Origin of the sequence: Pseudorhizobium marinum, assembly GCF_000705355.1 — a bacterium.
In the GTDB taxonomy this organism is placed as follows: Bacteria; Pseudomonadota; Alphaproteobacteria; order Rhizobiales; family Rhizobiaceae; genus Neorhizobium; species Neorhizobium pelagicum.
In genome coordinates, this window is record NZ_JMQK01000030.1 from 1 (window position 1) to 48,057 (window position 48,057).

Annotated in this window: 45 protein-coding genes and 1 riboswitch; of the genes, 18 read left to right on the forward strand and 27 right to left on the reverse strand. The window is 65.1% G+C overall.

Going from position 1 to position 48,057, the window contains the following annotated elements:
• Positions 1-231: 231 nt before the first annotated feature.
• The 9 genes from EO99_RS28535 to hutI all read right to left on the reverse strand — a co-directional run bounded on the left by EO99_RS28535 (position 232) and on the right by hutI (position 8,992).
• Positions 232-357 (reverse strand): hypothetical protein, encoded by a 126-nt coding sequence (locus tag EO99_RS28535; RefSeq protein ID WP_268871322.1) that lies wholly within the window; start codon positions 355-357, stop codon positions 232-234.
• 160 nt (positions 358-517) lie between these two features.
• The gene (locus EO99_RS0123305) at positions 518-1,303 is read right to left on the reverse strand and encodes an ABC transporter ATP-binding protein (RefSeq protein ID WP_029620967.1); all 786 of its coding nucleotides are present in this window, start codon (positions 1,301-1,303) and stop codon (positions 518-520) included.
• Positions 1,300-2,073 carry an ABC transporter permease gene (locus tag EO99_RS0123310; protein WP_029620968.1) on the reverse strand — a complete coding sequence of 258 codons (774 nt, stop codon included), beginning with the start codon at positions 2,071-2,073 and terminating at the stop codon, positions 1,300-1,302. Before EO99_RS0123310 ends, EO99_RS0123305 begins: the two co-directional genes overlap by 4 nt.
• Positions 2,074-2,124: 51 nt before the next feature.
• The gene (locus EO99_RS0123315; protein WP_029620969.1) at positions 2,125-3,069 is read right to left on the reverse strand and encodes an ABC transporter substrate-binding protein; all 945 of its coding nucleotides are present in this window, start codon (positions 3,067-3,069) and stop codon (positions 2,125-2,127) included.
• Between the two features lie 74 nt (positions 3,070-3,143).
• Entirely contained in the window at positions 3,144-3,734 is a 591-nt protein-coding gene (locus EO99_RS0123320) for a HutD/Ves family protein (protein WP_051680044.1), read from the reverse strand.
• A gap of 2 nt (positions 3,735-3,736) precedes the next feature.
• Entirely contained in the window at positions 3,737-5,422 is a 1,686-nt protein-coding gene (gene hutU / locus EO99_RS0123325) for a urocanate hydratase (protein WP_029620971.1), read from the reverse strand.
• Between the two features lie 2 nt (positions 5,423-5,424).
• A complete protein-coding gene (hutG, locus tag EO99_RS0123330; RefSeq protein ID WP_029620972.1) occupies positions 5,425-6,234 on the reverse strand; it encodes an N-formylglutamate deformylase in 810 nt (269 codons plus the stop codon).
• A complete protein-coding gene (gene hutH / locus EO99_RS0123335) occupies positions 6,231-7,772 on the reverse strand; it encodes a histidine ammonia-lyase (protein WP_029620973.1) in 1,542 nt (513 codons plus the stop codon). Before hutH ends, hutG begins: the two co-directional genes overlap by 4 nt.
• A complete protein-coding gene (gene hutI / locus EO99_RS0123340) occupies positions 7,769-8,992 on the reverse strand; it encodes an imidazolonepropionase (RefSeq protein ID WP_029620974.1) in 1,224 nt (407 codons plus the stop codon). The genes hutH and hutI overlap by 4 nt, the downstream gene beginning before the upstream one ends.
• Before the next feature lie 112 nt (positions 8,993-9,104).
• Here hutI and EO99_RS0123345 point away from each other — a divergent pair, with 112 nt between their 5' ends.
• Together EO99_RS0123345 and hutC are read left to right on the forward strand one after the other, a co-directional pair.
• Positions 9,105-10,451 carry a formimidoylglutamate deiminase gene (locus EO99_RS0123345; protein WP_029620975.1) on the forward strand — a complete coding sequence of 449 codons (1,347 nt, stop codon included), beginning with the start codon at positions 9,105-9,107 and terminating at the stop codon, positions 10,449-10,451.
• A gap of 90 nt (positions 10,452-10,541) precedes the next feature.
• Positions 10,542-11,267 carry a histidine utilization repressor gene (gene hutC, locus EO99_RS0123350; RefSeq protein WP_235776915.1) on the forward strand — a complete coding sequence of 242 codons (726 nt, stop codon included), beginning with the start codon at positions 10,542-10,544 and terminating at the stop codon, positions 11,265-11,267.
• A 12-nt stretch (positions 11,268-11,279) separates the two neighbouring features.
• Here hutC and uxuA read toward each other — a convergent pair whose 3' ends face one another.
• The gene (gene uxuA / locus EO99_RS0123355; RefSeq protein WP_029620977.1) at positions 11,280-12,494 is read right to left on the reverse strand and encodes a mannonate dehydratase; all 1,215 of its coding nucleotides are present in this window, start codon (positions 12,492-12,494) and stop codon (positions 11,280-11,282) included.
• A 110-nt stretch (positions 12,495-12,604) separates the two neighbouring features.
• Between uxuA and EO99_RS0123360 the strand changes: the two genes are divergently transcribed.
• The 5 genes from EO99_RS0123360 to EO99_RS0123380 all read left to right on the forward strand — a co-directional run bounded on the left by EO99_RS0123360 (position 12,605) and on the right by EO99_RS0123380 (position 17,375).
• Complete coding sequence (locus EO99_RS0123360) at positions 12,605-13,327, forward strand: GntR family transcriptional regulator (protein WP_235776916.1); 723 nt, start codon at positions 12,605-12,607, stop codon at positions 13,325-13,327.
• Positions 13,327-14,505: an AGE family epimerase/isomerase gene (locus tag EO99_RS0123365; protein ID WP_162179338.1), complete on the forward strand. Its 1,179-nt coding sequence runs from the start codon at positions 13,327-13,329 to the stop codon at positions 14,503-14,505. Before EO99_RS0123360 ends, EO99_RS0123365 begins: the two co-directional genes overlap by 1 nt.
• Before the next feature lie 32 nt (positions 14,506-14,537).
• On the forward strand, positions 14,538-15,518 hold the full coding sequence (locus tag EO99_RS0123370; protein WP_037112815.1) for a C4-dicarboxylate TRAP transporter substrate-binding protein: 981 nt from the start codon (positions 14,538-14,540) through the stop codon (positions 15,516-15,518).
• 82 nt (positions 15,519-15,600) lie between these two features.
• Complete coding sequence (locus EO99_RS0123375; protein WP_051680045.1) at positions 15,601-16,092, forward strand: TRAP transporter small permease; 492 nt, start codon at positions 15,601-15,603, stop codon at positions 16,090-16,092.
• Complete coding sequence (locus EO99_RS0123380; RefSeq protein WP_029620982.1) at positions 16,089-17,375, forward strand: TRAP transporter large permease; 1,287 nt, start codon at positions 16,089-16,091, stop codon at positions 17,373-17,375. The genes EO99_RS0123375 and EO99_RS0123380 overlap by 4 nt, the downstream gene beginning before the upstream one ends.
• Before the next feature lie 130 nt (positions 17,376-17,505).
• Here EO99_RS0123380 and EO99_RS0123385 read toward each other — a convergent pair whose 3' ends face one another.
• The 5 genes from EO99_RS0123385 to EO99_RS0123405 form a co-directional block, all read right to left on the reverse strand.
• On the reverse strand, positions 17,506-18,576 hold the full coding sequence (locus tag EO99_RS0123385; protein ID WP_029620983.1) for a DUF2218 domain-containing protein: 1,071 nt from the start codon (positions 18,574-18,576) through the stop codon (positions 17,506-17,508).
• Between the two features lie 64 nt (positions 18,577-18,640).
• Positions 18,641-19,462 carry an ABC transporter ATP-binding protein gene (locus EO99_RS0123390; protein ID WP_029620984.1) on the reverse strand — a complete coding sequence of 274 codons (822 nt, stop codon included), beginning with the start codon at positions 19,460-19,462 and terminating at the stop codon, positions 18,641-18,643.
• The gene (locus EO99_RS0123395; RefSeq protein WP_029620985.1) at positions 19,459-20,496 is read right to left on the reverse strand and encodes a FecCD family ABC transporter permease; all 1,038 of its coding nucleotides are present in this window, start codon (positions 20,494-20,496) and stop codon (positions 19,459-19,461) included. The genes EO99_RS0123390 and EO99_RS0123395 overlap by 4 nt, the downstream gene beginning before the upstream one ends.
• Complete coding sequence (locus tag EO99_RS0123400; RefSeq protein WP_029620986.1) at positions 20,496-21,539, reverse strand: FecCD family ABC transporter permease; 1,044 nt, start codon at positions 21,537-21,539, stop codon at positions 20,496-20,498. Before EO99_RS0123400 ends, EO99_RS0123395 begins: the two co-directional genes overlap by 1 nt.
• Complete coding sequence (locus EO99_RS0123405) at positions 21,536-22,534, reverse strand: iron-siderophore ABC transporter substrate-binding protein (RefSeq protein WP_029620987.1); 999 nt, start codon at positions 22,532-22,534, stop codon at positions 21,536-21,538. The genes EO99_RS0123400 and EO99_RS0123405 overlap by 4 nt, the downstream gene beginning before the upstream one ends.
• Positions 22,535-22,864: 330 nt before the next feature.
• Here EO99_RS0123405 and EO99_RS0123410 point away from each other — a divergent pair, with 330 nt between their 5' ends.
• On the forward strand, positions 22,865-24,988 hold the full coding sequence (locus tag EO99_RS0123410; protein ID WP_029620988.1) for a TonB-dependent siderophore receptor: 2,124 nt from the start codon (positions 22,865-22,867) through the stop codon (positions 24,986-24,988).
• Positions 24,989-25,038: 50 nt separating this feature from the next.
• Here the strand turns inward: EO99_RS0123410 and EO99_RS0123415 are convergent, their stop codons facing one another.
• Positions 25,039-25,932, reverse strand: coding sequence for a helix-turn-helix domain-containing protein (locus tag EO99_RS0123415; RefSeq protein WP_210165101.1), 894 nt, complete (start codon positions 25,930-25,932; stop codon positions 25,039-25,041).
• Positions 25,933-26,368: 436 nt separating this feature from the next.
• Here EO99_RS0123415 and EO99_RS27720 point away from each other — a divergent pair, with 436 nt between their 5' ends.
• Positions 26,369-26,545: a hypothetical protein gene (locus tag EO99_RS27720; protein WP_156034990.1), complete on the forward strand. Its 177-nt coding sequence runs from the start codon at positions 26,369-26,371 to the stop codon at positions 26,543-26,545.
• 121 nt (positions 26,546-26,666) lie between these two features.
• On the opposite strand, the gene EO99_RS0123425 is transcribed toward EO99_RS27720, so the two are convergent.
• The 8 genes from EO99_RS0123425 to EO99_RS0123460 form a co-directional block, all read right to left on the reverse strand.
• Positions 26,667-28,391 (reverse strand): ABC transporter substrate-binding protein, encoded by a 1,725-nt coding sequence (locus EO99_RS0123425; RefSeq protein ID WP_029620990.1) that lies wholly within the window; start codon positions 28,389-28,391, stop codon positions 26,667-26,669.
• Positions 28,392-28,456: 65 nt separating this feature from the next.
• A complete protein-coding gene (locus tag EO99_RS0123430) occupies positions 28,457-28,876 on the reverse strand; it encodes a DUF2160 domain-containing protein (protein ID WP_029620991.1) in 420 nt (139 codons plus the stop codon).
• A complete protein-coding gene (locus tag EO99_RS0123435; RefSeq protein WP_029620992.1) occupies positions 28,876-29,694 on the reverse strand; it encodes a carbohydrate ABC transporter permease in 819 nt (272 codons plus the stop codon). The genes EO99_RS0123430 and EO99_RS0123435 overlap by 1 nt, the downstream gene beginning before the upstream one ends.
• A 9-nt stretch (positions 29,695-29,703) precedes the next feature.
• On the reverse strand, positions 29,704-30,570 hold the full coding sequence (locus EO99_RS0123440; RefSeq protein ID WP_029620993.1) for a carbohydrate ABC transporter permease: 867 nt from the start codon (positions 30,568-30,570) through the stop codon (positions 29,704-29,706).
• On the reverse strand, positions 30,567-31,643 hold the full coding sequence (locus tag EO99_RS0123445; RefSeq protein WP_029620994.1) for an ABC transporter ATP-binding protein: 1,077 nt from the start codon (positions 31,641-31,643) through the stop codon (positions 30,567-30,569). Before EO99_RS0123445 ends, EO99_RS0123440 begins: the two co-directional genes overlap by 4 nt.
• Positions 31,643-32,722 carry an ABC transporter ATP-binding protein gene (locus tag EO99_RS0123450; protein ID WP_029620995.1) on the reverse strand — a complete coding sequence of 360 codons (1,080 nt, stop codon included), beginning with the start codon at positions 32,720-32,722 and terminating at the stop codon, positions 31,643-31,645. The genes EO99_RS0123445 and EO99_RS0123450 overlap by 1 nt, the downstream gene beginning before the upstream one ends.
• Positions 32,723-32,762: 40 nt before the next feature.
• Positions 32,763-34,277 carry a glycerol-3-phosphate dehydrogenase gene (gene glpD / locus EO99_RS0123455; RefSeq protein ID WP_029620996.1) on the reverse strand — a complete coding sequence of 505 codons (1,515 nt, stop codon included), beginning with the start codon at positions 34,275-34,277 and terminating at the stop codon, positions 32,763-32,765.
• Between the two features lie 81 nt (positions 34,278-34,358).
• Positions 34,359-35,150 carry a DeoR/GlpR family DNA-binding transcription regulator gene (locus EO99_RS0123460; RefSeq protein WP_029620997.1) on the reverse strand — a complete coding sequence of 264 codons (792 nt, stop codon included), beginning with the start codon at positions 35,148-35,150 and terminating at the stop codon, positions 34,359-34,361.
• 41 nt (positions 35,151-35,191) lie between these two features.
• Here EO99_RS0123460 and EO99_RS0123465 point away from each other — a divergent pair, with 41 nt between their 5' ends.
• From EO99_RS0123465 to EO99_RS0123475, 3 genes are all read left to right on the forward strand, one after another.
• Positions 35,192-35,770, forward strand: a complete 579-nt coding sequence (locus tag EO99_RS0123465; protein ID WP_051680046.1) for a DUF4174 domain-containing protein — start codon at positions 35,192-35,194, stop codon at positions 35,768-35,770.
• 113 nt (positions 35,771-35,883) lie between these two features.
• Positions 35,884-36,099 (forward strand): hypothetical protein, encoded by a 216-nt coding sequence (locus tag EO99_RS0123470; RefSeq protein ID WP_156034992.1) that lies wholly within the window; start codon positions 35,884-35,886, stop codon positions 36,097-36,099.
• Positions 36,100-36,226: 127 nt separating this feature from the next.
• Complete coding sequence (locus EO99_RS0123475) at positions 36,227-36,730, forward strand: DUF4142 domain-containing protein (protein ID WP_081852179.1); 504 nt, start codon at positions 36,227-36,229, stop codon at positions 36,728-36,730.
• Positions 36,731-36,819: 89 nt separating this feature from the next.
• Positions 36,820-36,923: riboswitch (TPP riboswitch) on the forward strand.
• Here EO99_RS0123475 and EO99_RS27725 read toward each other — a convergent pair.
• Positions 36,890-37,078, reverse strand: coding sequence for a hypothetical protein (locus EO99_RS27725; RefSeq protein WP_156034993.1), 189 nt, complete (start codon positions 37,076-37,078; stop codon positions 36,890-36,892). (Overlaps the previous riboswitch by 34 nt.)
• Between EO99_RS27725 and EO99_RS0123485 the strand changes: the two genes are divergently transcribed.
• From EO99_RS0123485 to EO99_RS0123500, 4 genes are all read left to right on the forward strand, one after another.
• The gene (locus EO99_RS0123485; protein WP_051680047.1) at positions 37,062-37,844 is read left to right on the forward strand and encodes an ABC transporter permease; all 783 of its coding nucleotides are present in this window, start codon (positions 37,062-37,064) and stop codon (positions 37,842-37,844) included. The two genes, EO99_RS27725 and EO99_RS0123485, sit on opposite strands and share 17 nt — an antisense overlap.
• Positions 37,841-38,785, forward strand: a complete 945-nt coding sequence (locus EO99_RS0123490; RefSeq protein WP_029621002.1) for an ABC transporter substrate-binding protein — start codon at positions 37,841-37,843, stop codon at positions 38,783-38,785. Before EO99_RS0123485 ends, EO99_RS0123490 begins: the two co-directional genes overlap by 4 nt.
• 62 nt (positions 38,786-38,847) lie before the next feature.
• Positions 38,848-40,671: a TRAP transporter large permease gene (locus tag EO99_RS0123495; RefSeq protein WP_029621003.1), complete on the forward strand. Its 1,824-nt coding sequence runs from the start codon at positions 38,848-38,850 to the stop codon at positions 40,669-40,671.
• A 9-nt stretch (positions 40,672-40,680) separates the two neighbouring features.
• Entirely contained in the window at positions 40,681-41,679 is a 999-nt protein-coding gene (locus EO99_RS0123500; protein ID WP_029621004.1) for a TRAP transporter substrate-binding protein, read from the forward strand.
• Positions 41,680-41,726: 47 nt separating this feature from the next.
• On the opposite strand, the gene EO99_RS0123505 is transcribed toward EO99_RS0123500, so the two are convergent.
• The gene (locus tag EO99_RS0123505; protein ID WP_029621005.1) at positions 41,727-43,871 is read right to left on the reverse strand and encodes a DUF294 nucleotidyltransferase-like domain-containing protein; all 2,145 of its coding nucleotides are present in this window, start codon (positions 43,869-43,871) and stop codon (positions 41,727-41,729) included.
• Positions 43,872-44,085: 214 nt separating this feature from the next.
• Between EO99_RS0123505 and EO99_RS0123510 the strand changes: the two genes are divergently transcribed.
• Positions 44,086-45,192, forward strand: a complete 1,107-nt coding sequence (locus EO99_RS0123510; RefSeq protein ID WP_029621006.1) for an NAD(P)/FAD-dependent oxidoreductase — start codon at positions 44,086-44,088, stop codon at positions 45,190-45,192.
• Between the two features lie 64 nt (positions 45,193-45,256).
• Positions 45,257-45,619 (forward strand): hypothetical protein, encoded by a 363-nt coding sequence (locus EO99_RS26060; protein ID WP_156034994.1) that lies wholly within the window; start codon positions 45,257-45,259, stop codon positions 45,617-45,619.
• Positions 45,620-45,652: 33 nt separating this feature from the next.
• On the opposite strand, the gene scpA is transcribed toward EO99_RS26060, so the two are convergent.
• Positions 45,653-47,788, reverse strand: coding sequence for a methylmalonyl-CoA mutase (gene scpA / locus EO99_RS0123520; RefSeq protein WP_029621007.1), 2,136 nt, complete (start codon positions 47,786-47,788; stop codon positions 45,653-45,655).
• Between the last annotated feature and the right edge of the window lie 269 nt (positions 47,789-48,057).

Sequence of the window (48,057 nt, forward strand, 5' to 3'; positions counted from 1 at the left end):
GCGAGAAGGAGCATTCCGGCGACGGCTGTGAAAACTGGGATCTTGAGCATTTTTAGTTCCTTAGCTTCGTGTTTCGAGCCTCTCTTTGAGGCATCTGCAACCTAGAAGATGTTTGTCGCAGAGTTTTGCCAGGTGCAGCCGAAAGTGTAACAGGGTGTGTCAGGCCGTCGGGAGAGGTCGCTGGCTCTACGCCACAGGGGCGGGGGCACTGCTCGATCGCCCCGGAACCCTCTAGAAACTGACGTGGGCGAGGCTGCCGATGCCGCTTCCCATCAACAACAGGCCGGAGGTGCGCAGCATGTCTCCACGGCTGGGATCGGCATTAGGCTGCGGCAGGGTGACGTCCTCCAAAGCCATTGCAACGGTTCCATGCGGATAGCAGTCCACGGAGGGAGGCTGTCATACATGCAGCAAGCGACGCGACCTTGGACCTGGGTCGGGTCAGGGATGACGTGTATCCGGACGCGGCAAGACAAGTTCCGGGTGGGCCGCAGCTTTGTGAGCCTTCAGGAGGGTGTCAGCTATGGGTGGCGGCCTGGATCGCCTCCGCGCGGATCTCCTCCGTCAGCTTGAGCCGCAGTTCGGAAAACTCCGGGCTTGCCTTGACGGTATAGTGGCGGGGATGCGGGATATCGACCGGCGTGATCGACTTGATGCGTCCGGGGCGCGCCGTCATCGTCACCACGCGCGACGCCATGAAGACGGCCTCCTCGATGTCATGGGTGACGAAGACCACCGTCTTCTGCTCCCGCTCCCAGATGCCGAGCAGCAGCTCCTGCATCAGGCCGCGCGTCTGATTGTCGAGCGCGCCGAACGGCTCGTCGAGAAGCAGGATCTTGGGGTCGTTGGCCAGGGCGCGGGCGATGGCCGTGCGCTGCTGCATTCCGCCGGAGAGCTGTTTTGGCCAGTGATTTTCAAAGCCGCGCAGCCCCACCTTGTCCAGATAGCTGTCAACGATCTCGGCGGTTTCCTTGGCTGCGATGCCGCGCTCCCGCAATCCGAATCCGACATTCTCCCGAACCGTCAGCCAGGGAAAGAGCGTGTAGGACTGGAAGACCATGCCGCGGTCGGCGCCGGGACCCGTGATGGCCTGTCCTTCGAGGAGGACGCTGCCGGTGGTCGGCCGGTCGAGACCCGCAATGATGCGCAGCAGGGTGGATTTGCCACAGCCGGACGGCCCGAGAATCGTGACGAAGTCATTCTTGGCGATGTCGAGGTCGGTCGGATGCAGTGCCTGCACGGGCGCACCACCGCGAACGCCGGGAAAGGTCCGGCTGACGCCCTTGACGATGAGTTCGCTCATGCCAGTCTCCAGGCAAACAGGGAACGGTTCACCGTCTTGAAGGCGAAGTCGGAGATCAGGCCGATGATGCCGATGACGATGATGCCGAAGATGATCTGGCCGGTGGCCATCAGGGCCTGGCTGTTGATGATCATGTAGCCGATGCCCGACGATGCGCCGATGAGCTCGGCGACGATCACATAGGTCCATGCCCAGCCGAGCACGAGGCGAAGGGTCTCGGCAATATCCGGCGCATTCGCCGGAATGAGAACCCGCCGGACGACGCCCGCATCGCTGGCGCCGAGCGTATAGGAGGCCTCCACGAGATCGCGGCGCGTGGCAGAGACCGAAACCGAAACCATCAGGATGATCTGGAACACCGATCCGATGAAGATGACGAGAAGCTTCTGGAGTTCGCCGATGCCCGCCCACAGGATGAGAAGGGGGATGAAGGCCGAGGCGGGCAGGTAGCGGGAAAAGGAGACGAAGGGTTCAAGCAGGGCCTCGATCGGCTTGTAGGCCCCCATGGCAATGCCAAGCGGCACGGCGACGAGCGCCGACAGGACGAAGCCGCCGACCACCCGCCAGACGGTCATGCCGATGTCTTCGAGAAAGCCCTGCTCGGTCAGAAGGTAGATGCCGTCCTTCAGCATGGTGATGGGGTCGGCGAGGAAGGTCGGCGAGACGAACCCGCCGAATGTCGCAATGCTCCACCCCGAGAAAAACAGCACAAAGAAGAGGATGCCGAGCAGGATGCGCGCCTGCGGGCCGATCGGTTCAAGAGGACGCATGCTGCCCCGGGTGTTGGGCCGGCAGAGCAAGCTCCGCCGGCGTTTGTGAGACTACTGGATGAAGGAAGTATCGACGATCGTCGACAGGTCCGGCTTCGACTTGATGATGCCAATTTCCATCAGCAGGTCAGCCGCCTTCTCCGAGAAGGTCATGAACTCGCCCTCGAAGAAGGTCTTGTTGGCGGCCTTGTCCTGCCACTCCAGGAACTTCGCCGACTGGCCGAAGGCCTCCGCCGACTGCTTCACATCGGCGCCCATGATGCCATAGGCCTTTTCCGGCTCCGCCTTGATCATGTCGAGCGCTTCGAAATAGCTCGTCGCGAGCGCCTTGGCCGCTTCCGGATTGTCCTTCAGGAACTCGGGTGTGCATCCGAAGGTATCCATCACCGCCGGGTAATCCAGCGTGGTGGCGATGATCTTGCCCTGATCGGGGGCGGCGCGCACCGTCGAGAGATAGGGCTCGTAGCTCATGGCCGCATCGTTCTGTCCGGCCACGAAGGCCTGGGCTGCCGGGCCGGGCTCGAGGTTGACCACATTCACGTCCTTCACCGAAAGCCCGTTCTCCTTCAGGATATAGGCCAGGAAGAAGTAGGGCGAGGTGCCGGGCGTGGAGGCGGCAATGGTCTTGCCCTTCAGATCGGCAATGCTGGCGATGTCCTCGCGCACCGCCATGCCGTCGGCACCATGCGACTTGTCCAGCTGGAAGATCTGTGTGGCCGGCACGCCGTTGGCATTCCAGACGATCCAGGTCTCGACCGTGGTGGCCGCGCACTGGATGTCGCCGGATGCGAGCGCCAGATGGCGGCTGGCCTGCGGGATCTTGGTGATCGTCACGTCAAGCCCGTTCTTCTCGAAGATGCCGGCTTCCTTGGCCAGCGTCAGAGGGGCAAACCCGGTCCATCCGGACATGCCGATGGCGACGGATGTCTCGGCCCTGGCGGCCGTGGAGCCGAGCAGGGCCGTCAGGACGGCGGCGGTGATGGTGAATGTCTTCATGATGGCTGGTCCCCTGTTTGATTTATATTAGGGCAGTTCGGAAGCCTGCCTCTTGAGAGGCATACTTCCATCCTTCAATTATTTTGTCTAGACAAGATATGCTCCGGCCCATGCAGCGTGACGACGATAAGCGCGCCTTCCCCCGTCACCGAGATCGCCTCTCCCCTGTCGCAGAGCAGAGCATCCTGCGGACCGAAGGTGTCATGCTGATCGCCCGAAGACACCCGCAGGTCGCCGCGCTTGCAGAAGATCAGACGGCAATGGTCCGAATGGCTGTCGAGCATCGGGGCGGTCCGGTCTTCGACGACATGCGAAAAGGCGCCGCGCCGGCTCATGACGTTCAGGTCGCGAATAGGGCCGTCGACGAGTCGGGCCGTCGTGGGTGCATCGGCTGGAAAGGCAAGGGGTGCCGACTGCTGCGTCAGGCGCGTCGCTTCGCGCCCGTCGATGGTCAGGTCGATGCCATTGCCCTCGAGGACGGAGAGGGTGCGGTCCACGCCGGGAAAGACGGAGAATGGTCCATCCTCCGCCACCCAGGCCATGCTGATACGCCAGTCGAAGCCGTCGACACTGGCGTCTGGCGGAAAGACGGCGATCTCCACCGTTTCGCCACCGCCGTTCTTCCACGGCATCCGCTTGTAGTCGCCCGCCCGCAGGATCTGCATGGCTAGTTACCCAGAATGCCGGGCAGCCGCAGACCCTTCTCGGTGGCACAATCGACGGCAATTTCGTAGCCGGCATCGGCGTGCCGCATGACGCCGGTGGCCGGGTCGTTCCAGAGCACGCGCTCCAGCCGGCGGTCGGCATCTTCCGAGCCGTCGCAGCAGATGACCATGCCGGAATGCTGGGAAAAGCCCATGCCGACGCCGCCGCCGTGATGCAGCGAAACCCATGTGGCGCCGGACGCCGTGTTGAGCAGGGCGTTCAGCAGCGGCCAGTCGGAGACGGCATCCGAGCCATCCTTCATCGCCTCCGTCTCGCGGTTCGGCGAGGCGACCGAGCCTGAATCGAGATGGTCGCGGCCGATGACGATGGGGGCCGCAAGTTCGCCGGTGCGGACCATCTCGTTGAAGGCGAGACCAAGCTTGTGGCGATCGCCGAGACCCACCCAGCAGATGCGCGCCGGCAGGCCCTGGAAGGCGATCCGCTCGCGCGCCATGTCGAGCCAGTTGTGCAGATGCGTGTTGTCCGGCAGCAGCTCCTTCACCTTGGCATCGGTCTTGTAGATATCCTCCGGGTCGCCGGAGAGGGCAGCCCAGCGGAAGGGGCCGATGCCGCGGCAAAAGAGCGGGCGGATGTAGGCCGGCACGAAGCCGGGGAAGGCGAATGCATTCTCCAGGCCCTCGTCCTTGGCCACCTGACGGATATTGTTGCCGTAGTCGAGGGTGGGAACGCCCGCATCCCAGAAGGCGACCATGGCTTCCACATGTGCCTTCATGGAAGCGCGTGCCGCGGTTTCGACGCTCTTGGGATCGCTCTCGCGCTTGGCCTTGGCTTCTTCGACGGTCCAGCCGATCGGCAGGTATCCGTTGCGGGGATCATGCGCCGAGGTCTGGTCGGTGACGATGTCCGGGCGCGCGCCACCGGCCTTCATCCGGCGCACCAGCTCGGGGAAGATCTCGGCGGCATTGCCGACCAGACCGACGGACTTCGCCTCGCCGGCCTTCGTCCAGCGGTCGATCAGGGCCAGTGCCTCATCGAGCGTCTGCGCCTTCTCGTCGACATAGCGGGTGCGCAGGCGAAAATCTATGCGGGTCTCGTCGCACTCCACGGCCAGGCAGCAGGCGCCCGCCATGACGGCGGCGAGCGGTTGCGCGCCGCCCATGCCGCCCAGCCCGCCGGTCAGGATCCATTTGCCCTTCAGGCTGCCGCCGTAGTGCTGGCGTCCGGCTTCCACGAAGGTCTCGTAGGTGCCCTGCACGATGCCCTGGGTGCCGATGTAGATCCACGAACCGGCCGTCATCTGGCCGTACATGGCCAGCCCCTTCTTATCCAGCTCGTTGAAATGATCCCAGGTCGCCCAGTGGGGAACGAGGTTGGAGTTGGCGATCAACACGCGCGGCGCATCCTTGTGCGTGCGGAACACGCCGACCGGCTTGCCGGACTGGACGAGCAGCGTCTCGTCTTCGTTGAGCGTCTTCAGCGTCGCGACGATGCGGTCGAAATCGTCCCAGGTGCGTGCCGCCCGCCCAATGCCGCCGTAGACCACCAGCTCATGCGGGTTCTCGGCCACGTCCGGATCGAGATTGTTCATCAGCATGCGCAGCGGCGCTTCCGTCATCCAGCTCTTGGCGTTGAGTTCGGAGCCGCGCGGGGCCCGGACATCACGGATGTTGTGACGCGGATTGGTCATGGTCAGTTCCCCATTGCTTTCAGTTCGTAGGCGACCGCTTCCAGCCGCAAGAGAATGGCCTTCAGGTGCTCCCGCAGCTTTCCGGCCTTTTCCTCGTCGTAGGCAAACGGCACGGTCTCCGTTGCCAGGTGGGTCGACTGGGCAAGTTCCATCTGGATCGCATGCACGCCGGTTACGGGCGCCCCGTAATGCCGCGTCGTCCACCCACCCTTGAAGCGGCCGTTGACGATACTGGTGAAGCCTGCGGCGTAACCGGCGATCTCTGCCGTGACACGCTCGAACTCCAGAGCGCAGGAGATGCCGGAATTGGTGCCGATGTTGAAGTCGGGAAGGGTACCCTCGAACAGGAAGGGGATCTGCGACCGGATCGAATGGCAGTCGTAGAGGACAGCCAGTCCATGGATCGCCTTGACCCGCTCGATCTCCGCGGCGAGTGCCGCATGATAGGGCGCATGGAACCGCTCGAGCCGCGCGGAGACATCCGCCACCGTCGGCTCGGCGCCCGCGGTCCAGATGGCGTTGCCGTCGAAATCGGTTTCCGGGATCAGGCCCGTGGTGTTCTGGCCGGGATAGAGGCTGGTGCCGCTCGGGTCGCGGTTGGCGTCGATGACATAGCGGTGGAAGGTCGCCCGCACCGTCGTGGCGTCGTCCAGAAGGCCGGCATAGAGCGTGTGGATATGCCAGTCGGTATCGGCGAGCAGTCGGCCGTTGTCGTTCAGCCTTGCCCGGATATCGGACGGAACGTCCGTGCCGGTATGGGGGAAGGCGAGGATGACCGGCGAACTGCCTCTTGCGACCTCGACGACACTCATGAACGAACCTCCAGAACCGGCAGGATACCAGGCCTTACAGCATCGACCAGCCGTCCGGACGCAACCAACTGGCTGGCTGCGTAAAGATCATCCGCCATGTAGCGATCTTCCTCGAGCGCCGGGACCGACGCGCGCAGGAGGGTCACGATTTTCTGCAATTCCGGGCTCGATTTCAGCGGACCGCGCAGTTCCACGCCCTGCACGGCGGCCAGAGCCTCGATACCCAGGATGCCGAATAGGTTCTCCGTCATCGGCAGCAGCCGACGAGCGCCATGGCAGGCCATCGAAACATGGTCCTCCTGGTTGGCGGAGGTGGGCGTCGAGTCCACCGATGCCGGATGCGACATCTGCTTGTTCTCGCTCATCAGAGCCGCAGAGGTGACCTCTGCTATCATCAGGCCGGAGTTGAGACCGGGTTTCTTCGAGAGAAAGGCCGGTAGTCCATAGGACAGCGCCGGATCGACCAGCAGCGCGATACGGCGCTGGGCGATGGCGCCGATTTCGCAGATGGCCAGCGCGATCTGGTCGGCGGCGAAGGCCACCGGCTCCGCGTGGAAATTGCCGCCGGACACGACTTCGTCGTCTGACAGGACCAGCGGGTTGTCGGTCACGGCATTGGCCTCGATCTGCAGCGTGCAGGCGACCTGGCGCAGCAGGTCGAGGCAGGCGCCATCGACCTGCGGCTGGCAGCGGATGCAGTAGGGATCCTGGACGCGCTCGTCGCCGTCCACATGGCTGGCGCGGATCTCCGATCCTTCGAGCAGGTGTCGAAGCGCCGCTCCCGCATCTATCTGCCCCTTGTGGCCGCGCAGGGCGTGGATTTCGGGATGGAAGGGAGCCGAAGACCCCATGGCGGCGTCCGTCGACATGGCGCCTGTGACCAATGCCGTCTGGGCAGCGCGGTGCGCCCGGAACAGGCCGGCCAGCGCCAGAGCCGTGGACACCTGCGTGCCGTTGATCAGCGCCAGCCCTTCCTTGGCGGCGAGCACGACCGGCTTGAGGCCGGCCCTCTCCAGCGCGTCTGCCGCCGGCATCTGTGCGCCGCCGAAGGACGCCGTGCTTTCCCCCATCATCACCGCCGCCATATGCGCCAGCGGCGCCAGATCACCGGACGCGCCGACCGATCCCTTTTCCGGGATGACGGGAATGACGCCTTTTTTCAGCATGCCTTCCAGCAGTCGCACCAAATCCAGGCGAACGCCCGAGGCACCGCGGCCGAGCGAAATCAGCTTGAGTGCCATGATGAGGCGCACCACATTTTCCGATAACGCGCTGCCCAGCCCGCAGCAGTGCGACAGGATGAGGTTTCGCTGCAGCTGCGCCACGTCGGCGCTGTCGATCTTGATCGAGGCGAGTTTACCGAAGCCGGTATTGACCCCATAGACGGGCGCATTGCCCGCGGCGATCTCGGCAATACGGCGCGCGCTCTTCTCGATGCCGGCATCGAAGGAGCGATCGAGCGACGCGGTGGCATTGTTCCAGTAGATCTCTGAGAGTTCGGCCAGCGAGACCTTTCCGGGATGAAGTATGATCGTCATGCGCAGACCTCTTGTCCCTTGAAAACGCGCTGGTGAAGCGGGTTGAAGCCCATCCGGTAGACCAGCTCCGCCGGGCGCTCGATGTCCCATATGGCAAAGTCCGCCGACTTGCCCGCTTCCAGCGTGCCTGTCTCGCCAAGCAGGCCGAGAGCCCGCGCGGCCTCGCGGGTCGTGCCGGCGAGGCACTCCTCCACCGTCAGCCGGAAGAGGGTCGCCGACATGTTCATGGCGAGAAGCAGGGAGGTGAGCGGGGACGTGCCGGGATTGCAGTCGGTCGCGACGGCGATCGGCACACCGGCGTCGCGCAGCGCCTGGACCGGCGGCTTGCGGGTCTCGTTGATGGCGTAGAAGGCGCCCGGCAGAAGGACCGCCACGGTGCCCGATTTGGCCATGGCAGCGGCACCTTCGGCATCGAGATATTCGAGGTGGTCGGCCGAAAGCGCACCATAGGAGGCCGCCATCCTGGCGCCGCCGAGATCGGAGAGCTGTTCCGCATGCAGCTTGACCGGAAGACCGAGGGTTTTCGCCTTGTCGAAGACGCCACGCATTTCGTCGACGGAAAAGGCGATGCCCTCACAGAATCCGTCGACGGCATCGATCAGTCCTTCCGCATGGCCCTGCTCCATCCCCGGCAGCACGACCTCGGCAATATAGGCGGTGTTTCGGCCCTTGTAGGCAGGAGGCGTGGCGTGCGCCGCCAAGTACGAAGTCACTACCCGGATGGGACGGATCCTCTCCAGCGCACGGGCCGCCCGCAGCATGTTGAGTTCCCCGGTGATCGAGAGCCCATAGCCCGACTTGATCTCGATCGTGGAAACACCCTCCGCGAGGAGCGTGTCCAGGCGGGGCAGGGCGGCGGCGGCCAAGCCTTCGACCGAGAGCGCGTTGGTGGCCTTGACCGAGGAGACGATACCGCCGCCGGCGCGGGCGACCTCTTCGTAGGTCGCGCCCTCGAGCCGCATCTCGAACTCCATCGCCCGGTCGCCGCCGAAGACGATGTGGGTATGGCAGTCGATCAGCCCCGGCGTGACCCACCGTCCCTGGAGGTCGTGGACGATAGCGCCCTCCGCTGTCTCCGAGATCTCGCTGACGTCCCCGACCCACAGGATGCGCCCGGCCTCCACCAGGATTGCGCCGCGATCGATGATGCCGAGCCCCGAAAGTCCTGGGTCGAGCGTGGCGATGCGTGCATTGGTCCAAAGGCTGCGTTGTCCGTCCATCTGTCGATCTTCCTCTTCCGGACATTAATGTATATACATAGAAGTCTCTTTGACAAGCTCCGGTTTTTCGAGAGAGAACGCCGGTGGACGAATGGAGCTGTAGATGGACCCGATGACCACAATTCATGCCAGGTCTGCACTTCTTCCCGAGGGATGGAAGTCCGATGTTCGCTTTCGGATCGTCGATGGCAGGATCGCGGATGTGCAGCCTGGTGTCGAGCCTCAGCCCGAAGACGACCGCCAGACCGTCGTGGTTCCCGCGCTCGCCAACCTGCACAGCCACGCCTTTCAGCGCGCCATGGCGGGGCTGGCGGAAGTTCGCGGCCCGGGGGACGACAGCTTCTGGAGCTGGCGGACCATCATGTATCGCTTCGCCCTGACGATGACGCCAGACCATGTCGAAGCCGTGGCTTCGCAGCTCTACATCGAAATGCTCGAGGCAGGCTTTGCCCGTGTCGGCGAGTTCCACTATCTCCACCACCAGGAGGATGGAAGCCATTACAGCGACATTGCGGAGATGGCGGCGCGCATCGGCGCGGCCTCGGCTGAGACAGGTATCGGGCTCACGCTTCTTCCCGTCTTCTATGCCCATTCCGGCTTCGGCGGACAGCCGCCCGTCGAAGGGCAGCGCCGTTTCATCCATTCGCTGGAGAGCTTCAACCGGCTGATGGAAGGCTGTGCGAAGGTCGTCGGCTCCCTTCCGGGTGCCGTGCTTGGCATCGCGCCTCACAGTCTCAGGGCCGTGACGGAGCAGGAACTGGTTGAGCTGATTCCACTTGCGGGTGGCGGGCCGATCCATATTCACGTGGCCGAGCAGGTGAAGGAGGTCGAGGATTGTCTCGCCTGGTCGGGTGCGCGGCCGGTGGAATGGCTGCTCGACAGGATGCCGGTGGATGATCGCTGGTGCCTGATCCATGCAACGCACATGTCTGACGAGGAAACGCGTCGCATGGCAGGAAGCGGCGCCGTGGCGGGCCTCTGCCCCGTCACGGAAGCCAACCTTGGTGACGGTGTCTTCAATGCCCCGCTGTTCCTGGCGGAGGGAGGACGCTATGGCGTCGGATCGGACTCGAATGTTCTTGTGTCGGTGCCGGAAGAGCTTCGAACCCTGGAGTACTCGCAGCGCCTGACCCGTCGCAGCCGAAACGTCATCGCGAACGCCGGCGGCTCCACCGGGAGAAAGCTGTTTGAAACGGCGCACCTCGGCGGCGGTGCCGCACTGCAGTCGAACGCGGGTCTCCACGTCGGCGGCGACGCGGATATCGTGGCGCTCGATGCAGGCGCCGTTCCCTACCTCCAGGAGGACCGGCTGCTCGACCACTGGATCTTTGCGGGCGGCGTCTCCGTCGAAGCGGTCTGGGCACGTGGTCGCAAGCAGGTCTCGGGAGGACGCCACATCCGGCGGGATGCCGTCGAAGCACGGTTCCGAAAGACCATGGCGGATCTCCTGCGGGCGTAGAAAGGGTCGCCGGAGGCAGTTCACAATTCCTATCCTGTGCCGGCTCCTGCTGTGCTAAACCGGACAATCGTTGATTGAAAGCACCCATACGTGACGGCGGTAATCTCCCCTAACCTGACCCTGCACCAGCGCATACTGAGCGACGTAGAAGGCAAGATCGTCTCCGGTGAATGGCCGCCTGGCCATCGTCTTCCCTTCGAGGTCGAATTGGCCGCTCAATACAATTGCTCGCGCATGACCGTGAACAAGGTGATGACGCAGCTGGCCAAATCCGGCCTGATCAAGCGGCGAAAGAAGTCAGGCAGCTTCGTGGCGCGGCCCCAGGCGCAGTCCGCGGTGCTGGAGATCACCGACATCGAAGCCGAAGTCCGGTCCCTGAACCTGCCCTATTCTTTCGCGGTAAAGCATCGGGCGATACGGCCGGCCGCCGGTGGCGACCTGCAGGTCTTCGATGTGAGCGCCCCAACGGACGTCCTGGACATCGTCTGCATCCACTTTGCAGGTGAACGACAGTTCTGCGTCGAGGAACGCCTGATCAACCTGACCAATGTCCCCGACGCGGCGGAGGCGGATTTCGACAGGGTTTCGCCGGGACAATGGTTGCTCGGCGAGGTGCCCTGGAGCACCGCCGAACACCGCATCCGAGCGGTTGCCGCATCTGCCGAAATGGCTGCGATGCTCGACATTCCCAAAGGGAGCCCCTGTCTCCTCATCGAACGCCGGACCTGGAGCGGCTCGGGTCCCCTGACCTATGTCCGACTCACCTATCCCGGTGACAGCCATTCGCTCGTCGCAAGGTTCGCCCCGGCATCATAGCAGCCGTGGCTGCTATTTCAGCCCCGCTGTCGGATGGGAGAGCGCCACGGCGATACCGCGAAGCTCGGCCAGCCCTTTCAGCCTGCCGATGGCCGGATAGCCGGGCTGGGCCGAGCGGCCGAGGTCGTCGAGGATGTCCTGGCCGTGGTCCGGCCGGAAGGGGATGGAGACGTCGGAGCGTCCGGCCTTGCGGCGCTTGTCCTCTTCCCGCAGGGCGGCAGCGATCAGTGCCACCATGTCGGTTCCGCCACCCAGGTGCTCGGCTTCGTAGAAGCTTCCCATGACATCCTCGCTTTCGCGGGTGACGTTGCGAAGGTGCAGGAAATGCACCCGGTCGCCGAGGCGCTCCATCATCCCCGGAAGGTCGTTGTCTGGGCGGGCCCCCAGCGAGCCGGAACACAGGGTCACGCCGTTGGCGGGAAGCGCAACTGCGTCCAGAACCCGCCGGTAGTGCGCTTCCGTCGACATCACGCGGGGAAGTCCGAGCAGGGGGAACGGTGGGTCGTCCGGATGGCAGCAGAGCCGCATGCCGAGATCCTCGGCGACCGGGGCGACCTCGGACAGAAAATCGATCAGATGGCTCCGAAGGCGCTCCTCGTCGAGGCCCGCGTAGGCTGCCAGGTGATCGCGCACGTCGTCCAGCGAAAAGCTCTCGGCGGCGCCCGGAAGGCCGAACACCACGTTTCGCGCCAGTTGCTCCCGATCGTCCTCGGACAGGGTCGCGAATCGCTTCCGTGCGGCCTCGACGACCTCTTCCGGAAAGCTCTCCGCCGCCCCCGGCCGCTTCAGGATGTGGATGTCGAAGGCCGCAAAATCGATCAGGTCGAACCGCATGCAGGTGGCGCCGTTGGGCCGTCGGTGGGCAAGGTCGGTGCGGGTCCAGTCGAGCACCGGCATGAAGTTGTAGCAGACGGTCGTGATGCCGGCGGCCTGCAGGTTCTGCAGGGACGTTTTCCACGCCGCGATGTGGTCTTTCCACTCCCCGGTCTGGCGTTTGATGTCCTCCGAGACGGGAATGCTTTCGACCACGTCCCAGGCAAGCCCCGAGGCGGAGCCGTCCTTCATCCGGGAAATCTCTGCTTGCCGCTTTGCAATTTCCTCGGCGGTCCAGGTCGCTCCGGTGGGCACATGATGCAAGGCGGAGACCACACCCTCCACGCCTGCCTGCATCATGTCATCGATGGAAACACGATCCATCGGGCCGAACCAACGCCATGTCTGCCGCACGTATCTTCCTCCCGCTTCGCTACCTTTTGCAGCGGGTTCCTAGCATCAAACTTATGGGTTGACTAGTATGGCAGTTCTCTCCATTGTCCCGTCGAGGATTGGAGGATCTGATGAATTCCCGCGTTGCAACCATGTTCCCGGTGCCGCCGAAGGTCGCGTTCGACGCAGCCGTCGGCCCGCAGCTGTGGTTTGTGGTGCGCGAATGGATCCTGCGCGGGGAGCTGCCTCCGGGCTCGCGTCTCTCGGAAGTCGATGTCGCTGGCCTGTTCGGCGTCAGCCGGCAGCCGGTGCGGGAAGCCTTCATCAAGCTGGCGGAGGAATCCCTGCTGGAGATCCGCCCGCAGCGTGGCACATTCGTCAGCCGCATCCGCGTCGATGCGGTGATGTCAGCCCGCTTCGTGCGCGAAGCGGTCGAGGCCGACATCGTTCGCCTGGTGGCGAGCCGGCCGACGCCGCAGCTCCTGAGCGAGCTCGACACGCTTTTGCAGGAGCAGGAGCGCGTCATGGATGGCGCCGAGCCACAGGCCTTCCTGGCGCTGGATGAACAGTTCCACAAGCGACTGGCGGAAGCTGCCGGGCAGGCGAAGGGCTGGCAGATCATCCAGCCGCTGAAAACCCAGATGGACAGGATGCGCTACCTGAATGCGCGCCATTTCCCCCACGACCAGCTGATCGCGCAGCATTCCCAGGTGGTGGAAGCCATACGCGCCGGCGATCCGGATGCGGCGGAAGCCGCCATGCGCGGCCATCTGCGTCAGATCCTCGACGACCTGCCGGTCATGGCCAAGGCCTTGCCGCACTTCTTCGAGGTCGAGGAGGGCGCGGAACAATGATGTCGGCACGGAAATTCGCTCTCGACTTCGTCCCCGCATGGATCGACCTGGCGCAGGATCGGCAGTTCGGCGGCGTGGTCGAGCGGCTGGACGGAAACGGCCGACCGGTCCACGGCGAGCCCAAGACGACGCTCGTCCAGGCGAGAACACTCTTCTCGCTGGCGCATCTCTACCTCGTTACCGGCAATGAGGCCCTGCTGGTTGCGGCGCGTGACATCCACGCCTTCATGGCCGCCCACCTGCGCCTGCCCCATGGCGGGTACAGATACTCGGTCGAGCCGAACGGGGACCTGGGGACCGATACCAAGGGAGCCGTCTGCCGCGCCTACGACCAGTCCTTTGCGCTTCTGGCGCTCGTGACGCTCCGCAAGGCGGATCCGGCGCTGGTCGGCGATGATGCGATCACCGAGCTATGGAGTTTCATCGAGACCCTGGTGGAGCCGGCGACCGGTGCGCTCTACGAAGATGATGTCATGGCCGGCCGGGGCGCGCGCGTCGGCGACCGGCGGGCTCAGAACCCTCAGATGCATATGCTCGAGGCGCTCCTGCAGGCTTACGAGCTGACAGGCGAAAGCCAGTGGCTGCAGCGGGCGACGGCCTACGTCGCCTTGGCCGAGCGCTATTTCATCGACCCGTCGACAGGTGCCGTCCGGGAATTCGTGGCTTACGATCTTTCGCCGCTTCAAGGCGCCGAGGGTGAGCGGCGGGAGCCGGGTCACCAGTATGAATGGGCATGGTTGCTGGAGCGCTTTGTCGAGCTGGGCGGTGACGGTAAGGTCAAGCCGCTTGCCGACCGGATGGCTGCCTTCGCCGACAGCCACGGGGTGCGGCAGTCGCAAGACGCTCTCGATGGCGCCCCCTTCGACGCGGTGGACGCCGGAGGCAGGGTAACCGAGGCCACCCACCTGCTGTGGCCGCTGACGGAGGCCGGAAAGCTCGCCTGCCTGCACCATCTGCAGGGGCGCGAGGGTGCCGCCGATCGCGCCAGGGAGCTGGAGAGGCTGATCTTCTCCTTCTACTTCAATCCGACAGGTCTCCGCTGGGTCAACCAGCTCGACGGGGCCGGCAGCGTCCTCTGGGACGACGCGCTCAGTCGCCTGATCTACCACGTCTTGCTTTTCGTGACCGAAGGCGCCCGCGCAGGCGTCTGGGTCATTGACTATCACCAAGCCGACTAACGTCTTCATCATTCAAGGGAGGAAACCACATGATGAACTTTCTGAAACGCACCACAGTACTCGCTGGCGCCGTCACCCTGCTATCCGGACCTGTGCTTGCGCAGGAATTCCAGTTCAGCCTTTCGACGTCGCAGCCGGTGACGGATCCGCTCGTCATCGCCATGCAGGGCGCCGAAAAGCGCATTGAAGAGCGCTCCGAAGGGCGTGTCGAAGTCACCATCTACCCCAGCTCGCAGCTGGGCGAGGACAACGACGTTCTGGAACAGATCCGCAGCGGCGCACCGATCGCCGTTCTCGTCGATGCCGGCCGTCTGGCACCCTTCATGGCGGAACTCGGCATTCTCGCCGCGCCTTACCTCGTCGACGATTACACGCAGTACGCTTCGATCACCGAATCCCCGGTGTACCAGGAATGGGTCGAGACCCTTGCCGATGACGCCGGACTGCGGCTCCTGAACTACAACTGGTTCCAGGGAACCCGTCAGATGTTCACCAAGAAGCTGATCGAAAAGCCGGCGGATCTGAACGGCGTTCGCGTTCGCACCATCGACGCGCCGAGCTGGATCGCGACCGTGTCGGCGATGGGCGCAACCGCGGCCCCCATGGCATGGTCCGAGGTCTATTCCGCGCTGCAGCTCGGCGCCATCGATGGTGCCGAGGCGCAGTTGACGGGTGCCGCCGGCATCAAGCTGCATGAGGTCACGACCAATGTCGCCCTCACCAACCACATCCAGCTGTTCACGGGTCTGGCAACCTCCGAACAGTGGTGGGCCTCTCTTCCGGAGGACATCCGCACCATCATCAGCGAAGAGCTGAAGTCGGCCGGTGAAGAAGCCACCCGCATGACCGCCGATAAGCTCGCTGAGGTTCAGGCGATGATGGAAGCGGCCGGCGTGACGTTCAACGAGGTCGATCTGGCGCCGTTCCGCGAAGCCACGGCCAAGGTCTACGAAGAGGTCGGGCTTGTCGAGGCGCGCAAGGCACTGGAGCCTTACCTGCCGAAGGGCGAATAATCGGCCTCTGTCCAAATCTGCAGGCGCGCCGAAAACGCGCGCCTGCGGAAATCTGTCTTTTGTAGATGCAAGGGAATGGGAAATGATGTGGCGTCTGTACGACAGGGTCGAGCTTCTCGTCACCCTGGTCTTTCTGACAGCAACAGTTGTCGCAGTACTCGTCGCGGCCGTCGGCCGCAGTATCGGCCTGCCGCTGACTTCGGCGCCGCAGTTCGCCCAGCTGTTCCTGATCTGGACGTGCATGTTCGGGGCGGATCTCTGCATGCGGCAGGGAGAGCATATCCGGGTTTCGGCCATGTTCGACATGGCATCGGCCAGGGGTCGGAAGGCGCTTTCGATTTTCTCCGGCGTGCTGATCCTGATCTTTCTGGCCTGGGTCGCCTGGCACGGGTTCCACCTGGCTGTAGGCAACTGGTCGCGCGAGCTTGGCGGTTCCGGTCTCAGCTACGGCGTCGTCACCCTGGCCTTGCCGGTCGGGGCGTCGCTGATGATCATCTCCACGCTTCGTCGCATTGTTGAAAAGGGCTGGCTGGGACTTTTTGATCCCGATGCACCCGAGGAGTATCCTCTGTGATCTCGACTTTTGTTCTGATTGGCGCACTCGCCTTCATCGCTCTGGGGATGCCTGTCGCATTCGCCATCGGGATCGCCGGCTCCGCCTACTTCCTGCTGCCTTCCGTCTTTTTGCCCGACAACACTGCGGTGCAGCGCATCGTGGCTTCAAGCCAGTCGTTTCCTCTCCTTTCGGTGCCCTTGTTCATCCTCCTCGGCAATCTGATGAACAGCTCGGGGATTACCCCCCGGCTGGTGTCGCTGGCGACGACGCTTGCCGGCTGGATGCGGGGCGGGCTGGCGCAGAGCACCCTGATCCTCAGCGCCCTGATGGGGGGCGTTTCCGGTTCTGCCGTGGCCGATGCGGCGATGCAGGCCCGGATTCTCGGGGAGCCGATGGTGGCCAAGGGCTATCATCGCGGTTTCACCGCAGCGGTGCTTGCCATCGGCGGCCTGATCACCGCCACCCTTCCGCCAAGCCTCGGTCTCATCCTCTACGGCTATCTCGGCGAAGTCTCGATCGGACGCCTGTTCATTGCCGGCATCGTGCCGGGCGTGCTCCTGACGGTGCTGCTCATGGCGGCAACCTGGTGGATTTCCGCCCGCCGCGGTTATCAGCCCGAGAACGACCGGCCGCCGACGCTGCGCGAGGTCTGGAGGGATTTCAAGCGGAGCTTCTGGGCGGTCCTCTTCCCTGTCTGGCTGCTGGTCGGCATCCGCTTCGGCTTTTTCACGCCGTCCGAGGCCGGCGCCTTCGCGGTCGCCTACGCGCTGTTCATCGGCTTCGTGATCTACCGGGAGCTTACCATTCGTGCCCTGATCGACGCCCTGGTCCGCAGTGTGCGCGACATCGGCATGATCATGCTGATCATCCTCTTCTCCGGCGCCTTCGGCTACGTCATCACCTTCGAGCGGGTCCCGCAGAGCATTGCCGAGTTCTCGCTGACCACGATCACCGATCCGACTGTGCTCCTCTTCGTCATCAGCGGTTTTCTTCTGGCGCTCGGAATGCTCGTCGAAGCAACGGTGCTCGTCATGCTTCTGACGCCCATTCTGGTGCCGGTCATCATGGCCGCCGGGATCGATCCGGTGCATTTCGGCCTGATCATGATGACGCTCGTGACCTTTGGCGGCATGACCCCGCCGGTCGGCGTCTCCATGTTCACGGTCTGCGGGATCCTGCGTTGCTCCTACAAGGAATATACCGTCGAGATGATCCCGCTTGCGGGAGCCGTTCTCCTGCTCGTCGTCGTGATGATCCTGTTCCCGCAGCTTGTTCTGTTCCTGCCGGACTGGCTGATGTAGCCCCATGGGGTGGCCGGCAGGGTGAGGGGTAAACTCCCGTCGTGCCCCGCCGGCTTGATGATCTGAGGCGATCGTCTTGGGAGACGACCGCCTCACGGTCCCAGATCGGAAAATCGCGCTATCGGCCGTCTCAATCGGCGGAGACGCCACGCTCCCAGTACCAGGCCGCATACATCCGCTTCCGGCTGTGGCCGCGGCTCTTCAGGAAGCTGCGGATGGCACGGACGTCCGCCTTCTCGCAGGCCACCCAGACATAGGCCTCCTCGTCGAGGGACAAGACCGCGGTCTTGATCGCGTCTGCCAGCACCTGCTCGGCGCCGGCAGGATAGCTCGTCCGGTGCAGCCATTGCACCTCGAGCGAGCCGGCCGTGGGAAGCGGTTGCTCTTCCGCCGCGTCCCGAACCTCGATGATCGCCTTCATCCGGGTGCCGGCGGGCATCTCGGCGGCAATGCGGGCGATCGCCGGCAGTGCGCTCTCGTCGCCGGCCAGCAGCAGCGAGGTCGCCGCCGGCAGCTCGCCGCCGCCGGGTCCCAGAAGCGCCACTCTCTCGCCCGGCTGTGCATCCCGGGCAAAGTCGGCGCCGGGTGTGACAACGCCGGGCTCCGGATGCTGCACGAAGTCGATCCAGAGCTGCCCGCGGGCGACATCGACACCGCGGATGGTGTAGATCCGCACCAGGATTTCGTCCTCGCCCTCCGGCCATTTGACGCGGCCGTCGTCGCGAAGCCCCGGCCAGACCGGCGTGCGATCCTTCGGTGGAACAAGCAGACGCACATGCATGTCGCCGTCCAGGAACGGCGAGAGATCGTTGCAGGCGAAGGTCACGCGGCGCATGCGCGGCGTCACGTCCTCGGCGGAAACGACGGTCACCTCGTGGATGTTCGGCAGCTGCCCGAGCGGCGCAGGCTTCGACCAGGTCAGCTCCAGCGGATCATCGCCGCTGAAGTAGAACAAATGCTCGGCGATGACATTGCGGCTGACATTGAGCGTCTCTTCGGTCGGGCAGGAAAGCTCGATCAGCAGCCTGCCGTCGTGCTCGTGAATGCCCGCCGTGCCGGTATCGCTTTTCAGCACCACCCGGTTGCCCGTCCGGTGCACCTCGGAATGCTCGACGAAATGCTCGCAGATCTCGTCGAGCATGTTTGCGGCGTCCTTCGGGAGAGCCGTGCCGGAGAGCGTGAATTGCTGGGCTGCGTTCATGGGCGGTCATCCTTCTGGAAACTTTGGGAACAGCAAGAAAGGCGAAATGCCGGGGCGGACGTGATCATGGGGAGGCCTCGGTATCGCCGGGCGCCATCCGGTGCCGGCCGATCGGCAGCATGATCGGGCGGCCCGAGGTCGGATCGGTGATGATGCGGCTTTCGAGGCCGAAGACCTCGCGCACCGTCTGTTCGGTCAGCACCTCTTCCGGACGGCCGGAGATATGCAGCCGCCCGCCGGCCATGGCGACGAGATGGTCGGCGTAGCGGGCGGCAAGGTTGAGATCGTGCAGCACCATGACGATCGTCGTCTCACGGGTCCTGTTGAGATCGGTCAAGAGGTCCAGCACCTCGATCTGGTGACTGATGTCGAGAAAGGTGGTCGGCTCGTCCAGCAGCAGGATCTGCGTCTGCTGCGCCAGCGCCATGGCGATCCACACTCGCTGCCTTTGCCCGCCCGAGAGTTCGTCCACCGGCCGCTCGGCCAGCTCCATCGTCTTGGTCGCCGTCAGCGCTGCGGCCACCGCCTCGTCGTCCTGGCGCGTCCACCGCGAGAACATCCCCTGGTGCGGGTGACGGCCGCGACCCACGAGGTCTGCAACCGTGATGCCTTCCGGCGCGACCGGCGACTGCGGCAGAAGGCCGAGCGTCCGCGCGAGCTCCTTCGAGGGTGTCCGGTGGATCGATTTTCCGTCGAGCAGTACATGCCCCTGGCGCGGCGTCAGAAGCCGGGACATGGCGCGCAGCAGCGTGGACTTGCCGCAGGCATTGGCGCCGACGATGACGGTGATGGCGCCCGGCGGCACGGCGAGATCGAGGCCGCTGAAGATGTCGAGGCCGTCGTAACCGGCGGCAAGCTGGCTGGCGGTGAGCGAATGACGGGTCACAGGGAACCTCCGGCCCGGTTGACGCGGACGATCAGGAAAATCAGATAGGGTGCCCCCAGTGCCCCGGTGATGACGCCGACCGGATAGCGGCCGGGCAGCAGGAACTGGCCGGCATAATCTCCCACCAGCACCAGCATCGCGCCGATCAGCGCCGAGGGGATCAGCAGGGACCCGTTGCTGCCGATCAGGCGGGCGGCGATCGGTCCGGACAGGAAGGCGACGAAGGCGATCGGCCCCGTGACCGCGGTCGCCGAGGCGATCAGGCCGACGGCGGCCACGATGACGATGACCCGGGTTCTGGCGACCCGCACGCCGAGCCCGGCGGCCGTGTCGTCGCCGAGCCGCAGCGCCTCGAGATCGCGCCCCCGGCTGAGGAGCAGCGCGCCGAAGACGACGAGACCCAGGAGGAGGGGCAGGGACTGGGAAAGCTGCGCACCGTTCACGCTGCCGGTCAGCCAGCGCATCGCCTCCTGCAGGCTCCAGGCCGGTGCCTGCGACAGAATATAGGCGATGACGCTTTCCAGCATGGCGGAGACGCCGATCCCGACAAGGATGAGCCGGGTCCCGGCGACGCCGTTCGTGAACGACAGGCCGTACACCAGCAGCGCCACGCCGAGCCCGGCGACGACCGCGACGATCGAGACGATCGGTCCGCTCAGCGACAAGACGACGATGGCAAATACCGCCGCGGCGCTCGCCCCCGAGCTGATGCCGATGATATCGGGGCTGGCCAGCGGATTGCGCAGCATGATCTGGAAGGCGACGCCGCCAAGCCCGAAGCTTAAGCCCGCCAGCACCGACAGGAGCGCCCGCGGCAGCCGCAATTGCCCGACTGTGAAGCTTGCCCCGGCGACATCCTCGCCGAGAAGCACGCGCAGAACGTCCCCCGGTGGCGTGAAGGATTGCCCCAGCGACAGCGTCAGGCAGAACATTCCGGTCAGCAGGAGGAGCAGGACCGCGACGACGAGACGCTGCCTTTGCACGCGGCGCTGCCGGTTTTCGACGATGGTCGAGAGTGTGGGGGATAGCGCCATCACAGATCCCGCACCCGCTGATGTCGAACGATCCAGATGAAGAAGGGCGCCCCCACGAGCGCGGTTACGATCCCGACGTCGAGTTCCCCCGGCCGTGCGATGACCCGCCCCAGGACATCCGCGGCCGTCAGCAGACAGGCGCCGCCAAGCGCGGAAAACGGCAGTAGCCAGCGATGATCGACGCCCGCCAGCAGCCGGCAGAAATGCGGCACGACCAGGCCGACGAAGCCGATCGGCCCACAGATGGCGGTGGTCGCGCCGGCCAGCAGGATTGCTCCCAGCGCGGCCACGGCGCGGGCAACGGCAACGCGCTCGCCCAGACCCGCAGCCAGATCGTCGCCGAGCGCCAGCGAGTTCAGCTTGCGCGCCGACAGGAGGCTGATGGCAAAGCCGACGGCGAGAAACGGCAGTACATGCCCGATGCGCTCGAAGGTCGCCCCGCCGACGCCGCCGATCTGCCACGACCGGATGCCGCCGGCGATATCACTGCGCGGCAGGACCACGGCGATCACCAGGGAGGAGAAGGCAACCGAGGTGGCGGCGCCGGCCAGCGCCAGCTTCAGCGGCGTCGCCCCGCCGCGCCCCAGCGAGCCGATGGTGTAGACGAAGACCGCGGATGCTCCGGCACCCAGGATGGCGATCCAGATATAGGCCTGGGCCGAGGCGATGTTGAACCAGGCGACCCCGATGACGACGGCGAGCGACGCGCCCATGTTGACGCCGAGGATGCCGGGGTCTGCGAGCGGGTTGCGCGTCACCCCTTGCATGATCGCGCCGGCAAGCCCAAGCGCCGCGCCGGCCAGCACGGCCAGCAGCGTCCGCGGGATGCGCACGGCAACGGCGGCCTGGTCGATGCTGTCGACCTGCCCCCCGAGCGCGGCAACGATATCCGACCAGCCGACCGACCGCGTTCCGATGGCGACCGAAAGGGCACACAGCGCGGCGAGCAGCGCAATCAGCACGACAAGCCAGAGGCTGCGGCCGCTGCGCGATGCTCCGGGATACAGGCCCGGGCCCCTGGACTGGACGCCGTCAGCCGTCATTCGGTCTTCTGGGTGGCTTTCGCCAAAAGCGCCACATAGTCCTTCAACACCCAGGAGATCGACAGCGGGGTGGGGTTGGCGGCGGTGCCGAGCGGATCGCGGCCAAGCATGACGACGGCGTCATGCGCCACTGCCGGCATCCGCGACATCAGCGGATTGCTCTTCAGGGCATCGAGCAGGTCCTGGCTGCCATAGGTCACGACGATGTCGACGTCGTCGAAGGCATCGACCCGCTCGGCACTGATGGAGCCCGAAAAACTGCCGGTCGTCGACGCCGCGACGACACTTTTCGGCGACGTCAGGCCCAGATCGGCAAAGAACCTCACTCGAGTGTCGTGCGTCGTATAGAAGCTCACCGTGCTGAGGTCGGTCGCATCCAGATGGGTGACGAACATCGCCGATTTGCCCTGGAGTTGCGGATAGTCGGCGACAACGCCAGCAATCTCGGCCTCGATCTCGGCGATCAGCTTTTCGCCCTCGGCGGTCATGCCGAGACCGGCGCTGTTGAACCGGATCATCTCGCGCCAGTCCGTGGACCAGGGAGACTGCGGATAGGCGACGACCGGAGCGATCTGGCTCAGCGTATCGTAGTCGGACTGGCTGAGGCCGGAATAGGAGGCGAGGATCACATCGGGGTTGGTGGCAGCCACCGCCTCGAAGTCGATGCCGTCGCCCTCGTCGAAGAGCACCGGCGCCTCGCCGCCAAGCGCCGTCAGCTTCTCGGCCACCCAGGGCAGCAGTCCGTCACCGTCGTCGTCGCCGAAATTGGCCGCGGCAAAGCCGACCGGGACGATCCCGAGCGCCAGCGGGACCTCATGATTGGCCCAGGCCACCGTCGCCACGCGTTCCGGCTTTTTGGCGATCGTCGTGGTGCCGAGCGCATGCTGGATGGTGATCGGATAGGTGGTCGTCTCGTCGGCCTGAGCGTCGCCGCAGGCGATCAGGGAGAGGCATGTGGCGACCATCGGCACGGCGAGACGGAAGAACCGCAGCATCGGCGAAATCTCCATGATTAAAGTAGACTTCCCGTCTCAGGTTCATGCGGCGGCGTCAAGTCGGCTCGGATCGCCTTGTCGTCGCAGGGGGCGAAGTTTCCATGGATTCCTACAAGAGCGATGGATTCTACAATACTGGATATAAATGCTCAAGTTATGTAGGGAGGTCAGGGGACGTCAATTCAGCCAAACCTTCCGCACAGCAAACGATGTGATCCGTTTGCCTGAGAAGGAGCGGCTTCTGCCGATGGACCCGCAATCACTCTTCAGGCGATGCCGGCACTCCCACGGTCGGCCGGCAACAGCAACAGCAATTTTGGAACCGGATCCATGCACATCGACACAACTGACGGCAACACCAGGCGCGCTCCCCTCGGGTACCGGACGGCGCTGCTTTTGGGCTGCACGGCCCTCGTCGCCTTCGCCCCTATGCGTTCGTCGGCCCAGGATGCCGATGGCACGGAGGGCGCCACCGTCCTCGAGACGATCGTCATCGAAGGCACCGGTGCCGATGATGATGCGCGGTCGGTCGTCGCCACGAAGACGACGGGCACCGGCAAGATGCCGACCGACATCCTGGTCGCCCCCGCCTCGGTCTCCGTCATCACCTCCAAGGAGGTCCAGGAGCGCGGCGCCGAGAGCGTCGAGCAGGTTGTGCAATACACCGCCGGTGTCGTCACCGACTACTACGGATCCGACGACCGCTACGACTACTTCGATATCCGCGGCTTCACGCCCTACACCTACCGGGATGGTCTGGCGATCGGCCGCACCTTCGGCGGAACCCGCGAAGAACCCTATGCCTTCGAGCGCATCGAGGTGCTGAAGGGGGCCAGTTCGGCCGGCTTCGGAGCGGCCGAACCCGGCGGCTCGGTCAACTACGTCACCAAGCTGCCGAAGAGCGAACGGTTCGGCGAAGCCTATGTCACCGGCGGATCCTACAGCCACAAGGAAGTCGGCCTGGATTTCGGCGACAACATCACAGAGGACGACACGCTCTCCTACCGCCTGACGGGCAAGCTCCAGGGGGCGGATGCGGAATATGATTATTCCGAGGACAACAAGAAGTTCATCATGGGCGGCCTGACGTGGCGCCCCACGGATGTGACGAGCCTCTCCTTCGTCTTCGATCACCTCAACATGGACGGCGTTCCCGGCAGCGGCGGCCAGCCGCTCGGCACGGACTTCGACCGGGATCGCTTCTTCGGCGAGCCGGACTATTATTTCCGATCGACGAACCGCAACACCTACAGCGTCATGTTCGACCATGATTTCGGCAATGGCCTGAGCTTCGGCTCCAACGCCCGTTATACCAACGGCGACGACGCCTTCGGCAGCGCCTATCTTTCCGCGACGAGCACGGATGGATCGAACATCGCCAAACGCTATTTCTTCGGCAACGACAAGTCGACCGAGCAGTTCGTCATCGATGCCAACCTGCTCTACGAGACCAGCTTCGACAACGTCGAGAGCCGCACGCTGGTCGGCGTCGAATACAATGACTTCGAATCGGTCAACTACGGCTTCTACAATCCGTCGGCTCCGCCCATCAACTGGGTGAACCCGGTCTATTCCGGTGGGCCCGCCTCGACCGCGCCGACGTCCGGGACGGCGAACGACCAGAAGACCAAGGCAATCTATCTGCAGCAGGATCTGACCTTCTCCGACAGGCTGACGGCGAGTGTCGGCCTGCGCAACGACTGGCTTGACCTGAGCGAGACAAACCTGTTCACCGGCGTCACGAGCTCTGACGATCACAGCGAGTTCACCGGTCGCTTCGGACTGAGCTACAAGATCACCGAAGAACTGGCCGCCTTTGCAAGCTATGCCGAATCCGCCGCACCTCCCGGCATCGGGAACGAACCGACGACGGGCAAGCAGTATGAAGCCGGCATCAAATACCGTCCGGATGCCTTCCCGGCCCTGTTCACCGCCTCCGTCTACGATCTGACGAAGGGCAACATCACGGTCTACGACAGCGTCACCTATCTGCCGCAAACCGTCGAAGAGGTCCGGCATCGGGGTATCGAGCTGGAAGCCAAGGCCGAGGTGACGGACAACATCGAGGTCATTGCCGCCTATACCTACATCGACTCCAAGATCGAAGAACCGGGTGGTGCAAACGACGGAAACCGCCTCATGCGGGTGCCAAAGCACGTGGCTTCGATCTGGGGTACCTACACTCTGGCAGGCGAGGGCGCACGGGGCGACATGACCTTCGGGCTCGGAGCGCGCTACATGGACTCCTACTTCACCAACATCACCAACACGATCTCGTCGGAAAGCGCCGTCGTGTTCGATGCGTCGTTCACCTACAAGATCCAGGAGAACACGACGTTCCAGCTGAACGCCAGCAATCTCTTCGACGAGAAGCATGTTGCGAGCCAGGATAGCGGTGGCGTCTACTACAACCCCGGTCGCGCCATCTACGCCACGCTGCGCCAGACCTGGTAAGACATTTCCATCCCACCCGGAACTGCTTCGGGTGGGATTGCTCTGTCGGATCAGCGCAGGAGCTGAAGGCGGCGCCAGGCGGCGGGCGTGTCGCCGACGATCTGCCGAAAAGCCTTCGTCAGATGTGCCTGGTCGGAAAAGCCGAGCTGGGCGGCGATGCTGGCCACGGTCAGGCCACTCTCCAGCAGGAGGTGCTGCGCCAGCTCGATGCGCCGTCCGAGCTGCCATTGCAGCGGCGTCTTCCCCGTCGTCTGCTTGAAGACATGGGCAAACCAGCTTTCCGACAGGCCGACCGTCTCGGCCATCTCGGCCACGCTCAGGCGGCAGTCGCCCTGGCCGTTGAAGCGGGCGATCAGCTTGTTCATCTGCGCCTGGGTCAGCCTGCCGTTTCCCTGCTCGCCATCCTGCTCGGGAATGTCGAGAAGGCCGCTCACGATGCTGCCGACCAGGCTTTCCGCATAGACGGGGTGTTTTGACGGGGTGGAGACCTCTCCGACCAGCAGGTTGGCCAGCGCGCCGATGGCCGAGATGTCCTGGATCTCCACCGGGCGCCGCACCGCCGATCGGGCAGCCGAGGTTCCCACGGAAGGCGACAGGAATCGCAACAGCCGGTCCTTGTGCAGATGCAGGTCCAGATGCGAGAACCGGTGCCCGGCGGTGAATTTCGTCCACAGGGGGACCCCGGCAGGGACATAGACGGCGCGTGTCATGGGGCGGTCATGCCGTCCGAAGCCGTTCTCCCGGTTCGACATGCGGATCTGCGACGAGACGTCGTTGAAGAAGATCACGATACGCGGATCCGGGGACACGTAATAGGCATGGGCGCCGGCCTGGCCTTCCGCATCCCAGAAGACGCTCATGAGCCCGTCAAGCCCACGCCACTTCGCCGGAGCAAGTGCTCGGATGCCGTCCATATGGCAGGTCATCGAATGCTGATAGCTCAATGCAGCAGCCCGCCCGCGTCTGGCAGAATAGAGTTTGTGCCTGCGTGAGGAGGCATCGCGACGAAGCATGTCATGACAGCCGGCGTCTCCAATGGCGTTGGGAGCCAACTGCCGCCATGCGCTCTCGATGACCGGCCCCTTTAACATGAAGCGGATTATCAGGTTTTGCTGCGATGGCAAGGCAATTGATGCCCTCGACCGGTCGATCGCCCGCCTTGGCAGCCGCAATCTGCTATCCGCCGCCGCAAGGCGACCACCCTCCGCTGAATCCCTGACGCGACCATGGATGATCCGCGACAGCTCTGTACGGTGTCAGACGGTCCCCTCGAAGTGCGAGATATCGCACTATGCAGATGCCGCCCATACATTAAGCTTGGCTGATGGAAGGTGCCCTTGATCTTCCGAGTTCCTCATGAGCCGAGTACGGAGTGGCGTGATGCAACGAAATTCCGCATGGATCGTCCGGGAGGGTGACAAATTCATCGTCCGCATTCGTGAAGATGGCGAAGTCACCGAGAAGGCTTTCGACCACGAGCAGTTTGCGCGGTCCTGGGCGACCGGGCAGAGGATGCGGGTCGAGACCCTGGAGCGGGCGTCGCAGCAGCAGTCGTGAGCTGCCCGTCGGCCGGTGCTCTCGCGCCCTCTGAAATTCAGATTGTCATTGCGGAGACGGCCGAATGCCGGGTCTCTGCATGCGGGGCAGAGGGGGCTGAGGCTCAGCCCCCTCGATTGGCCTAGTTCGTCTGCCAGCTCTTCACCAGTTCGTCGTAGTTGACGGTGATCGGCTGTTCCTTCTCGTTCTCGATCTTCAGCTGCGGCGCGAGGTTGCCCTTCGCGACGGCATCCTTGTTCCAATACTCGATGTCGTGCTCTTCGGCGAGTTTCGGTCCCATGTCGCCCTGAACGCCGGCGCGTTCGAGACGTTCAAGCACCTTCTCCTGCTCTTCGCACAGCGAATCCATGGCTTCCTGCGGGGTCTTGGCACCGGAAGCCGCATCACCGATGGCCTGCCACCAAAGCTGTGCCAGCTTCGGATAGTCGGGGACATTGGTACCGGTCGGCGACCACTGGACGCGGGCCGGCGAGCGATAGAACTCGATCAGGCCGCCCAGTTTCGGCGCCCGCTCCGTAAAGCTCTCGTGCTGGATCGAGCTTTCCCGGATGAGCGTCAGGCCGACATGGCTCTTCTTCACGTCCACCGTCTTCGAGGTGACGAACTGGGCGTAGAGCCAGGCGGCCTTGGCGCGGTCGTCGGGCGTGGACTTCAGCAGCGTCCAGGACCCCACGTCCTGATAGCCGAGCTTCATGCCGCCCTTCCAGTAGACGCCATGCGGAGACGGCGCGAACCGCCACTTCGGCGAGCCGTCCTCGTTGACGACCGGCAGGCCGTCCTTGACCATGTCGGCGGTGAAGGCCGTGTACATGAACATCTGCTGCGCGATCTCGCCCTGAGCCGGTACGGGTCCGGACTCCGAGAAGGTCATGCCCTGAGCGGCTGCCGGCGCATAGGCCTTCATCCAGTCCAGATACTTCTGGATCGAATAGACGGCCGCCGGTCCGTTGGTATCGCCACCGCGGGCAACGCAGGAGCCGACGGGCCGTGAGTTTTCGTCGACCTTGATGCCCCATTCGTCGACGGGAAGGCCGTTCGGAAGTCCCTTGTCGCCGTTGCCGGCCATCGACAGCCAGGCGTCGGTGAAGCGCCAGCCGAGCGACGGGTCCTTCTTGCCGTAGTCCATGTGGCCATAGACCTTCTTGCCGTCGATCTCCCGGCCGGTGAAGAACTCGGCGATGTCCTCATAGGCAGACCAGTTGACCGGCACGCCGAGGTCGTAGCCGTATTTCTCCTTGAAGTCCGCCTGGTTCTTCTCGTCGTTGAACCAGTCGTAACGGAACCAGTAGAGGTTGGCGAACTGCTGGTCCGGCAGCTGGTAGAGGTCGCCGTCCGGCGCGGTCGTGAACTTCAGGCCGATGAAGTCCTCCAGGTCGAGACCCGGGTTGGTGACGTCCTTGCCTTCGTTCGCCATCCAGTCGGTCAGCGAGCGGGCCTGCTGGTAGCGCCAGTGGGTGCCGATCAGGTCGGAATCGTTGACATAGGCGTCGTAGATGTTCTCGCCCGACTGCATCTGCGTCTGCAGCTTTTCGACGACATCGCCTTCGCCGATCAGATCGTGCGTGATCTTGATGCCGGTGATGGCCGTGAAGGCCGGCGCCAGCACCTTCGATTCATATTCGTGGGTCGTGATCGTCTCCGACACCACCTTGATGTCCAAGCCGGCGAAAGGCTGCGCCGCGTCCATGAACCACTGCATTTCCTGTTCCTGCTCGGCGCGGGACAGGACCGACATGTCGCCGATTTCCGCGTCGAGGAATTGTTTTGCCTCTTCCATTCCGGCAAAGGCACTGCCGGTCATGGCCAGCAGCACCGCTGCCGTTGTTGTCATAAGATGCCGTCGCATATCATCCTCCCAGGTTGCGATTGCACGTTCTCGGAATGCCGCTGAGGGCATCCCGTCGACTTGCCTCAGACGGTCCTGAACACGGCGAGCGCGTAAATCAGGCTGAGTGCAAGAGACCACCACAGGCTGGAGCCGATCAGCCCCAGCCATGCGAGATTGATGAAGGCCGATCCCAGCAGCGAAATGAAGAGCCGGTCGCCGCGCGTCGTCTCGAATCCGAGGATGCCGACCCTCGGGTGACCGCCCGGCCGGGCATATTCCCACACGGCCATCAGGCAAAGGAGCGCCAGGATCGTCAGGAAGAACATTGCCGAGGGGAAGGACCATGCCATCCAGCCACCCGGGGAAAGCGGCGCAAACCAGTCGCGTGCGCCGTCCTCGACCGGCAGGGAAAGGGCGAGCGAACCGGCGGCTGCGCCGTAGATCGCAAGGATGCAGGCCAGCGCGATGGGCCAGCGGCGGCTGCGTCTGGATACGGCGGCCATCAGACCCTCCCCAGGGCAAAGCCCTTGGCAATGTAGTTGCGGACAAAATAGATGACGAGCGCTCCCGGAATGATCGTCAGCACGCCGGCGGCGGCCAGCACGCCCCAGTCCATGCCCGAGGCAGAGACGGTGCGGGTCATGGTTGCCGCGATCGGCTTTGCGTCCGTGGTGGTCAGCGTCCGCGCAATCAGCAGTTCCACCCAGGAAAACATGAAGCAGAAGAAGGCGGCAACGCCGATGCCCGAGGCGATCAGCGGCATGAAGATCTTCACGAAGAACCGCGGGAAGGAATAGCCGTCGATATAGGCCGTCTCGTCGATTTCCTTCGGCACGCCGGACATGAAGCCCTCCAGGATCCACACCGCCAGCGGCACGTTGAAGAGGCAGTGGGCGATGGCCACGGCGATATGCGTGTCGATGAGGCCGAAGGCGGAATAGAGCTGGAAGAAGGGCAGGGCGAAGACCGCCGGCGGCGCCATGCGGTTGGTCAGCAGCCAGAAGAACAGGTGCTTGTCGCCGAGGAACCGGTAGCGGGAAAAGGCATAGGCGGCCGGCAGAGCGGCGGTCACCGAAATGACCGTGTTCATCACCACGTAGAGGATCGAGTTGATGTAGCCGTTGTACCAGGACGGATCGGTGAAGATCACCATGTAGTTTCGGATCGTCGGGCTTTGCGGCCAGAGCGAGAAGTTCCCGAGGATCTCCGAGTTGCTCTTGAAGCTCATGTTGACCAGCCAGTAGATCGGCACGATCAGGAACAGGATGTAGAGGGTCGGGATGACCCAGGACCAGCTTCTCTTGGTGTCTGACGTGTTCATGGTCGCCCCCTAGCCTTTCGCGTCCTGGCTCGTCATCACGGTGTAGAAGACCCATGACAGGAGCAGGATGATCAGGAAGTAGATGATCGACATCGCCGCCGCCGGTCCCAGGTCGAACTGGCCGACCGCCATCTTCACGAGGTCGATCGACAGGAAGGTGGTCGAATTGCCCGGTCCGCCGCCGGTGACGACGAAGGGTTCCGTGTAGATCATGAAGCTGTCCATGAAACGCAGCAGGACGGCGATCAGCAGCACCCGCTTCATCTTCGGCAGCTGGATGTAGCGGAACACCGACCAGCGCGAGGCGCCATCGATCTTGGCCGCTTGGTAGTAGGCGTCCGGGATCGACACGAGGCCCGCGTAGCACAAGAGCACGACGAGGCTTGTCCAATGCCAGACGTCCATGACGATCACGGTCGCCCAGGCATCGACCGGGTCCTGCGTGTAGTTGTAGTCGACCCCGAGAATGCGCAGGTAATGGCCGAGAAGGCCGATGTCGACGCGGCCAAAGACCTGCCAGATGGTGCCGACCACATTCCACGGGATCAGCAGGGGCAGGGCCATCAGCACTAGGCAGACCGGCACGCCGAGGCCCTTTTTCGGCATGTTCAGCGCCACGAAGATGCCGAGCGGGATCTCGATGGCGAGGATGACGAAGGAGAAGATCAGGTTGCGGGCGAGCGCATTCCAGAAACGGTCGGAGTGGAGGACGTCGGTGAACCAGTCGGTCCCCGCCCAGAAGAACTGGTTGTTGCCGAAGGTGTCCTGCATCGAATAATTGACCACCGTCATCAGCGGGATGATGGCGGAAAAGGCGACCAGCAGCAGCACCGGCAACACCAGGAACCAGGCCTTGTTGTTCCACGTCTTGTTCATGGTCGGGCTCCCGTCTCGACGCGCCACGAATTGGCATAGAGGTTGAGGGCACCCGGCTCGAAGGCAACGCGCGGGTCGGCCGGGATCTCCGTATCCTCCGGCACGACGGCGGCCAGCGGATGGCCCTGGAAGCTGGCGCGCACGATCTTCTGCCGCCCCACGTCCTCCACCTTCGAGATCGAGATCGGCATTCCCTCCCGCGAGAGCTTCACGAACTCCGGCCGGATGCCGAGCTCCAGCTTCGCGTCGGGCGCGACCTCCGGTCGGTGCGCCAGCGCGATCTGCTGATGGCCCACGGTGATGATGGAGCCCGCAAGGGCTGCCGGCAGGAAGTTCATGCCCGGCGACCCGATGAAATAGCCGACGAAGGTATGGCGTGGCCGCTCGAAGAGCTCCACCGGCGTGCCGATCTGGACGATCTCGCCCTCGTACATGACCACGACCTTGTCGGCGAAGGTCAGGGCTTCCGTCTGGTCGTGAGTGACATAGACCATGGTGAAGCCGGAGCGCCGGTGCAGCCGCTTCAGCTGCGAGCGCAGCACCCACTTCATGTGCGGATCGATCACCGTCAGCGGCTCGTCGAAGAGGATGGCGTTGACGTCGCTGCGCACCAGCCCGCGGCCGAGCGAAATCTTCTGCTTCTGGTCGGCGGTCAGCCCCTGCGCCTTGCGGCCTGCCCAGTCGGATAGATCGATCATCGACAGGATATCGCGGACGCGCTTGTCCACCTCGGCCTCCGGCAGCCTGCGGTTGCGCAGCGGGAAGGCCAGGTTGTCGTAGACGGTCATCGTGTCGTAGATCACCGGAAACTGGAAGACCTGCGCGATGTTGCGCTTCTCGGTGGGCAGATGGGTAACGTCGGTGCCGTCGAAGAGGATCTTTCCCTCCGACGGGGTCAGCAACCCCGAGATGATGTTGAGCAGGGTCGTCTTGCCGCAGCCGGATGGCCCGAGAAGCGCGTAGGCGCCGCCGTCGTCCCACTCGTGATGCACTTCCTTCAGCGCATAGTCCTTGTCCGCGGATGGCTTCGGCCCGTAGGCATGACGGATGTGGTCGAGCGTGATCCGGGCCATCATGCGTCTCCCGTCATGGCATGGAGGGACCGACCGTCTTCGCCGAACGCCATCAGGTGGCGCGTGTCGAGATGGACGTCGATCATGGTGTCGGGGTCGACCTCGTGCACGCCGTGCTGCAGCATCACCCAGCGGTTTCCGCGATAGTCGATGTGGACGAAGCTCTCGGACCCGGCGATCTCGGAGATCAGCGCCTGGACGGAAAGCCTGGCGGCTGTGTTCGACACCGGTCGCACCGACAGGTGATGCGGATGGAAGGCGATCGTCACCGGGCCGTCCGGGACCGAAACCAGGTGGGGCGGCACGGGAATGGCCTGCTGCTCGTCGATATGCAGCCCCTGTCCCGTCTTCGTCATTCCTATCGTGTTGAGCGGCGGGTCGGCGAAAGTTTTCGCCGTCAGCAGATCGGCCGGCCGCCGGTAGACCTCGATCGTCTCGCCGTACTGCGTCACCCGTCCCTGGCTCAGCGTGGCGGTCCTGCCGCCCAGAAGCAGCGCTTCCGTCGGTTCGGTGGTGGCATAGACGAAGACGGCGCCCGACTGGGAGAAGATCCGCGGCAGCTCCTCGCGCAGTTCTTCCCGCAGCTTGTAGTCGAGGTTGGCCAGCGGCTCGTCCAGCAGGACGAGGCTGGCGTTCTTGACGAGCGCCCGGGCGAGCGCCGTGCGCTGCTGCTGTCCGCCGGAGAGGTTGAGGGGCGTCCGGTCGAGATAGGGCGTCAGCTTCAGGAGTTCGGCGGCCTTGCGCACCTCCCGGTCGATCGTCGCCTTGTCCTTGCCGGCGACGCGCATCGGCGAGGCGATGTTCTCGTAGACCGTCATGGCCGGGTAGTTGATGAACTGCTGGTAGACCATCGCGACATGGCGATCCTGCACCCGAACGCCGGTGACGTCCTGGCCATCGAAATGGATGGAGCCAGCGGTCGGCACGTCGAGCCCCGCCATCAGCCGCATGAGCGACGTCTTGCCGGACAACGTCGGTCCCAGAAGGACGTTCAACGTTCCCCGTTCAAGCACGAGGCTGGTGGGGTGGATGTGATGCTCCTCCCCGACAACCTTTTCGATGTTTCGCAATTCCAGCATTCAGGTTCCCGGGCCTCCTCCTCCGCGGGGACCACATGCGCTATCCCACCGACCTCGCTGGGATTGCCGCCATGTACTCCTCCAGTGCATGTGCTTGATCTGTCGTAAGGCGCAGGCCCTGTTTCGTCCTGCGCCACAGAATGTCGTCTGCCCCGTGGGCCCATTCGCGGGCGATCAGCCACTCGACCTCGCGGGCATAGAGATCGCCGCCGAACAGCGCTCCAAGTTCGGCCGCCGATGTGGCGCCCGCCAGCATCTCGAACGTGTCGGTGCCATAGGCGCGGACCAGACGCCGGGCATGGGCATCCGCCAGGAACGGGAAACGACCCAGAAGCCGGTCGACAAGCTCTTCGTAGCCGGTTGCCGGAAAATCGCCGCCGGGCAGGTGGCTGCCGGCCGTCCAGGGGCTTCCCTTGACGCCGATCGCGTCGCCGATCTTTTCCAGCGCGTGTTCGGCAAGCCGGCGATAGGTGGTCAGCTTGCCGCCGAAGACGTTCAGGAGCGGCGCCCCTTCGGTTTCGTCCGTCTTCAGCACGTAGTCGCGGGTGGCCTCCTGCGCCTTCGATGCCCCGTCGTCGTAAAGGGGGCGCACGGCGGAATAGGTCCAGACGATGTCTTCGGGCCGGACCGGTTCGCGGAAATATTCGCTGGCGGCAGAGCAGAGGTAATCGGTTTCCTCCTGGCTGATCCGGACATCCGTCGGATCGCTGCCGAAATCGCGATCGGTGGTGCCGATCAGCGTGTAGTCCTGCTGGTAGGGGATGGCGAAGATGATCCGGTTGTCGGGATTCTGGAAGAAATAGGCCCGCGGGTCGTCGAACTTCTTCTTCACGACGATGTGGCTGCCCTGCACCAGGCGGACCGTCGGCCGGCCATTGTGCCCCATCGCCCGCGACAGAACCTGATCGACCCAGGGGCCGGCTGCATTCACCAGCATGCGCGCCGTCATGCTGCGACGGGCGCCGCTGCGGGTGTCCTCGAGCTCGATCGACCAGCAGCCGTCGCGGTGTTCGGCCCGGATCACCTTGGTGCGTGCCAGGATCTGCGCGCCACGGCCGGCGGCGTCGCGGGCGTTCAGCACCACCAGGCGCGCATCGTCCACCCAGCCGTCCGAATATTCGAAGGCCTTGGTGAAGATCGGCTTCAACGGCTTGCCCGCCGGGTCGCGCCGCATGTCGAGGCTCTTTGTCGGCGGCAGCAGCTTGCGGCCGCCGAGGTGGTCGTAGAGAAACAGGCCGAGGCGGATCAGCCAGGCCGGGCGCACGCCGCCCTTCTGGAACGGCAGCACGAAGCGCATCGGCCAGATGATATGCGGCGCCATCGCCCAGAGCACTTCGCGCTCCATCAGCGCCTCGCGCACCAGGCGGAATTCATAGTGTTCCAGATAGCGAAGTCCGCCGTGGATGAGCTTGGTCGATCCGGACGAGGTGCCGGAGCCGAAGTCGTTCATCTCGGCCAGCGCGACGCGGTATCCGCGGCCCGCGGCATCACGCGCGATGCCGCATCCGTTGATGCCGCCGCCGATGACGAAGATGTCGATGTCGGGCTCAGTCACATTTACCTCTCATGCTTCGGATGCTGTCGACGGTTCCGATGCCGAAAACAGTAACAAGTTGATCCGAACATAAAACGAATGTCAAATGAAACCTTCGGATCGATCCGCGGCCGCATCGGTCTCGATCAGCTCGACATTGTTGTCGGCGCAGATCCGCCGGAACGACGGTAGCGGACAGTGGTCGGTGATGAAGCTGTGAACCTGTGAGATCTGGGCGATGCGAACGGGCGCGGTCCGTTCGAACTTGGTGGAATCTGCGACCAGGATGACGTGGCGCGCATTGGCGATGATCGCCTGTGCGACCTTCACTTCGCGGAAATCGAAATCCAGCAAGGCGCCGTCCGCATCGATGGCAGAGGTGCCGATCACGGCGAAATCGACCTTGAACTGGCGGATGAAATCCACCGCCGCCTCGCCGACGATGCCGCCGTCGGAAGCGCGCACGACGCCGCCGGCAATCACCACCTCCATGGCCGGGAGAAGGCGCAAGCGATTGGCAACATTGATGTTGTTGGTGATGACCATCATCTCGTGATGATCGACCAAGGCTTCGCCGACGGCTTCCGTCGTGGTGCCGATATTGATGAAGAGGGAAGCGTTGTTGGGGATCAGGCGGGCGGCGGCAAGCCCGATCGCCTGCTTCTCCTGTGCCGCAATCTGCCGGCGTGCCTCGTACTGCATGTTTTCCGTGCTGCTCGGGAACGTCGCGCCGCCGTGGATGCGGTTGAGCAGCCGCTGGTCGCAGAGATCGTTCAGGTCCTTCCGGATCGTCTGCGGTGAAACCGCGAAACGCCCCGCCAGCTCTTCCACGAGAACGCGGCCATGCGACTTCGCCAGCTCGACGATTTCCGACTGCCGGGACGTGAGAAACATCTGGTGCCTTTCGTTTCGCTTTCGATGCCTGCGGTAATACCATGAAGAAGAATGTGAACGAAAGCCAGATCACGATGATCCGAGAGCTGCCGGTCCTGAGAAGTTTTTCCGTCCGAGTGAACTTCGGCGGGCGAACTGGCGTTGAGGTTATCGACAGACGCCACCACAAGGATCAGGTCGCAAACCGATGGGAGATGCAGATGCAAAGGCCGATGATCGCAACGGTGCTGGCCCTTCTGGTTCCACTGCAGGCATCCGCCATGGATAGCCTGTCGCAGCTTACCTGGAAGAACCGCATCGCCCTCGTCTTTGGCGCGGCGGGTGAGGCCCGGCTGGAACGGCAACTGGCGGAGTTCACACGCTCCGATGCGGCACTCGCCGATCGCGACATGGTCGTCGTGCGGGTGACCGAGGAGACCGCGGAAGCCGTCTATGGCAGCATCGGCGACCTCGACGCCGCCGAACTTCGCCGGCAGGCCGACATCGCGCCCGGTGAGTTTCAAGTGGTCCTGATCGGCAAGGACGGAGGTGCAAAACTGAAGAGCGGCGAGTTTGTCGACAGCGAAGCGCTGTTCGGCCTCATCGACCGCATGCCCATGCGTCGCGCCGAGCAGGACTGATATCCTGCTAGGGCTCGGGGTGGCTCAGCGACGGAGAAGCCGCCGCGAGGAAATGCCTTGCAACTTCCGCCGCGCTCCATGGTTGGAGAGATCCACAGCAAATGGAGCAAGCCATGGATAGTCGCACGAAAAAGCTCATGTTCATTGCCGCGGCGGTGATCGTCGTGGTCGTCGGGGGCTTCTTCCTTTTTGTCCAGGACCTTGCGTCGACCTCCACCGTGATCGTCGAGGAGCCCTACGAGCGCACCGACGAAGCGCCGCCGAGCGGCGTCGAGGATCAGACGAGCCATCCCGCGCTCACCGACGAGCCAAGCGAGCCGGCGCAGTAGCGTCCTTCCGGGCAGCGTCCGGCCGCGGGAACTTCGGCAACGATCTGCGGTTCGAGATCAGGGAGCGCCGCCGCGGCGGCGCCTTCTCCATCATCAGCCCGGTCATCAGCAGGAAAGGTTCTTTTTCATGTTCAGGTCAGCATCCCGGATACTCATGCTTGCGCTTCTGCTCATACCCTTGGGCGCCGTGCAGGCTGCGGCGCAGGAGGATGCTAGGCAGTCCTTTTCCGGACGCTTGGCCAGCCTGAGCCACTTCCTCGTGGAATCGGCAGAACTGGCGCTCTCCCGTGGGCAGGAGGAGTCGGTGCGCGCCTTCGCCGAGACGGTGACGGAGAACCAGCGCCGGTTTGTGGCGGAGTTGAAAGAGGCGCTCGTCGAGGAGGGCGTGGATCCGGCGGCGGACCTGAGCGAGCAGGATCGCAACACGCTTCAGGCGCTGGAGTCGGCGCTCCAGAACCAGTTCGACAACGCCTATTTCTCCGCCCAGGCGATCGCCCTGGAAAGCATGATCCAGCTGATGAAGGATTACGGCGAAACCGGCCCGGAAGGTTCGCTGAAGACATTCGCCACCAATCACATCGGCGGCACCCGCACGCTTTACCTTCGCGCTCAGGACCTGTCGGTTCCGTGATGCGGAACGCATGAGGCGCCCGCCGCCGCTGCCGGGCTTGGCTCCCGCGCAAGGCGATTGACATTGCCGCCGGTCTGCGCAAAACATGACGAAATTCCGAGGGGGGCATCGTAACGGTGCTGAGATGGCGGTGAGCCGGACCCTTGAACCTGATCCGGGTCATACCGGCGTAGGAACGGAAACGGCCATATCAGGCGCCAATTCTCTTCTCCGCTTTACCTGGATCTCCATGATGTAACCGTCGGGAGATCGTTTGATGGCATCCAGCACCACAATCCGTGACAGACTGCGCTCGCGCGGCGACCAGGCGCCGACGCGGTAGAGCCTTGCCATGTCGTTGAAGCACATGGGACCGGGCCTCCTGGGCCTGATCGCCCTCTGGCAGGCCGTCGTCTGGCTGGTCGGCGCCCCCCGCTACATTCTTCCCGCGCCGCTGCAGGTGGCTGCAGCACTGGTCCGCCAGCCGGAATTCCTGCTGCGCAACGGGCTGATCACCCTGTCGGAGATCCTCGTCGGTCTCGCCTGCGGCACGCTGCTGGGCTTTGCCGCCGCCCTGTCGATGGCGGCGTTCCCCCGGCTCGGGCGTCTCGCCTGGCCGATGCTGCTGGTCCTGCAGGCGCTGCCGGTCTTCGTGCTCGCCCCCATTCTCGTCCTCTGGTTCGGCTTCGGCATGGCCTCCAAGGCAGTGATGGCAACGATCATCATCTTCTTTCCGGTTGCATCCGCCTTCGCCGACGGCTTGCACCGCACCGATCCGGTCCTGCTCGATGCCGCCGCGCTCACCAAGGCCAGTCATTGGCAGGTGCTCCGCCACATCCGCCTGCCGCTGGCGCTGCCGGCGCTCGTTTCGGGCCTGCGCGTTGCCGCGCCGCTGGCGCCAATCGGTGCCGTGGTCGGCGAATGGGTCGGCGCCTCCGCGGGTCTCGGCTTCGTCATGGTGCAGGCCAATGCCCGCATGCAGACCGACACCGTCTTTGCCGCCATGGCGCTACTCGCGGCCATGACCCTCCTCCTGCGCGCCGCCGTCGACCGCCTGACGGCGCCGCTCGCCCCTTGGGCGCCGGAATCCGACCATCGCCCCCTTAATTTAATTAGCCGGAGAATAAAATCATGACACGACGCCTGCTTCCCCTCCTCGGCGCGCTCGCGCTCCTGGCGCTTCCCCTGCCAGCGCAAGCCGCCGACAAGCTGACCGTGATGCTCGAATGGTTCGTCAACCCGGATCACGCGACCATGGTCGTCGCCCAGGAGCGCGGTCTCTTTGCCGAACAGGGCCTCGAGGTGGAACTGCTGCCGCCGGCCGATCCGTCCTCCGTGCCGCGGCTGGTCGCCGCCGGCCAGGCCGATATCGGCGTGCATTACCAGCCGAACCTCTATCTCGACCACGCTGCGGGCCTGCCGCTCGTCCGCTTCGGCACGCTTGTCGAGACGCCGCTCAACACCATCACGGTTCTCGCCAATGGTCCCGTCAAGACGCTGGCGGATCTGAAGGGCAGGAAGATCGGCTTTTCGGTGTCCGGTTTCGAGGATGCCATGCTGAAGCGTATCCTGGAGGCCGAAGGCCTGTCCCTCGATGACGTCGAACTCGTCAACGTCAACTTCGCGCTCACCGCCTCGCTGCTCGGCGGCCAGGTGGACGCCACCGTCGGCGGCTTCCGCAATTTCGAGCTGACCCAGATCCGCCTCGAAGGCGGCGAGCCCCATGCCTTCTTTCCCGAAGAGCACGGCGTTCCCGTCTATGACGAGCTGATCTTCGTCGCCCAGAGGGACATGGCCGGCGACGACCGTCTTCCCCGCTTCCTGAAGGCCGTCGAGGATGCCGCGATCTTCCTCACCAACCATCCGCAGGAGGCCTGGGAGCTCTTCATCAAGGCCTATCCGGACCTCGATGACGCGCTGAACCGCCAGGCCTTCCTCGATACGCTGCCGCGCTTTGCCAAGCGCCCGGCGGCCCTCGACCGCGGCCGCTACGAGCGCTTCGGCGCCTTCATGGCCGAAAGCGGGCTGATCGACAGCGCGCCGGCCGTCGAGGACCTGGCCGTCGAACTGCGGTGAGGCGAGGCGAGGACACAGACCTGCGACCCCTGTCGGTAAAGGATAGTGCCGCGCCGCCATCACTGCCGCCTCCGGCCAGCGACTGGCAGCAGAAGAGCGGGCGCCTTGCGGAGGCCGTCGAAGCGGCGCTCTCGACCGTGGCGGCGGCGGTGCTGGCAGTCCTTCTGGCGCTGGTGCTGGCCTCGGTCGTCCTGCGCTACCTCTTCTCGACCGGCATGGTCGGCGCGGAGGAGGCGGCGCTGTGGCTCTTCCTGCTGCTGGTCGCGCTGGGCCTGCCGCTCACACTGTCGGGCGCTCTGGCCATGCGCCTCGACATCGCGCGCCGTGCAGCGCCCGTAGCCCTGGGCCCGGCGCTGCATCTGGTGGCCGATGCCGTGACGGTCGTCGCAGCACTCGCCTTCGTCAGCGGCGGCGCTGCGGCCGCCGGCATGATGGGCTCCACCTCCGTCGTGCTCGGCCTGCCGGACTGGCTGCGGCCGGCAGCCCTGAGCACGAGCGCCGGACTGCTTCTGGTGCTGCTGGTCCTTCGCCGTATCGTCGAAGGGAAGGGCACGTCCGCGCTGTTGTCTTGTCTCCTCGGCCTTGCGGTTCATCTTCTGCCGGCAGAGATCATCCTCGAGAGCCTCTGGTCCCCCGGTCACTGGCCCCCGGGTCTGATCGCGCTGCTGATCGCCGGCCTCGGCCTTTTGCTCGGCGCTCCGCTGGCCCATTGTCTCCTCGCCGGGGCAGCGCTTGCCGTTCCCTTCGGCAGCAGCCTCCCTGAGCCTGCGATCGTGGCGACAGCGGCAAGCGGCCTGTCGCGCTTCCTGCTGCTCGCCATTCCCTTCTTCCTGCTGACCGGCGTGCTGCTCACCCTCTCGGGGGCGGCGGAGCGCCTGGTGCGGCTTGCCGCAAGCCTCGTCGGCCATCGGCCTGCCGGCCTTGCCCAGACGACCCTCCTCACCAGCGTGCTCTTCTCCGGCGCCTCCGGCTCCTCCGTCGCAAATGCCGCCTTCGGCGCCAGCACCTTCTTCCCGCAGCTTCTCCGCCACGGCTACCGGCGGGCGGATGCCGGTGCGCTGATCGCCGCCACCTCCGTCCTCGACAACGTCATCCCGCCTTCGATCGCCTTTCTGCTTTTGGCTGCCGCAACCGATCTGTCCGTCGGGGCACTCCTCGTCGGCGGCGCCTATGCCGGCCTGCTGATGGCGCTTTGCCTCGGCTTTGCCATCCATCTCGTCCATCGCGCCACGCCGCCGATGCCGACGGCGGGCTGGCGTCAGCGCCGTCAGGCCTTGGTCGCGGCACTTCCGGCCCTCGGCCTGGTGGTGGTGGTCGTGACCGGCATCCGGATCGGCATCGTCACCACCACGGAGGCCGCGGCGCTCGCGGCAGGCTACGCCCTGCTGCTGGCGTTTGCCGGCAGACGGGATCTGCGCACCATCGCCGCCGCCTTCCGCCAGGCCGCCGGCGAGGCCGCCGCCATCGGTTTGCTGATCGGCGCCGCCGCACCCATCGCCTTCCTGCTGGCGATCGATGACGTGGCGGGAACGGTCACCGGCCTCGTCACCGGCTTCGGCAATCAACCGCTTGCCGTACTGTTGCTCTGTAACCTCGTGCTGCTCGGGGCGGGGCTGGTGCTCGATATCGGCGCCGCCATCCTGCTGCTCGCCCCGATCCTGCTGCCGGCCGCCGTCGCCGCCGGCATCGACCCGGTCTTCTTCGGCGTCATCCTCGTCGTCAACCTGATGATCGGCGGCCTCACCCCGCCCGTCGGCATGCTCGTGCTGGTGGTTTCCGGCCTCACCGGGGTCAACGCCGCCCATCTGTTCCGGGCCGTCCTGCCCTATCTCGCCGCGCTGCTCGTGGCGCTCCTTGTCCTTTGCCTTGTTGCACTCACTGCCTGAGAGGTTTCCATGCCCCCCTTCACCCGCCGCACCTTCATCACCGCCGCCGCGCTCGCGCCGGCCCTTGCAGCCCCCGCCCTCGTCCGGCCGGCCTTGGCCCGCACGTCGGTGCTGACGGTCGCCTCGCTGCTTGGCGAGGACAAGCCCGAGACGCAGGTCTGGCACTGGATCGCGGCGCGGCTGGAGGAGCGCCTGCCGGGACGCTTCCGGCTGCGGATCGTCCCCAATGCGGCGCTCGGCGGCGAGAAGGAGGTCGCCGACGGCGCCCGCCTCGGCTCGATCCAGGCCAGCCTCTCGACCGTCTCGACGCTGTCGGCCTGGGTGCCGCAACTCCAGGTGCTCGACCTGCCGTTCCTGTTTCGCGATGCCGGCCACCTGAGCCGCGTCGTCTCCGGGCCGCTCGGTGAAGACCTGAAGGCGCGCCTTGCCGATGAGGGCTTCGTCGTCGGCGGCTTCATCGACTACGGCGCCCGGCATCTGCTTGCCCGCGAGCCGATCACGCGGCCGGAGCAGCTGGCCGGCAAGACCATGCGCGTCATCCAGAGCCGGCTGCACACCAGCCTGTGGAGCGCCTTCGGCGCCGTGCCGGTCGGCATCCCGATCACCGAGACCTATAATGCGCTGGCGACCGGCGTCGCCGATGCCATGGATCTCACCGCCTCCGCCTATGCGGGCTTCAAGCTCTACGAGGTGGTGCCTTTCCTCACCCGCACCGCCCACATCCGCTCCTCCGGCGTGATCTTCTATGCGGGCAGCTTCTGGGATGGCCTGGGAGACGAGGAGAAGGCGGTGCTGACGGCGGTTTCGACCGACGCGGCCATTTATTTCAACGGCCTGATGCAGGCGGACGAGGCGGCCTCGCTGGAGGTTGCCCGGGCACACGGCGGACAGGTGCTGGAACCCGACGCGCTGGAAGAATGGCAGAAGGGCGCCCAGTCCGTCTGGGCAGAGTTCGAGGCAGTGGTCGGTGGCCGGGAGGTCATCGACGCCATCGCCAAGACCGGCTGATCCGGTCCGACTGTCCGGCCCGCTCCGCCGGGCCATGACCATGACGCTCAGGTCTGCAGCAGCTCGCGGATCATGCCGGTGCGGTGCAGCGCATCGTGCAGGCGCTCGCGGTCCTGCCGCCGCAGGATGTTGAGGTCGACCCGGTTGCTCGGCTTCACCCCGGCCTCGATGTCGGCGATCTGCTGGGTGAGGATCAGCCGCATCAGGAAACCGTGAATGTCGACGAGGAGGGCCGCGTCGGCCTCCGGATAGCCGGCCGCCGCTGCCGCCTCGCGGATCCTCTGGGCGGTCGGCAGGCTGCCGATTCCCCGTCTGAGTGCGGCGGTGCGGGCGCCGGCGACGATCGGCAGCATGGCGGCCTTCAGTTCGGTGCGGCCGGACCCGTCCTTGCGGATGCGGCCGAACAGGCCGAGCGCTGCATTGCGGCCGCTGGCCCCGTCGCTCATCGTCGTCAGCAGCGAAGGCGCTGCCTGGACAATCCCGGTGGCCTCGTTGCGCAGCGTTTCGGCCAGGCGCGCGCCGGCCGTCGAGGACACATGAACCGGCGTGAAGTCGAAGAAGATGTCGACATTCTCGAGCACCTTCGGCGTCGGATGCTCCGCCCAGCTGCGCACCTCGTTCAGCCACTCCGACAGGCGCCGGCGCCAGACCCGGTTGCGGGCCATTACCCCGCTGTCGCAGTAGGGGATGCCGGCCCGGTCGAGGATCTCGTTGACCCGCGTGGCAAAGCGCGTGAACCAGTCCTCGGCGGAACCGAGGTCGCCCCGGTAGCCGTCGGCAATCACCAGCGCATTGTCCTGGTCCGGCGCCAGCAGGCTTTCGCCCCGGCCCGCCGAACCGAGCACCAGCAGGGCGTAGTCCGCCGGCGCCGCACCCCGGCCGGCCGCAATCAGCTCGCCTTCGGCGATCTCTGCCGCGCGTGTCGCCATGGCGCGCCGCTCTGCCGAGATGACCGCCGCCACGGCGCGCGCGTCGAGCCCGTCGCTGAGCAGGCCCGCGGCCAGCGAGGGAAGCTCCGCCTGGACGCGGGCAAGCTCCCGGGGCCGGCTGGCGGCGGCGATCTCGTCGCCGAGCGTCAGGGTGGCCAGCGCCCGCTCGCGCAACAGCGTGCGCAGCGTGAAGATGCCGACGAGCTCTCCCGACGCGCCGGTCACGCCGAGGTAGCGCAGGTTCCGGCGCGCCATCAGCCCGAGCGCGCGGTAGAGGAAGGTATCTCCGGGGGCGGCGATTACCGGCACGCTCATGACCGTCCCGGCGGCCACGTCGCTGGCCTCGGCGCCCTTTTCGGCGAGCGCCCGCAGGATGTCGCGCTCGCTCAGAATGCCATGGGTGCCGTCGTCGCGGGTGACGATGGCGCAGCCGATGCCCTTTTCCGCCATCAGCCGCGAGGCCTCTCGGAGCGAACAGTCGGCGTCGATGCAGATCGGCGGGCTGCTCATCACATCCTCCAGCCGCTGCCGGTAGAGAAAGCTGTCGATCGCCCTTCTGCTGCCGGTCTGGATCGCCGCCGGCGCAAACTCCGCCTTGCCCGAGGGCCGTTCAAACCAGCCGACGCCCTGCTGCTGGGCGACGAGCGCGGTCGCCGCCCGGCCGAGGTTTTCCGCCTCTCCGAGCGTCCGCACCCCCTTTTCCAGAAGCCGCGGCTGCATGGCGGCGTAGACGCCGGCGGTGGCGCGAGCGTCGCCGAGTGCCGTATGGCGGCCCTCGATCGTCACGCCATAGGTGAGCGCCAGATTGTCGAGCGACGGGCTGACGAGCCCGGGCGTGATCGCCACCGACATCAGCGCCACGTCGAGCCAGCGCGGTTCCTTCCACGCCACCCCATGGCGATGCGCCTCGTTGCGCAGCACGGCGAGGTCGAAATTGATCGAATGCCCGACGACGACGGCAGTGCCGATGAAGTCGAGCAGCGCGCCGGCGACCTCCGCAAAGCGCGGCTTGCCGGCGACGTCCGCATCGAGAAGCCCGTGCACCCGGCTCGATCCGGCCGGGATCGGGATGCCGGGATCGACGATCACGTCGAAGACCTGGGTCTCCAGGATATCGGCGCCATGCATGCGCACCGCGCCGATCTGGATGATCCTGTCCTGGCGCACGTCGAGGCCGGTGGTCTCGGTGTCGAGGACGACGACGTCGAGCGCAATCAGCGGCGCACTCGCTCCCGCCGCCGCGCCGCCGGAAGTTTGCGGCATCACGCCATGGTCTCCATCCTGCCTTCAAGGGTCCGGGCCGAGCCTGGAGAGCCGGCACGCGGGATCATGCTGTCGGGTGCAGACTCGGCTGGATCCTCGGCTTCGGCAAGTAGACTTAAGGCGCAGGCAGTACCGCCCGATCTCACATGCATGCTTTGTCCTTCCTTCAGCGTCCGCTATCTGTTGAGCCGAGTGTACCTGAGGGGAGAGAGACGTGGATGACGTCGATTGCGTGGTCGTCGGTGCGGGCGTGGTGGGACTGGCGATCGCCCGGGCCTTGAGCCTTGCCGGTCGAGAGGTGATGATCCTCGAGGCCGAGGACGCGATCGGCACCCAGACCTCGGCGCGCAACAGCGAGGTGATCCACGCCGGCATCTATTATCCGGCCGGCAGCCGGATGGCGGACCTCTGCGTCAAGGGCAGGGAAGCGCTCTACCGCTACTGCGAGGACCGCGGGCTGCCGCACCGCAATTGCGGCAAGCTGATCGTCGCCACCTCGGCGGAAGAGTTCGCCATGCTGCCGGCAATCGCTGCACGGGCGGCCGCGAACGGCGTCTCGGACCTGCGGCAGATTTCGGCAGCGGAAGCGCTGGAGCTCGAGCCGGCATTGTCTGCCACCGGCGCGCTGCTGTCGCCCTCGACCGGCATCATCGACAGCCATGCGCTGATGACCTCGCTCCTCGGTGACGCCGAGAACCATGGCGCGCTGCTTGCCCTCAAGACGCCGGTCGTCGCCGGCCGGGCGACCTCAGCCGGGATCGAGATCGATGTCGGTGGTGACGCGCCGATGACGCTGCGGACCCGGCTGCTGGTGAATGCCGCCGGCCACGGCGCACCCGGGCTTGCCCGCGCCATCGAAGACATGCCGCCCGGGCAGGTGCCGCAGGCCTATTTCGCCAAGGGCAGCTATTTCGCCATGACCGGCCGCACACCGTTTTCGCGGCTGATCTATCCGGTGCCGGTGAAGGGCGGGCTCGGCATTCACCTGACGCTCGACATGGCCGGACAGGCGCGCTTCGGCCCGGATGTCGAATGGGTCGACGGCCTGCACTACGCCGTGGATCCGCAAAGGGCCGAGAGCTTCTACCGCGGCATCCGGCGCTATTATCCGGATCTCGCAGACGGGGCGCTGATCCCGGCCTATTCCGGCATCCGCCCGAAGATCGTGCCGCCGGAGATCGCCGCCCAGGATTTCCGCATCGACGGACCGCAGGCCCATGGTGTCCCGGGCCTCGTCAGCCTGTTTGGCATCGAATCCCCCGGCCTCACAGCCTGTCTGGCAATCGCCGATCATGTCGTGGCCATGGCCGGGGCCGACTGAGGGATACACCCGGAACAATACCGTCACCCCGCTGTTCTTCCCGAGAAGAACGGGAGTGTTAACCATGAGACCTCTGATCGCAATGGCCGCCGCCATGCTCGCGGCTTCCCTGCCGCAGTTCGCCTCCGCGCAGTCCATCACGGACATGCGGGGCGGGGATGCCCGGCCGCCGGCGGCGCATATGCCAGGTCCGGACCGCCACCGCGATCGCCCCTTGGCCGGTCGCGACGACCGGCCGGAGCGTGGCGCCCGCTACCGGATCCAGGACGGCCGGATGAAGATCTCCTTCCGCTGCCCCGACGGCGAGCCCGCCCAGGACTGCGCCGACCTCCTGCTGCAGGTCCTCGACCGGTTGCAGGCCGGAGGCGCCTCCGGGGACAAGGACTCCCGCGATGACGACCGCAGACGGCTATACCGCGATCGCTGAGCTGCGATCGCGGCGGTTGGCTTACAATCTCCGTCAGGTGTTGCGGCGCTTGCCCTCGAGCAGATCGAGAACCCGGTTGGCGGCCTCCAGCACATTGGTGCCCGGCCCGAAGACGGCGGCGACGCCGTTCTCCAGCAGGTAGTCGTAGTCCTGGCGCGGCACGACGCCGCCGACGACGACGATGACGTTCTCGGCGCCCTTCGCCTTCAGGGCCTGCACGAGCTGCGGCGCCAGCGTCCGGTGACCGGCGGCGAGCGACGACATGCCGACCACCTGCACCTTCTCCGTGACCGCCAGATCGGCGGCCTCTTCGGGCGTCTGGAACAGTGGCCCGGCCAGCACGGTGAAGCCGATGTCGCCGAAGGCCGAGGCGATCACCTTGGCGCCGCGGTCGTGGCCATCCTGGCCGAGCTTGGCGACCATGATCTTCGGCGTGCCGGACGCATTTGAATAGCCGGCTAAGCGGTTGACCAGCGTCTTGTACTCCGGATCGTCCGCATAGGCCGCGCCGTAGATGTCGCTGACCACCTCCGGCACCGCCGTGTGATCGCCGAAGACGGCGCGCATGGCGTCGGAAATCTCGCCGACGGTGGCGCGCGCCCGGGCCGCCTCGACGGCGGTGGCGAGCAGATTGCCATCGCCGGAGCGGGCGACCTCGGTGAGGGCGGCGAGCGTCTCCTCCACGCGCTTCGGATCGCGCTGGCGGCGCACCTCTTCCAGCCGCCTGATCTGCGAGGTGCGGACGGCGGAATTGTCGATCGCCAGGATGTCGATCTCTTCCTCGGTCTCCAGGCGGAACCGGTTGACGCCGACGATGACCTCCTCGCCGCGGTCGATCGCCGCCTGCCGCTTGGTGGCGGCCTCCTCGATCAGCCGCTTCGGCAGGCCGTCGGCCACCGCCTTCGTCATGCCGCCGAGCTTTTCCACCTCCTCAATCAGCGCCCAGGCCTTTTCCGCCAGTTCATTGGTCAGGCTCTCGATGTAGTAGGAGCCGGCGAGCGGATCGACGACCTTGGTGACGCCGGTCTCATGGCTGAGGATGAGCTGCGTGTTGCGGGCGATGCGGGCGGAGAACTCCGTCGGCAGCGCCATGGCCTCGTCCAGCGCATTGGTGTGCAGCGACTGCGTGCCGCCGAGCACGGCCGACATCGCCTCGTAGGCGGTGCGGATGACGTTGTTGTAGGGATCCTGCTCCTGCAGCGACACGCCTGAGGTCTGGCAGTGGGTGCGCAGCATCAGCGAGCCCGGCTTCTGCGGCTTGAACTCCTCCATGATCGACGACCAGAGCAGGCGCGCGGCGCGCAGCTTGGCAATCTCCATGAAGAAATTCATGCCGATGGCGAAGAAGAAGGAGAGGCGTCCGGCGAACTCGTCGACGTTGAGGCCCTTGGCGATGGCTGCCCGCACATATTCGCGGCCGTCGGCAAGCGTGAAGGCGAGCTCCTGCACCAAAGTCGCGCCCGCTTCCTGCATGTGGTAGCCGGAAATGGAGATGGAGTTAAAACGCGGCATCTCCCTCGCCGTGTATTCGATGATGTCGGCAACGATCCGCATCGAGGGTTCGGGCGGGTAGATATAGGTGTTGCGGACCATGAACTCCTTGAGGATGTCGTTCTGGATGGTCCCGGACAGTTCCGCCCTAGAGCAGCCCTGTTCCTCTCCGGCGACGATGAAGGCGGCGAGGATCGGGATCACCGCGCCGTTCATCGTCATCGAGACGGACATCTCCTTCAGCGGGATGCCGTCGAAGAGGATCTTCATGTCCTCGACGCTGTCGATCGCCACGCCCGCCTTGCCGACATCGCCCTCGACGCGCGGATGGTCGCTGTCGTAGCCGCGGTGGGTGGCAAGATCGAAGGCGACGGAGAGGCCTTTCTGGCCGGCGGCGAGATTGCGGCGGTAGAAGGCATTGGAGGCTTCCGCCGTCGAGAAGCCGGCATATTGGCGGATGGTCCAGGGGCGACCGGCATACATGGTGGCGCGCGGGCCGCGGACGTATGGCGCAAATCCCGGCAGGCTGTCGAGGTGATTGACCCCTTCGAGGTCCTGCGCCGTGTAGACCGGCTTGACGTCGATGCCCTCGACGGTGTGCCAGAGCAGGCTTTCGGGCGGCGCCTTCAGCTCCTTCTCGGCAAGCTGCTCCCAATCCTTCAGGGTCTTCTCGGACATCGGATCTCCCTCATACGCCGGTGTTCACGCGCGGAGATCTCCGCCGTGGCTTGAAGCTAGTGTTCGGACGGGGCGCTGAAAGCTGCCTCGTAAGTTTAATTTTATGTGGCACCTCTCAGCACCCCGTTCGGCGGTTGTTGCTCGCGACTTCGGTCCCTCTGCAAAGGTCTTCTGGGAATGGTGTTCGTCTGGTTGCCAAAAGCCCGGGCGGACCAAGTTACCGCCAACACTTAAGGCACCTTCGCCGAACGCTCGCTGTCGCGACGGAC

Excerpts from the sequence above, each read along its gene's own strand:
- EO99_RS28535 (WP_268871322.1), bottom strand. The coding sequence starts at position 357 with ATGGCTTTGGAGGACGTCACCCTGCCGCAGCCTAATGCCGATCCCAGC.
- EO99_RS0123305 (WP_029620967.1), bottom strand. The coding sequence starts at position 1,303 with ATGAGCGAACTCATCGTCAAGGGCGTCAGCCGGACCTTTCCCGGCGTT.
- EO99_RS0123310 (WP_029620968.1), bottom strand. The coding sequence starts at position 2,073 with ATGCGTCCTCTTGAACCGATCGGCCCGCAGGCGCGCATCCTGCTCGGC.
- EO99_RS0123315 (WP_029620969.1), bottom strand. The coding sequence starts at position 3,069 with ATGAAGACATTCACCATCACCGCCGCCGTCCTGACGGCCCTGCTCGGC.
- EO99_RS0123320 (WP_051680044.1), bottom strand. The coding sequence starts at position 3,734 with ATGCAGATCCTGCGGGCGGGCGACTACAAGCGGATGCCGTGGAAGAAC.
- hutU (WP_029620971.1), bottom strand. The coding sequence starts at position 5,422 with ATGACCAATCCGCGTCACAACATCCGTGATGTCCGGGCCCCGCGCGGC.
- hutG (WP_029620972.1), bottom strand. The coding sequence starts at position 6,234 with ATGAGTGTCGTCGAGGTCGCAAGAGGCAGTTCGCCGGTCATCCTCGCC.
- hutH (WP_029620973.1), bottom strand. The coding sequence starts at position 7,772 with ATGACGATCATACTTCATCCCGGAAAGGTCTCGCTGGCCGAACTCTCA.
- hutI (WP_029620974.1), bottom strand. The coding sequence starts at position 8,992 with ATGGACGGACAACGCAGCCTTTGGACCAATGCACGCATCGCCACGCTC.
- EO99_RS0123345 (WP_029620975.1), top strand. The coding sequence starts at position 9,105 with ATGACCACAATTCATGCCAGGTCTGCACTTCTTCCCGAGGGATGGAAG.
- EO99_RS0123360 (WP_235776916.1), top strand. The coding sequence starts at position 12,605 with ATGAATTCCCGCGTTGCAACCATGTTCCCGGTGCCGCCGAAGGTCGCG.
- EO99_RS0123365 (WP_162179338.1), top strand. The coding sequence starts at position 13,327 with ATGTCGGCACGGAAATTCGCTCTCGACTTCGTCCCCGCATGGATCGAC.
- EO99_RS0123370 (WP_037112815.1), top strand. The coding sequence starts at position 14,538 with ATGAACTTTCTGAAACGCACCACAGTACTCGCTGGCGCCGTCACCCTG.
- EO99_RS0123375 (WP_051680045.1), top strand. The coding sequence starts at position 15,601 with ATGATGTGGCGTCTGTACGACAGGGTCGAGCTTCTCGTCACCCTGGTC.
- EO99_RS0123385 (WP_029620983.1), bottom strand. The coding sequence starts at position 18,576 with ATGAACGCAGCCCAGCAATTCACGCTCTCCGGCACGGCTCTCCCGAAG.
- EO99_RS0123395 (WP_029620985.1), bottom strand. The coding sequence starts at position 20,496 with ATGGCGCTATCCCCCACACTCTCGACCATCGTCGAAAACCGGCAGCGC.
- EO99_RS0123400 (WP_029620986.1), bottom strand. The coding sequence starts at position 21,539 with ATGACGGCTGACGGCGTCCAGTCCAGGGGCCCGGGCCTGTATCCCGGA.
- EO99_RS0123405 (WP_029620987.1), bottom strand. The coding sequence starts at position 22,534 with ATGCTGCGGTTCTTCCGTCTCGCCGTGCCGATGGTCGCCACATGCCTC.
- EO99_RS0123410 (WP_029620988.1), top strand. The coding sequence starts at position 22,865 with ATGCACATCGACACAACTGACGGCAACACCAGGCGCGCTCCCCTCGGG.
- EO99_RS27720 (WP_156034990.1), top strand. The coding sequence starts at position 26,369 with ATGCAACGAAATTCCGCATGGATCGTCCGGGAGGGTGACAAATTCATC.
- EO99_RS0123425 (WP_029620990.1), bottom strand. The coding sequence starts at position 28,391 with ATGCGACGGCATCTTATGACAACAACGGCAGCGGTGCTGCTGGCCATG.
- EO99_RS0123430 (WP_029620991.1), bottom strand. The coding sequence starts at position 28,876 with ATGGCCGCCGTATCCAGACGCAGCCGCCGCTGGCCCATCGCGCTGGCC.
- EO99_RS0123435 (WP_029620992.1), bottom strand. The coding sequence starts at position 29,694 with ATGAACACGTCAGACACCAAGAGAAGCTGGTCCTGGGTCATCCCGACC.
- EO99_RS0123440 (WP_029620993.1), bottom strand. The coding sequence starts at position 30,570 with ATGAACAAGACGTGGAACAACAAGGCCTGGTTCCTGGTGTTGCCGGTG.
- EO99_RS0123445 (WP_029620994.1), bottom strand. The coding sequence starts at position 31,643 with ATGGCCCGGATCACGCTCGACCACATCCGTCATGCCTACGGGCCGAAG.
- EO99_RS0123450 (WP_029620995.1), bottom strand. The coding sequence starts at position 32,722 with ATGCTGGAATTGCGAAACATCGAAAAGGTTGTCGGGGAGGAGCATCAC.
- EO99_RS0123460 (WP_029620997.1), bottom strand. The coding sequence starts at position 35,150 with ATGTTTCTCACGTCCCGGCAGTCGGAAATCGTCGAGCTGGCGAAGTCG.
- EO99_RS0123465 (WP_051680046.1), top strand. The coding sequence starts at position 35,192 with ATGAAGAAGAATGTGAACGAAAGCCAGATCACGATGATCCGAGAGCTG.
- EO99_RS0123470 (WP_156034992.1), top strand. The coding sequence starts at position 35,884 with ATGGATAGTCGCACGAAAAAGCTCATGTTCATTGCCGCGGCGGTGATC.
- EO99_RS0123475 (WP_081852179.1), top strand. The coding sequence starts at position 36,227 with ATGTTCAGGTCAGCATCCCGGATACTCATGCTTGCGCTTCTGCTCATA.
- EO99_RS0123485 (WP_051680047.1), top strand. The coding sequence starts at position 37,062 with ATGTCGTTGAAGCACATGGGACCGGGCCTCCTGGGCCTGATCGCCCTC.
- EO99_RS27725 (WP_156034993.1), bottom strand. The coding sequence starts at position 37,078 with ATGTGCTTCAACGACATGGCAAGGCTCTACCGCGTCGGCGCCTGGTCG.
- EO99_RS0123490 (WP_029621002.1), top strand. The coding sequence starts at position 37,841 with ATGACACGACGCCTGCTTCCCCTCCTCGGCGCGCTCGCGCTCCTGGCG.
- EO99_RS0123500 (WP_029621004.1), top strand. The coding sequence starts at position 40,681 with ATGCCCCCCTTCACCCGCCGCACCTTCATCACCGCCGCCGCGCTCGCG.
- EO99_RS0123505 (WP_029621005.1), bottom strand. The coding sequence starts at position 43,871 with ATGCCGCAAACTTCCGGCGGCGCGGCGGCGGGAGCGAGTGCGCCGCTG.
- EO99_RS26060 (WP_156034994.1), top strand. The coding sequence starts at position 45,257 with ATGAGACCTCTGATCGCAATGGCCGCCGCCATGCTCGCGGCTTCCCTG.
- scpA (WP_029621007.1), bottom strand. The coding sequence starts at position 47,788 with ATGTCCGAGAAGACCCTGAAGGATTGGGAGCAGCTTGCCGAGAAGGAG.